This window comes from Pseudarthrobacter cremeus (assembly GCF_051857465.1).
Classification (GTDB): domain Bacteria; phylum Actinomycetota; class Actinomycetes; order Actinomycetales; family Micrococcaceae; genus Arthrobacter.
In genome coordinates, this window is the sequence record NZ_JBPZHC010000002.1 from 1 (window position 1) to 57,671 (window position 57,671).

At 66.0% G+C, this 57,671-nt stretch carries 43 protein-coding genes, 1 tRNA gene and 2 pseudogenes (1 of these 46 running past the window's edge); 26 read left to right on the forward strand and 20 right to left on the reverse strand.

Going from position 1 to position 57,671, the window contains the following annotated elements; genetic code table 11:
* Positions 1 to 120 precede the first annotated feature (120 nt).
* From ACS5PJ_RS03720 to ACS5PJ_RS03735, 4 genes and pseudogenes are all read left to right on the forward strand, one after another.
* A pseudogene (locus ACS5PJ_RS03720) lies at positions 121 to 318 on the forward strand (IS3 family transposase); the annotation flags it as partial.
* 230 nt (positions 319 to 548) lie between these two features.
* Positions 549 to 836, forward strand: coding sequence for an HU family DNA-binding protein (locus ACS5PJ_RS03725; RefSeq protein ID WP_056341443.1), 288 nt, complete (start codon positions 549 to 551; stop codon positions 834 to 836).
* A gap of 114 nt (positions 837 to 950) precedes the next feature.
* On the forward strand, positions 951 to 3,104 hold the full coding sequence (locus ACS5PJ_RS03730; protein ID WP_439433574.1) for a bifunctional copper resistance protein CopD/cytochrome c oxidase assembly protein: 2,154 nt from the start codon (positions 951 to 953) through the stop codon (positions 3,102 to 3,104).
* On the forward strand, positions 3,101 to 5,131 hold the full coding sequence (locus tag ACS5PJ_RS03735; RefSeq protein WP_439433575.1) for an NHL domain-containing thioredoxin family protein: 2,031 nt from the start codon (positions 3,101 to 3,103) through the stop codon (positions 5,129 to 5,131). The genes ACS5PJ_RS03730 and ACS5PJ_RS03735 overlap by 4 nt, the downstream gene beginning before the upstream one ends.
* A gap of 94 nt (positions 5,132 to 5,225) precedes the next feature.
* On the opposite strand, the gene ACS5PJ_RS03740 is transcribed toward ACS5PJ_RS03735, so the two are convergent.
* The 4 genes from ACS5PJ_RS03740 to ACS5PJ_RS03755 form a co-directional block, all read right to left on the reverse strand.
* The gene (locus ACS5PJ_RS03740) at positions 5,226 to 6,218 is read right to left on the reverse strand and encodes a hypothetical protein (RefSeq protein ID WP_439433576.1); all 993 of its coding nucleotides are present in this window, start codon (positions 6,216 to 6,218) and stop codon (positions 5,226 to 5,228) included.
* A gap of 143 nt (positions 6,219 to 6,361) precedes the next feature.
* The gene (locus ACS5PJ_RS03745; protein WP_439433577.1) at positions 6,362 to 8,080 is read right to left on the reverse strand and encodes a helicase HerA-like domain-containing protein; all 1,719 of its coding nucleotides are present in this window, start codon (positions 8,078 to 8,080) and stop codon (positions 6,362 to 6,364) included.
* Between the two features lie 4 nt (positions 8,081 to 8,084).
* The gene (locus ACS5PJ_RS03750; protein ID WP_439434103.1) at positions 8,085 to 8,555 is read right to left on the reverse strand and encodes a GNAT family N-acetyltransferase; all 471 of its coding nucleotides are present in this window, start codon (positions 8,553 to 8,555) and stop codon (positions 8,085 to 8,087) included.
* Positions 8,556 to 8,675: 120 nt separating this feature from the next.
* Positions 8,676 to 10,634, reverse strand: coding sequence for an FAD/NAD(P)-binding protein (locus tag ACS5PJ_RS03755; RefSeq protein WP_439433578.1), 1,959 nt, complete (start codon positions 10,632 to 10,634; stop codon positions 8,676 to 8,678).
* Positions 10,635 to 10,934: 300 nt separating this feature from the next.
* Between ACS5PJ_RS03755 and ACS5PJ_RS03760 the strand changes: the two genes are divergently transcribed.
* Genes ACS5PJ_RS03760 through ACS5PJ_RS03790 form a run of 7 tightly spaced genes read left to right on the forward strand, consistent with a single transcriptional unit; the run spans position 10,935 to position 17,423 of the window.
* Positions 10,935 to 12,026: an amino acid ABC transporter permease gene (locus tag ACS5PJ_RS03760; RefSeq protein WP_439433579.1), complete on the forward strand. Its 1,092-nt coding sequence runs from the start codon at positions 10,935 to 10,937 to the stop codon at positions 12,024 to 12,026.
* Positions 12,023 to 12,853: an amino acid ABC transporter ATP-binding protein gene (locus tag ACS5PJ_RS03765; protein WP_439433580.1), complete on the forward strand. Its 831-nt coding sequence runs from the start codon at positions 12,023 to 12,025 to the stop codon at positions 12,851 to 12,853. The genes ACS5PJ_RS03760 and ACS5PJ_RS03765 overlap by 4 nt, the downstream gene beginning before the upstream one ends.
* A gap of 11 nt (positions 12,854 to 12,864) precedes the next feature.
* A complete protein-coding gene (locus ACS5PJ_RS03770; RefSeq protein ID WP_439433581.1) occupies positions 12,865 to 13,908 on the forward strand; it encodes a transporter substrate-binding domain-containing protein in 1,044 nt (347 codons plus the stop codon).
* Complete coding sequence (locus ACS5PJ_RS03775) at positions 13,905 to 14,753, forward strand: DUF1684 domain-containing protein (protein ID WP_439433582.1); 849 nt, start codon at positions 13,905 to 13,907, stop codon at positions 14,751 to 14,753. Before ACS5PJ_RS03770 ends, ACS5PJ_RS03775 begins: the two co-directional genes overlap by 4 nt.
* Positions 14,750 to 15,892 (forward strand): LLM class flavin-dependent oxidoreductase, encoded by a 1,143-nt coding sequence (locus ACS5PJ_RS03780; protein ID WP_439433583.1) that lies wholly within the window; start codon positions 14,750 to 14,752, stop codon positions 15,890 to 15,892. The genes ACS5PJ_RS03775 and ACS5PJ_RS03780 overlap by 4 nt, the downstream gene beginning before the upstream one ends.
* On the forward strand, positions 15,889 to 17,265 hold the full coding sequence (locus tag ACS5PJ_RS03785; protein ID WP_439433584.1) for an NtaA/DmoA family FMN-dependent monooxygenase: 1,377 nt from the start codon (positions 15,889 to 15,891) through the stop codon (positions 17,263 to 17,265). Before ACS5PJ_RS03780 ends, ACS5PJ_RS03785 begins: the two co-directional genes overlap by 4 nt.
* On the forward strand, positions 17,262 to 17,423 hold the full coding sequence (locus tag ACS5PJ_RS03790) for a hypothetical protein (RefSeq protein WP_439433585.1): 162 nt from the start codon (positions 17,262 to 17,264) through the stop codon (positions 17,421 to 17,423). Before ACS5PJ_RS03785 ends, ACS5PJ_RS03790 begins: the two co-directional genes overlap by 4 nt.
* Here ACS5PJ_RS03790 and ACS5PJ_RS03795 read toward each other — a convergent pair.
* The 5 genes from ACS5PJ_RS03795 to ACS5PJ_RS03815 all read right to left on the reverse strand — a co-directional run bounded on the left by ACS5PJ_RS03795 (position 17,420) and on the right by ACS5PJ_RS03815 (position 24,104).
* Complete coding sequence (locus ACS5PJ_RS03795; RefSeq protein WP_439433586.1) at positions 17,420 to 19,021, reverse strand: APC family permease; 1,602 nt, start codon at positions 19,019 to 19,021, stop codon at positions 17,420 to 17,422. The two genes, ACS5PJ_RS03790 and ACS5PJ_RS03795, sit on opposite strands and share 4 nt — an antisense overlap.
* Positions 19,022 to 19,113: 92 nt before the next feature.
* Positions 19,114 to 20,757: a GMC family oxidoreductase gene (locus tag ACS5PJ_RS03800; protein ID WP_439433587.1), complete on the reverse strand. Its 1,644-nt coding sequence runs from the start codon at positions 20,755 to 20,757 to the stop codon at positions 19,114 to 19,116.
* Positions 20,758 to 22,275 carry an aldehyde dehydrogenase family protein gene (locus ACS5PJ_RS03805; RefSeq protein ID WP_439433588.1) on the reverse strand — a complete coding sequence of 506 codons (1,518 nt, stop codon included), beginning with the start codon at positions 22,273 to 22,275 and terminating at the stop codon, positions 20,758 to 20,760.
* A gap of 138 nt (positions 22,276 to 22,413) precedes the next feature.
* On the reverse strand, positions 22,414 to 23,019 hold the full coding sequence (locus ACS5PJ_RS03810) for a TetR/AcrR family transcriptional regulator (protein ID WP_439433589.1): 606 nt from the start codon (positions 23,017 to 23,019) through the stop codon (positions 22,414 to 22,416).
* Positions 23,020 to 23,120: 101 nt separating this feature from the next.
* Complete coding sequence (locus ACS5PJ_RS03815) at positions 23,121 to 24,104, reverse strand: ABC transporter substrate-binding protein (protein WP_439433590.1); 984 nt, start codon at positions 24,102 to 24,104, stop codon at positions 23,121 to 23,123.
* Positions 24,105 to 24,403: 299 nt separating this feature from the next.
* Between ACS5PJ_RS03815 and ACS5PJ_RS03820 the strand changes: the two genes are divergently transcribed.
* Positions 24,404 to 26,458 carry a PxKF domain-containing protein gene (locus tag ACS5PJ_RS03820; RefSeq protein WP_439433591.1) on the forward strand — a complete coding sequence of 685 codons (2,055 nt, stop codon included), beginning with the start codon at positions 24,404 to 24,406 and terminating at the stop codon, positions 26,456 to 26,458.
* 74 nt (positions 26,459 to 26,532) lie between these two features.
* Here ACS5PJ_RS03820 and ACS5PJ_RS03825 read toward each other — a convergent pair whose 3' ends face one another.
* Both ACS5PJ_RS03825 and ACS5PJ_RS03830 read right to left on the reverse strand, forming a co-directional pair.
* Positions 26,533 to 27,234, reverse strand: a complete 702-nt coding sequence (locus tag ACS5PJ_RS03825) for a type 1 glutamine amidotransferase domain-containing protein (RefSeq protein ID WP_439433592.1) — start codon at positions 27,232 to 27,234, stop codon at positions 26,533 to 26,535.
* A gap of 59 nt (positions 27,235 to 27,293) precedes the next feature.
* Complete coding sequence (locus tag ACS5PJ_RS03830) at positions 27,294 to 28,178, reverse strand: aldo/keto reductase (RefSeq protein WP_439433593.1); 885 nt, start codon at positions 28,176 to 28,178, stop codon at positions 27,294 to 27,296.
* A 154-nt stretch (positions 28,179 to 28,332) separates the two neighbouring features.
* Between ACS5PJ_RS03830 and ACS5PJ_RS03835 the strand changes: the two genes are divergently transcribed.
* The 9 genes from ACS5PJ_RS03835 to ACS5PJ_RS03875 all read left to right on the forward strand — a co-directional run bounded on the left by ACS5PJ_RS03835 (position 28,333) and on the right by ACS5PJ_RS03875 (position 41,601).
* Complete coding sequence (locus ACS5PJ_RS03835; RefSeq protein ID WP_439433594.1) at positions 28,333 to 29,322, forward strand: LLM class flavin-dependent oxidoreductase; 990 nt, start codon at positions 28,333 to 28,335, stop codon at positions 29,320 to 29,322.
* Between the two features lie 178 nt (positions 29,323 to 29,500).
* Positions 29,501 to 30,556: a LacI family DNA-binding transcriptional regulator gene (locus tag ACS5PJ_RS03840; protein ID WP_439433595.1), complete on the forward strand. Its 1,056-nt coding sequence runs from the start codon at positions 29,501 to 29,503 to the stop codon at positions 30,554 to 30,556.
* 145 nt (positions 30,557 to 30,701) lie between these two features.
* Positions 30,702 to 32,009 (forward strand): extracellular solute-binding protein, encoded by a 1,308-nt coding sequence (locus ACS5PJ_RS03845; RefSeq protein WP_439433596.1) that lies wholly within the window; start codon positions 30,702 to 30,704, stop codon positions 32,007 to 32,009.
* A gap of 11 nt (positions 32,010 to 32,020) precedes the next feature.
* Positions 32,021 to 32,986 carry a carbohydrate ABC transporter permease gene (locus ACS5PJ_RS03850; protein WP_439433597.1) on the forward strand — a complete coding sequence of 322 codons (966 nt, stop codon included), beginning with the start codon at positions 32,021 to 32,023 and terminating at the stop codon, positions 32,984 to 32,986.
* Positions 32,987 to 33,062: 76 nt separating this feature from the next.
* Complete coding sequence (locus tag ACS5PJ_RS03855) at positions 33,063 to 33,920, forward strand: carbohydrate ABC transporter permease (protein WP_439434104.1); 858 nt, start codon at positions 33,063 to 33,065, stop codon at positions 33,918 to 33,920.
* Between the two features lie 3 nt (positions 33,921 to 33,923).
* The gene (locus ACS5PJ_RS03860; RefSeq protein WP_439433598.1) at positions 33,924 to 35,009 is read left to right on the forward strand and encodes a glycoside hydrolase family 130 protein; all 1,086 of its coding nucleotides are present in this window, start codon (positions 33,924 to 33,926) and stop codon (positions 35,007 to 35,009) included.
* Positions 35,010 to 35,025: 16 nt separating this feature from the next.
* Positions 35,026 to 37,122, forward strand: coding sequence for a hypothetical protein (locus tag ACS5PJ_RS03865; RefSeq protein WP_439433599.1), 2,097 nt, complete (start codon positions 35,026 to 35,028; stop codon positions 37,120 to 37,122).
* A gap of 330 nt (positions 37,123 to 37,452) precedes the next feature.
* A complete protein-coding gene (locus tag ACS5PJ_RS03870; RefSeq protein ID WP_439433600.1) occupies positions 37,453 to 40,101 on the forward strand; it encodes a trehalase-like domain-containing protein in 2,649 nt (882 codons plus the stop codon).
* 33 nt (positions 40,102 to 40,134) lie between these two features.
* Positions 40,135 to 41,601, forward strand: coding sequence for an MFS transporter (locus ACS5PJ_RS03875; RefSeq protein WP_439433601.1), 1,467 nt, complete (start codon positions 40,135 to 40,137; stop codon positions 41,599 to 41,601).
* A 16-nt stretch (positions 41,602 to 41,617) separates the two neighbouring features.
* Here ACS5PJ_RS03875 and ACS5PJ_RS03880 read toward each other — a convergent pair.
* From ACS5PJ_RS03880 to ACS5PJ_RS03890, 3 genes and pseudogenes are all read right to left on the reverse strand, one after another.
* A pseudogene (locus ACS5PJ_RS03880) lies at positions 41,618 to 42,545 on the reverse strand (AEC family transporter).
* A 51-nt stretch (positions 42,546 to 42,596) separates the two neighbouring features.
* A complete protein-coding gene (gene panD / locus ACS5PJ_RS03885) occupies positions 42,597 to 43,022 on the reverse strand; it encodes an aspartate 1-decarboxylase (protein WP_439433602.1) in 426 nt (141 codons plus the stop codon).
* A gap of 52 nt (positions 43,023 to 43,074) precedes the next feature.
* Entirely contained in the window at positions 43,075 to 44,010 is a 936-nt protein-coding gene (locus tag ACS5PJ_RS03890) for a LysR substrate-binding domain-containing protein (protein ID WP_439433603.1), read from the reverse strand.
* A 154-nt stretch (positions 44,011 to 44,164) separates the two neighbouring features.
* On the opposite strand from ACS5PJ_RS03890, the gene ACS5PJ_RS03895 reads away from it, so the two are divergent.
* Both ACS5PJ_RS03895 and ACS5PJ_RS03900 read left to right on the forward strand, forming a co-directional pair.
* A complete protein-coding gene (locus ACS5PJ_RS03895) occupies positions 44,165 to 45,628 on the forward strand; it encodes an amino acid permease (RefSeq protein ID WP_439433604.1) in 1,464 nt (487 codons plus the stop codon).
* A 271-nt stretch (positions 45,629 to 45,899) separates the two neighbouring features.
* On the forward strand, positions 45,900 to 49,424 hold the full coding sequence (locus ACS5PJ_RS03900) for a bifunctional proline dehydrogenase/L-glutamate gamma-semialdehyde dehydrogenase (RefSeq protein WP_439433605.1): 3,525 nt from the start codon (positions 45,900 to 45,902) through the stop codon (positions 49,422 to 49,424).
* 595 nt (positions 49,425 to 50,019) lie between these two features.
* Here ACS5PJ_RS03900 and ACS5PJ_RS03905 read toward each other — a convergent pair.
* Positions 50,020 to 50,874 carry a LysR substrate-binding domain-containing protein gene (locus ACS5PJ_RS03905; protein ID WP_439433606.1) on the reverse strand — a complete coding sequence of 285 codons (855 nt, stop codon included), beginning with the start codon at positions 50,872 to 50,874 and terminating at the stop codon, positions 50,020 to 50,022.
* Positions 50,875 to 51,021: 147 nt separating this feature from the next.
* Here ACS5PJ_RS03905 and ACS5PJ_RS03910 point away from each other — a divergent pair, with 147 nt between their 5' ends.
* Positions 51,022 to 52,386, forward strand: coding sequence for an MFS transporter (locus ACS5PJ_RS03910; RefSeq protein WP_439433607.1), 1,365 nt, complete (start codon positions 51,022 to 51,024; stop codon positions 52,384 to 52,386).
* A gap of 27 nt (positions 52,387 to 52,413) precedes the next feature.
* Here ACS5PJ_RS03910 and ACS5PJ_RS03915 read toward each other — a convergent pair whose 3' ends face one another.
* From ACS5PJ_RS03915 to ACS5PJ_RS03925, 3 genes are all read right to left on the reverse strand, one after another.
* A complete protein-coding gene (locus tag ACS5PJ_RS03915; protein WP_439433608.1) occupies positions 52,414 to 53,310 on the reverse strand; it encodes an SDR family oxidoreductase in 897 nt (298 codons plus the stop codon).
* A 130-nt stretch (positions 53,311 to 53,440) separates the two neighbouring features.
* Complete coding sequence (locus tag ACS5PJ_RS03920) at positions 53,441 to 54,595, reverse strand: N(5)-(carboxyethyl)ornithine synthase (protein ID WP_439433609.1); 1,155 nt, start codon at positions 54,593 to 54,595, stop codon at positions 53,441 to 53,443.
* Entirely contained in the window at positions 54,592 to 54,732 is a 141-nt protein-coding gene (locus ACS5PJ_RS03925) for a hypothetical protein (protein ID WP_439433610.1), read from the reverse strand. Before ACS5PJ_RS03925 ends, ACS5PJ_RS03920 begins: the two co-directional genes overlap by 4 nt.
* Positions 54,733 to 54,879: 147 nt before the next feature.
* Between ACS5PJ_RS03925 and ACS5PJ_RS03930 the strand changes: the two genes are divergently transcribed.
* Positions 54,880 to 55,320: a hypothetical protein gene (locus ACS5PJ_RS03930; RefSeq protein WP_439433611.1), complete on the forward strand. Its 441-nt coding sequence runs from the start codon at positions 54,880 to 54,882 to the stop codon at positions 55,318 to 55,320.
* A 21-nt stretch (positions 55,321 to 55,341) separates the two neighbouring features.
* Here the strand turns inward: ACS5PJ_RS03930 and ACS5PJ_RS03935 are convergent.
* Positions 55,342 to 55,415: transfer RNA gene (locus tag ACS5PJ_RS03935), tRNA-Gly, on the reverse strand.
* Between the two features lie 245 nt (positions 55,416 to 55,660).
* On the opposite strand from ACS5PJ_RS03935, the gene ACS5PJ_RS03940 reads away from it, so the two are divergent.
* On the forward strand, positions 55,661 to 56,104 hold the full coding sequence (locus ACS5PJ_RS03940; RefSeq protein ID WP_439433612.1) for an SRPBCC family protein: 444 nt from the start codon (positions 55,661 to 55,663) through the stop codon (positions 56,102 to 56,104).
* Between the two features lie 21 nt (positions 56,105 to 56,125).
* On the opposite strand, the gene ACS5PJ_RS03945 is transcribed toward ACS5PJ_RS03940, so the two are convergent.
* Positions 56,126 to 57,671, reverse strand: partial view of a CAP domain-containing protein gene (locus ACS5PJ_RS03945; RefSeq protein WP_439433613.1) — the 3' portion only. 200 nt of this gene lie beyond the right edge of the window; only the last 1,546 of its 1,746 coding nucleotides appear in the window; its start codon lies off the right edge, out of view; it ends in the stop codon at positions 56,126 to 56,128.

A 57,671-nucleotide genomic window follows, 5' to 3' on the forward strand; every position in this document is an offset into this window, starting at 1 on the left:
ACTCGACACCCTCGCCACCAGCGTGAGGCGCCACGAAGAACAGCTCCGGAAACTGACCACCCGAAACAGCTAAATCCTTAACCGGCCAATCCCCGGCATCCCGGCATATTAGCCGGATAATGCTACGACAACGCCGTCATGGAGAACTTCTTTGGTCACCTCAAGGAAGAACTCTTCCACCACGTCCGCTTTCTCCACACCGACGCACTGGCAACGGCACTGAACGAGTACATCCATTGGTACAACAACGAAAGAATCTCCACAAAGCTCAAGGGCCTGAGTCCGGTGCAATACCGGGCCCAGACCCTCGCAGCCTAGAATCCCATTAGCCAGTCCAACTATCGGGGACCAGTTCAAAAGTGAGAGAGCGTCCGCTACGGGCGGAATTCGCCGGGGAATCCCCCAAAAACCGGTGATTTAAGTCAAAAAGTCGCGGAAACACGCGGAATTTGCGGACCTCGCGGGCCCAAGCTGGTAAGTTTTCGAACAGTGGCTTGCACGCATGCCGCGTTCAGGCTCCAGAATCGTGACCGTCCAGGAGGACATCAATGGCTAAGAACCGTAGTGAACTTGTTTCAGAGGTAGCAGGCAAGGCCGGCACCAGCCAGGCAGCCGTCAACTCCGTCCTCGATGCACTGTTCGAGGTTTTCGAGACTTCCGTCGCCGCCGGCGAGAAGATCACCATCCCGGGCTGGCTCGCAGTTGAGCGCACCGATCGTGCAGCTCGCACCGGCCGCAACCCGCAGACGGGCGAGACCATCCAGATCGCCGCCGGCCACAGCGTCAAGCTGACCGCAGGCTCCAAGCTGAAGGCTGCTGTCGCCAAGAAGAAGTAGTCTTCTTCAGCAACATGGGTGGAGCGGTGACCGTGCGCTCACCGCTCCACTGCTTTAACCAATTCGCCGTTCGGCCGATTCGCCGCGTGGGCGCCGGTAGCGGACAATGGATAGGTGCCTTCCGCAGCAAAGTCCCGTCCCGCAGCACCACAGCCCGCCCCTCAGAAGAGCGCCTCGGCCGCGGGTGCCGGAACCCTGGGGATTTCCCGGCCGTGGCAGCTCGCAGGACTCGCAGCACTCTTTGTCGGGCTGGCAGTCGCTCTTCTCTTCTCCGGTGCAGCAGCAGTGCGTGAAGTCTCGGATCCGGGAGCGCTGGTCCGCTGGGGGCTTCCGGTCAGCAAGGCCATCCACAACGTTTCCCTGGCCACAGTCATCGGTGGACTGATTTTCGCCGTCGGCATCCTGCCCAGGACCTCCGGCCCCCGTTCCCGGCATCATGATGGCGAGGCTCCGGAACACCCTGCATTCGCCCGGGCACTGGCCATTGCCGCCGCCGCCGGGGCCGTCTGGACGCTTTCCGCTATCGCCGTGCTGGTCCTCACGTATTCGGACGTGGCAGGGCAGGGGCTGTCCGGGGATGCCGAATTCACACGGGCCCTGGTGTACTTCATGACGGACATCGAGACCGGCCGGGCATGGCTCAGCGTCACCATCATCGCCGCCGTGGTGACGACGGCTCTGTTCGGCGTCAGGTCCCTGGGCGGCCTTGCCCTCACGCTGATCCTGACGCTGGCCGGACTGGTTCCGGCCGCTCTGATCGGCCATTCGTCGAGCTCTTCGGACCACGAGGGTGCCATCAACTCCCTGGGGCTGCACCTCGTGGGAGTCAGCACCTGGGTCGGCGGCATCATCCTGCTTGCCATGCTGTCCGGCATCCTCACGGGCCAGAAGGCGGGAACGGCCGCGGACATCACAGAACCCACGCTGCGGCGCTTCTCAGCCCTGGCTGGTTTCGCGTTCGCCCTGGTTTTCGCCTCCGGAGTGATCAACGCCAGCATCCGGGTCACGAACTGGAATGATCTGTTCGGTTCCCCTTATGGCCAGCTGATCCTGGTGAAGGCTGCGGCCACGCTGTTCCTTGGCGGCATCGGTTTTATGCACCGGCAGTGGGTCATTCCCCAGCTGGGCCGGAAAGGCTCGGCGTTTGCATCGCGAAGGGTCCTCTGGCAGCTGGTGGTTGTGGAACTCCTGGTGATGGGAGCAACCTCTGGCGTCGCCGTCGCACTGAGCCGTTCGGCACCACCCCAGCCCACCACCTTTGCTCCTGACGCCTCGCCGGCTTTTATCCTTACCGGATACGAGCTGCCCCCAGAGCTGACCCCCGGGCGCTGGCTTACGGAATGGCGCCTGGACTGGCTCTGGATCGCAGTGGTCCTGTTCGGTCTGGTGGCCTACATCCTCGGTGTTGCCAAGGTCCGCCGCCGCGGCGACAAATGGCAGTGGTTCCGCTCCGTGAACTGGGTGATCGGGCTGCTGGTGCTGACGTACATCACCTCCGGGCCGCCCGCTGTCTACGGCCGGATCCTCTTCTCGGCGCACATGGTGGACCACATGGCGCTGACCATGGTGGCCCCCATCTTCCTGGTCCTCGGCGCGCCGGTGACACTGGCGCTGCGCGCCCTGCCGGCCAGAAACGACGGTTCACGCGGCGTGCGCGAGTGGCTGCTGGTGTTCATTCACTCCAAGTTCTCACAGCTGGTGACCCACCCCATTTTCGCGGCCGCCAACTTTGCCGGCTCCATCGTGCTGTTCTACTACTCAGAGGCGTTCGGGTTTGCGATGCGCGAACACGTGGGCCACGAGCTGATGATCGTGCACTTCGCCCTGACGGGATACATCTTCATCCTGAGCATGATCGGGACCGATCCGCTGCCCCGCCGTGCGCCATACCCCATGAGGCTGCTTCTCCTGCTGGCCACCATGGGGTTCCACGCGTTCTTCGGTGTGGCCATCATGGGCGGAACAAACCTCCTCGCGGCGGACTACTTCGGCAACCTCGGCCGCGCCTGGGGACCCTCCGCGCTCCTGGACCAGCAAATGGGCGGCGCAGTGGCCTGGGGCATCGGTGAAGTACCCACACTCCTGGTGGCAATCGGCGTCGCCATCATGTGGTCCCGCTCCGATGCGCGCGAGACCAAGCGGGTGGACCGCGCGGCGGACAGGAATAACGACGCCGATCTGACTGCTTACAACGATATGTTTGCCAAATTGGCTGAACGCGATGCCAAGCTGGCTGAACGCAATTCAAAGCTGGAAGGACGCTCATGAGCGAAACCGTACGCACGCAACACCGGGTCCGCGCCTCCGAACTGGTGGGCCGCAACTGGCTCAATACCGGCGGCAAATCGCTGGACCTGGAGGCCTTGCGCGGCAAAATCGTTTTGCTCGACTTCTGGACCTTCTGCTGCATCAACTGCCTTCACGTCCTGGACGAACTGCGGCCCCTCGAGGAGAAGTTCTCCGACGTCCTGGTAACCGTCGGCGTCCACTCGCCCAAGTTCGAACACGAGGCCGATCCCGTGGCGCTGGCGGCGGCAGTGGAGCGCTACGAAATCCACCACCCCGTCCTGGACGATCCCGAGCTGGACACCTGGAAGGCCTACACGGCCCGCGCATGGCCCACCCTGGTGGTCATCGACCCCGAGGGCTACATCGTTGCCCACCTCTCCGGCGAAGGCCACGCTGACGGCCTGGCCGTGCTCATCCCCGAACTGATCGCCGAGCACGAGGCCAAGGGCACGCTGCACCGCGGCTCCGGCCCCTACGTCGCCCCGGAAGCAACCTCCGGCACGCTGCGGTTCCCCGGTAAGGCTTTGTTCCTGCCGGCCGGACGCGGCACCGGCGCCAACGGGGCTTCAGACGGCGGAACCCCCGACGGCGCCACTTCCGTTAACGCCGCCCCCCACGGCTCGTGGCTGGTCACCGACACCGGCCACCACCGCCTCGTGGAACTGGGCACCGACTTCCACACCGTGCTGGAGACGTTCGGCTCGGGCACCAAGGGCCATGCCGACGGCCCCGCCGCCACCGTAGACTCCCTCAAGCCCACCGCACAGTTCAACGAACCGCAGGGCCTGGTGCTGCTCCCGGAAGACGTGGCAGCAAAGACGGGGTACGACGTCGTCATCGCCGACTCGGTTAACCACCGCCTCCGCGGACTGTCCCTGTCGGACGGGACAGCCACCACCCTCGTGGGAAGCGGCGTGCAGCGCCTGCTCGAAACCGGGCCGGCGCGCGTGGACGAAGACGCGGCAGGGTTCACGGGGAAACTCACCGAGCACCCGCTGGAGGTTTCCCTCAGCTCGCCGTGGGACGTTGTCTGGTCCACCAGGCTCAACGCCGTCGTCATCGCCATGGCGGGCACCCACCAGATCTTCAGCTTCGACCCACTCACCGGTGCCGTGGCGATCGTGGCCGGCAACGGCCTGGAAGGCCTGCAGGACGGCCCCGCCCACGAGGCATGGTTCGCCCAGCCTTCCGGCCTCGCCGAGGACGCCGACGGCAACATCTGGGTGGCCGACTCGGAGACCTCTGCGCTCCGCAAGCTGGTCATCGACGACGCCGGGACCGTCACCGTGGAGTCCGCCGTGGGGAAGGGCCTGTTCGACTTCGGCTTCCGTGACGGCGCAGCCTCCGACGCCCGCCTGCAGCATCCGCTGGGCGTCACCGTGCTGCCCGACGGATCCGTCGCCATTGCCGACACCTACAACGGCGCCGTCCGCCGCTACGATCCGGCCACCAAGACTGTGTCCACGCTCGCGCGGGGACTGGCTGAGCCGTCGGACGTCATTGTGGACCACACCCAGGCGGCCGGCGCCGAGCCGCTGCTGATTGTGGTGGAGGCCAACAAGCACCAGCTCGTGTACGTGCCGATCCCCAAGGAAGCGCAGCAGGTGGACGAGGGCGCGGCCCAGACGCACCGGCCCAAGAGCCCGATTGCCCCCGGCCTGCTCGAACTGACGGTCCGCTTCACTGCACCTACGGGCCAGAAGCTGGACGACCGCTGGGGCGATCCCACCCAGCTGAAGATCTCCTCCACACCGCATGAGCTTCTCGTGGCCGGCGGAGGAACCTCCGTTGGGCTGCTCCGCACGCTGGAACTCGCATCGGACGTCCCGGAGGGCGTTCTGCACATCACCGCCCGGGCCGCCGCCTGCGACGGCCCGGAGACAGAGGACGGCGAGATCCCGGACCACGCCGCCTGCCACCTCTACCAGCAGGACTGGGGCATTCCCGTTCTCATGACCAACGACGGCGACACGGAGCTGGTGCTGGACCTGCGCGGAATGGACTGACCACCGGCGCCGTTCGTTGGGCTGAAAGGCTGTTTCCCGTGACCTCATTGTCACGGGAGGCAGCCTTTGCGCGCCGCGGCAGGCCGCTGAAGGCCTAGTAGGTCAGGAGCGGGGTGACCTTGATGGTGTCGCCGGCGACGTCCAGCCGGGTGGTGAAGCTGAAGTCCACCTCTTCGTCCAGCGGGAACCAGGCGCCGGTGAAGGAGCTCTGCTGGACCGCTTCCACGTGGGCCTTCCCGTCCAGCGGAGCCACCACCCAGCGCCCGTCGAACGGCTCGATGGAGATCTCCGGATACTTCGTAATACGCCACTTGATGGTGCCATCGTCCACATTGTTGGTGCTGGCGAAGTAGAAGGGGCAGTCCGGCTGCAGCTTTTGCTGTTTGACCGCCTCGGCGGCGCAGGCGTCCAGGAATTCGTTCACCTTCGCCCCGACGTCCTTCCGCAGTTCGTCCGTGGCCGCAGTCAGCAGGTTCAACGGAGCAGCCGGGACATCCCGGGAGGTAACCGTTGCCCGGGTGGCCGGCGCTGCGAAGTACTGACCGTTCAGTGATGCCTCGTATTCGCCAGGATAAAAGACCGCAAACGTATTCCGGCCGCCGGGCATATTCACCGGAACACCGTTGAGGGTGGCCTCGCTGGCGTTGACAACGGTGGCGTTGACCGTGGGCAGCTGCGACGGCACGAACGCCCAGGTGCTGAAAAACAGCCATTCGGTGCCGGTCTTCTCCAAGAGGAACTCGCTGCGGAGCCGGCTGCCGTCGATGGTGTACTGGACCGGCACCATCACCTGGTTCTCCGCCCGTTCCTCCGGGCTGCCGATGGTCACGTTCGCCAACCGGGAGGCGGCCGTCTGCAGGGCGGTTCCGTCCAGCATGGCTGCGTTACTGGGCGGCACGGTGGCCCGCAGGAGGCCCAGCGCCCTTCCGCCGTCACCGTCGTGCAGCGCGTCCAGATATTCCCGGACCGGCTGCTGCGGACTTGCCACAGTATTGTTCACCACGTTGATGCCAAGGATGGCGGCAGCCACAGCAAGCATGAGGCCAAGCAGCCACCCGGCCGCTATCCTCACCAACGCTTGACTCATCTGCATTTCCCTTACGTTACCTGCAAGCCCGCTGAACACCGGTGTGGCCGCCGTCCCGCTGGGCGGCGTGTGGCGGTCTTACCGGCGGCTTTCCTGACGGCCGACGGCGGGCGTCCAGGCCATGGGGCATCGTGCGGTTTTGCCTAGCGGCGGCGCCGGGACGAGGTGCCGAACACGCCGCGGAGCAGTTCCCGGCCAAGCTGGGTGCCCATGGACCGGACCATGCTTTTGAGGCCCCCGCCCAAGGCCCCGCCCAGGGCTCCGGCAAGATCGCCCATCATTCCGCCACCTGCCGGGGCTGCCGGTTCGGGCGCGCGCCGTCGGGGTGCACGTTCCGAAGCCGCATCCGGGCCGGCGCCGCGGTCCGGTGCGGAGGCAGGGCGGCTGCTGGGACGGCCCAGGATCTCCTCTTCGATCCGGCGGGCCTCGGCATCGACGTCGGCCTGCCCGCCGCCAGCGCTGCCCGGGACCGGGGGCCCACCGGGAGCGGCATCGCCGGTGGGCGCTGCGCCCTTGCCGGTGAGCTTCTCGTAGGCAGAGACGTTGTCCACCGCCGTCCCGTACTTGGCCAGCAGCGCCGATCCTGCCACCGTGCTTTTGACCAGATCGTCGGTGCTGGGGCCCATGACGGACTCCGGGGCGCGCAGCCGGGTGAGCGCCACCGGCGTGGGCGCGCCCTTCTCGTTCATGACGGTGATGACTGCCTCGCCGATCCCGGCGGAGGTCAGGGTTTCTTCAAGGTCGTAGTCACTGACCGGGAACGTGGACACGGTGGCCTTCAGGGCCTTGGCGTCCTCCGGGGTGAAGGCGCGCAGGGCGTGCTGGATGCGGTTGGCCAGCTGGCCCAGGACGTCCGCGGGAACATCCTTGGGGGTCTGCGTCACGAAGAAGATCCCCACGCCCTTGGAGCGGATCAGCCGGACTGTGGTGGTGATGGCGTCCAGGAAGGCCTTGGAGGCGCCGTTGAACAGCAGGTGCGCCTCGTCCAGGAAGAACACGAGCTTGGGCTTGTCCAGGTCACCGGCCTCGGGCAGGTCCTCGAAGAGGTCCGCCAGCAGCCACATGAGGAAGGTGGAGAACAGCATCGGTTTGGTCTGCAGTGTGGGAAGTTCCAGGCACGTGACCACGCCGCGTCCGTCCGGAGCGGTACGCAGCAGTTCGGCGGTATCGAACTCAGGCTCGCCAAAGAACTTCTCCAGGCCCTGCGCCTCGAGGTTCACCAGTTCGCGCAGGATGACGCCGGCGGTTGCCTTGGAGAGGCCGCCCAGTTCCTCAAGCTCGTCCTTGCCTTCGTCCGAGGTGAGGAACTGGATAACGGCGCGGAGGTCCTTGAGGTCAACGAGTTCGAGGTTCTGTTTGTCTGCGAAGTGGAAGATCAGCTGGAGGCTGGATTCCTGGGTGTCGTTGAGCTCCATGACGCGCGAGAGCAGGATGGGGCCGAAGGAGGTGATGGTGGCCCGGACCGGGATGCCGTTGCCGTCGCCGCCGAGGGCAAGGAATTCCACCGGGAACGTCTTGCCGGCCCATGCCTGGCCGATGCTGTCAGTACGTGCGGTGAGTTTCTCGCTGCCCGTGGCCGCCGTGGCCAGGCCGGAGAGGTCGCCCTTGATGTCCGCCAGGAAGACCGGAACGCCGGCTGTGGACAGCTGCTCCGCCATCATGTGCAGCGTGACGGTCTTGCCGGTTCCTGTGGCGCCGGCTACGAGGCCGTGCCGGTTCATCATGGCAAGCGGCAGCCGGACCTGGGCTTCCTTGTGGAGTTCGCCGTCCACAATGGCGGCACCCAGCTCGATGGTGGCACCTTCCAGGGTGTACCCCTTCTGGATGGTGGCGAGTTTCTCTGCAGTGGATTTGTTGGCCATGCGGCTAGCTTAGCCGGGGTGCCGGGAGATCCTTGGTGAAGGCGAGCGACTTGACGGCTTCCGGATCCTCGTTGAGGTCGAACTGCGGCTCGTAAGCGGATGTGAGGTACAGGTGCTTCGCTTCGGGCTGCCGGGGGCCGGTGGTCAGATAGACGCGGGTGTACCCGCGCCTCGCCGCCAGGGCTTCGAGTTCGGCCAGCACCAGCCGGGCCAGCCCCCGACGGCGGTGCGCGGAGTGCGTCCAGATCCGCTTGAATTCCGCCGTCCCCGGGCCGTGGAACCGGAATGCGCCGCCGGCGACGGAGGCCCCGTTCTCCTGGACCACCAGCAGCGCTCCGCCGGGTCCCTCGAATTCCGACGCCGGGTACCGGTTCAGCTCGTCCGCGGCGGCGCCGCGGCCAAAAAGGTCTCCGTAGCGGGAGTCGTATTCCACGGCGAGCCCGTCCAGGAGCGGGCGCACACGCGGATCGTGCATGGGCAGGTTCAGCACCGTGAGCGCCGCAGGATCGAGGGCCGCCGGCTGGCGCGGTGCAGCCCCGGGAGCCGCCACTGGGCTGCCCTGCGCCGGGGGAGTGCTGGTCTTTACGTTCATGCTTCAGGTCCTTCCGGCGGCGACTGGTTCGGCGGGCGCGTCCTGCCCGGCAGATGGTGCCGACGCCAGGCCCGCGGCGACAGCCAGTACCGTTCTGGCCAGGGCGTCGTTTTCGCGGAACGGGGCGGCATTGGTGCCTGGCCGGGCAAAGGCGCCCGCTCCCCAGCCTGACGTTCCCGGACCAACACCGAAAAGCCGGCCGGCGGTCCGTCCCTGCTGGTCCCGGAGCTCGTGCCGGTCCGAGACCAGCAGCTTTCCGGTGGAGTGGATGCCGTCGGCGGTGAGGAGCTGCTGCTCGCTGGCCATCCCGGAGTGGTGCAGGGATGCCAGCAGCGGGTTCAGCGAGCGGGCCACCGACGTGGCCGGCAGGCGCGCCTCGATGAACGCCGTCGCCCTGATGCTGAAGCCAGCCTGCGGTGAGCCTGCCACAAACTCACCGGTGGACTCATCCGCAGTAACGGCAAGGCCCGGCCCCAGGAAGCTCAGCAGCCCGGCCCGTTGCAGGGCCAGCACTTCCCGCAGCCTGCGGGGCGGCGGCCCGGAGTCCACGAAACTGAAGAAGCCGTGCCACCAGCCATGCACGGCCTGCTGGGAACGGGCATTAAGGCGGTCGGCCGGGATCATCCGGCCCAGCTCCATGTAGACCTTCAGCAGGGCCAGGAACAGCGCCATGGTTTCGGGGTGGTCCGGACCGTCGCGAAGCGCGAGATCGTGCTCGATGTAGCCCGCAACCGCTGCCTGGACCTCGGCGGCGCCGGCGAACTGCCGCCCGGCGAACGGGCGGTCCAGCCGCTCCAAATCAAGGTGCAGGGCGTGATCGGGCACGGTCTCCGCCACCAGTTCCTTCCTGGCGCTGCTGTACCAGTCGAGCTCCTCGAAGCGGGCGGCAAACTCCAACCAGCCCGCATTCACCCGCTCCGGGCTGCCGGTAAACAGTTCGCGGTAGTAGCCGTAGCCGGCTTCCTTGGCGATGAGCGGCCAGAGATGGTCGTGGAAATCCAGCTCAGGATGGCGTTCCAGCAGCGGGTCCAGGGCACCGGCAGTGAAGAACCGCAGTGCGCCGGGCGCCTCACCGCGAAGGGTCGCGGAGATCTTGGCGTGGTAGGGCACCCCGCGCCGCGAACCGGCCCAAAGCCGGGGCTCGCGTCCGGACGCACGGTACCGCAGGCCGCCGTCGGGCATTTCCTCGAACCGGCCGCCGCGCCCCTCCATCAGCAGCACCAGCAGGTCCACAAACGCGAGGCCCATCCCGGCGACGATCACGTCCTGGCCCGGGGCAATGGCTGAATAGTCGACGTCGGTGGTGTAGCTGGGCGGCGCGTGGAAACCGCCGTGCCGGGCAGCGAAATCGGCCCACGTCGCCGACACGGCATCCGGCCGGGAGTCGGTGTGGCCGAGCGCGGTGACCACGACGTCGGCGCGCAGGGTCCCGCCGTTGGCCAGACGCACGAGGTGGGGGCCGACGTCGGACGCAGTGTTGGAAGGCTCAAGTGCGACAGCAGTGGTGCGGTGCACCGTCACATTTCCCCCGAGGGCAGCAGCCGTGCGGCGGAAGAACCACTCCAGGTACTGGCTGTTCAGCTGGCGGGTGGGGAACGTTTCCCCGGTGAGGGACTGCAGTTGGCGGCGGAGGGACAGCGGAAAGTCAGGAACGTCAGTGATGGAGCCGTCCAGGACCCCGGCAGCCCACTCGGCGAGGCCGGGACCGTTCACGGCCGGGCCTTCGCATTCCACGGAGGAATCGGTGAACATGGTGACGTCCGCGGCCGCTGAGTTGAGCATCAGCCCGGGGTGCTGGTCGTAGCGCCAGATCCGCCCGGAGCCCGGTTCGTACGGTTCCACCACGTGGATGTCCAGCGGACCCGCGAACAGCCCGGGGCGGCTGGCGGCCATCCGCTCGAGTACTCCGGCGGTGCGCGGTCCGCCGCCGACAAAGACGACCGATGGTGCGCTCGCTGGCATGGGTACTCCTGATCGGGACGGTGTGCTGGCCTTGGGTTGAGTGCCCATGCTAGGCAGCCTGTCCGACGGCGGTCGAGGGGCCGGTAATGCCCCTTAACTCCGCGTCGCCGGGCGTTACAGGACGTCAAAAACCGACTCATGACCCCGTGCGAAGCCCGGTGAAGTAATGCAACTCGCCGCCTTGCTGCCCCTTTCCGCGCAGCCCTAGATTTGCAGCCAACACCCGGACCAACAGGCTCCGGCGACCAGGGCGCGGATACATGCCGCGACGCACAAGCCAGTGAAGAAGCGAGGTGGCGCATGAGTTCAGCAGTAACCAAAGTGGCCCGGCCGGCAGAGTCGGCAACAGCAGGGCCGGCCACCGGACCTGAGTCAGCCGACCCGGCAGCCCGTGTGGAGGGGAATGCCCGGGCGGGGACGGCCGGGGCAGGAACGTCCGGCCCGTCCGGACCTGGACCCCGGCAGCCGGCCACCGACTACTCCGGCTTCCCGCTGGTGGGCGCCAAGCACCCGTGGCGCTGGGTGGGAACGGCACTGGTGGCCCTGGGAGTATTCGGCATCGCCTGGTCGCTCGCCACCAACCCGAGATGGGAGTGGGGCGTGGTGGCCCAGTGGTTCACCGCGCAGTCCGTGGTCAACGGGCTCCTGGAAACGCTGAAACTGACCGCCATTTCCGGGCTGCTCGGGTTTGTCCTGGGCTTCATCCTGGCGCTGATGCGGTTGTCCGCCTCGCCGCTGCTGGTCTCGGTGTCATGGACCTTCTCGTGGATCTTCCGCTCCACCCCGCTGCTGGTCCAGATGCTTCTTTGGTACAACCTGGGCTACCTCTACGAGAAGATCAGCCTGGGCATTCCCTTCACGGACGTCCGATTCTTCGAAGTCCAGACCACCACACTGATCAGCCAGTTTGCGGCAGCAGTGCTCGGCCTGACACTGAACCAGGCGGCCTACTCGGCCGAGATCATCCGCGGCGGCATCCTCTCCGTGGACCAGGGGCAGCTTGAGGCGGCCGCCGCGCTGGGCATCCCGGCTTGGCGGCGGTCCACCCGGATTGTCCTCCCGCAGGCCATGCGCGCCATCCTGCCCACGGCCTTCAACGAGATCATCGGCCTGGTCAAGGGCACCTCGATTGTGTACGTCCTGGCCTATTCGGAGCTGTTCTACACCGTCCAGGTCATCTACAACCGCACCCAGCAGGTACTCCCGCTGCTCCTGGTGGCCACGCTCTGGTACGTGGTGATCACCTCGGTGCTGAGCGTCTTCCAGTACTACATCGAACGGCACTACTCCAAGGGCGCTGTGCGCAGCCTCCCGCTGACACCGCTGCAGAAGGCCCGGAAATTCTTCGCCACGCACGCCGTGGCACCCAACCGTGCAAGGAGCCCGCGATGAGCACCGCCACCCACAGCCTCCCGGAAACTGCCCCTGCCCCGGAAACCACCCGTGGCCTGGTGGAAATCACGAAGGTCCGCAAATCGTTCGGCACCACCGAAGTCCTCAAAGGCATCACGCTGACCGTCGAGCCCGGGGGAGTGGCCGTCATCGTGGGTCCCTCCGGCTCGGGAAAATCCACCCTGCTGCGCACCATCAACCACCTGGAAAAGGTCGACGGCGGCCATATCGCCATCGACGGGACGCTGGTGGGCTACGAAGTCCGGGGCCGGCGCCTGCACGAGCTGCGCGAGAAGGACATCCTGAAGCAGCGCACCGAAATCGGCATGGTCTTCCAGAACTTCAACCTGTTTCCGCACCTGACCGCGCTGGAGAACGTCACCGAGGCGCCCGTCGTCGCGCAGGGGCGTTCCAAGGAGGAAGCCCGCCGCCGCGGGCTCGAACTTCTGGACCGGGTGGGGCTGAAGGACCGTGCCGGTGCCTACCCCCGCCAGCTCTCCGGCGGCCAGCAGCAGCGTGTGGCGATTGCCCGTGCGCTGGCCCTGGACCCGAAGATCCTGCTGTTCGACGAGCCCACGTCGGCCCTGGACCCGGAGCTGGTGAACGAAGTGCTGGACGTCATCCGCGAACTCGCGAAATCCGGCACCACCCTGATCATCGTCACGCACGAGATGGGGTTCGCCCGCGACGTGGCGGACACCGTGGTGTTCGTGGACGAGGGCCAGATCGTGGAACAGGGCAGTCCCCAGGAAATCTTCACCAACCCCCAGGAACCACGCACCCGGAGCTTCTTCTCCAAAGTGCTCGAACCTGCCTTCAACATCTAAAGGAACTCCCCATGGCATCTTTCGCAAGCTTCCACTTCAGCGCAGGCCGCGTGCGCTCCCTGGCCGCGCTGCCCGCCGTCGTACTTCTTGGAACGGCAGCACTGTCCGCGTGCGCGGACCCGGGAGCTTCAGCGGCCGGCAGTGCAGTCACGACGGCGGCACGCAATGGCGTGGTGTACAACACCGCCCCGGACCAGCAGCGCATCCGGGCCGGGAAAGACGCGGCGCTGGCCGCCAAGGTTCCGGAGCTGATCGGCAAGGACGGCAAGCTGACCGTGGCCACCACGGCAGGGTCCATTCCGCTGTCCTTCCACGCCACCGACGATAAGACGCCGATCGGTGTGGAGCTGGACCTCGCCCAGCTCGTGGCGGACAAACTGGGGCTGGAACTGGACATCCAGATCACCTCCTGGGAGAACTGGCCGCTGAAGACCCAGTCCGGCGATTTCGAAGCGGTGTTCTCCAACGTGGGCGTCAACAAGGACCGCGTGAAGCTGTTCGACTTCGCCACGTACCGGGCGGCCTACATGGGCTTCGAGGCCAGGAAATCCGCCACCTACGACATCAAGGGCGCGGACGACATCTCCGGCCTGAAGGTGTCCGTGGGCTCCGGCACCAACCAGGAGAAGATCCTGCTCGCCTGGAACAAGGAACTCGAAGGAAAGGGCAAGGCTCCGGCCGTCCTGCAGTACTACTCCACCGACGCCGACACCATCCTGGCACTCTCCTCCGGCCGGACCGACCTCAACATCGCCCCCTACCCGTCCACCGTGTACCGCGAAAACACCCGCGATGACCTGAAAGTGGTGGGCAAGGTGAACGCGGGCTGGCCTTCGGAGACACTCGTGGCGGCCACAACCCTCCGGGGCAACGGGCTGGCTCCGGTGCTCACTGAGGCGCTGAATTCTGCCATCAAGGACGGTTCCTACGCGGAAGTCCTGGAGCGCTGGGGACTTTCGGAGGAGGCGCTGCCCGAATCCAAGACCGTCACCGAGGAATCGTTCGCGGCGGCCCAGGCCGCGGCCACCCCGGCTCCATCAGGGAAGGCATCATGAACGCCCTACGTACTGAGACAACATTCGAAATTTTAGACCCCTTCACCGCAGCCTGGCAGGAGTGGCACGCAGCCCACGAACGCCACCGGGCCGATCCGCACGGCTTCCTCGCCGTCACCCACCTGCACTGGCTGGGCGCCGGCCCCACCCGGCTGGAAGGTGCCCCGGGCACCTGGAGTGTGGAGAACGACGTCGTCCGTTTGGTTCTGGAGCCAGGCGAGACCCTGGAACGGGACGGCGAGGAGCTAAACGGCGCGGCAGGCGCGTCGCTCACCTTTGGTCCCATTGCCGAACGCGGCGCCATCAACCTGCGCTCCGGCCAGACGGTCATCGAGCTGGCCAGGCGCGGAGGCGAATACATCGTGCGGCCGCGGCACCCGGAGAATGCCCTGCTGACCGAATATCCGGGGACGCCGGCGTACGAACCGGACGCAGGCTATGCCGTGACCGGTACGTTCGTGCCGTTCGACAAGCCGCGCCGCACCACGGTGGGAGCTGCTGTCGAAGGCATCCAGCACGTCTACGAGGCGCCGGGAGAGATCCGGTTCAGCCTTGGCGGCGAGGACCTCACCCTCACCGCGTTCAACGGCCACGCCCCGGGCACCCTGTCCGTCCTGTTCACCGACGCCACGTCCGGCAAGACCACCTATGCCGCGAACCGGTCCCTGACAGTCGAAGCGCCGGCCCCGGACGGGTCAGTCGCGCTGGACTTCAACCGTGCGGTGAACCTGCCCTGCGCCTACACCGACCTGGCCACGTGCCCGCTGCCGCCCGCCGAAAACCGGCTCACGGTGGCCATCGAAGCCGGGGAAAAGATTCCCTACGAACGTCAGGACCAGCAGTGAGCACAACAGAAGTGAATGCCAACCAAGCGGCGCGTGCCGGATTCCTGGCGATCGAACTCGATGGCGCAGGGTGGGACGGCGGGGAGTTTGCGAGCCTTGGAGAAGCCGTCCTTGCTGCTGAGAGCGCGGGATTCCATGTGGCCACGTTCACGGATGGGCCCGTTCCGGGCCGGGTCAACGCGCTGCAGCGCGCCGCCTACGCCGGACCGGTCACCCGCACCATCGCACTGGTCCCCGAAGTGGACACCGTCTACACCGAGCCGTTCCACGTCTCCACCCAGCTGGCGAGCCTGGACTATGTCTCCGGTGGCCGCGCCGGGTGGATCGCCACTGCCGCGGAATCGCCCGAGGCCGCTGCCGCCGTCGGGCGTGATGATGTCAGCGGCGCCGCCCGGGGACAGGAAGCGGCCGCCTCCATCGAGGTGTCCCGCCGGCTGTGGGACTCCTGGGAGGACGACGCCGTGATCCGCGACGTTCCCACCGGCCGGTACATCGACGTGGACAAGCTGCACTATGCGGACTTCGATACCCCGGCGGGCTTTGCCGGGCCGGCGTATTCCGTGAAGGGCCCCTCCATCATTCCCAGGCCACTGCAGGGGCAGCTGCCCGTCCTGGCGGCCGCGTCCCTGGTGGGCAGTGGACAGGTTCGGGCGGATGCCGTGGACGCCGTCCTCGTCTCCGCGCCGACGCCTGAGCTTCTCGCCGCCGAAATGCGCGATGTCCGGGAACGGCTGGGCGGCGCCGTGGCGGTCATCGCCGAGCTCGACGTCGTCCTGGACTCCCGCGGCCTGCCCGCGGCTGAGCGGGCCGGGGGCTTGGCAGGCGGCGCCGACGGCGCCGACGGCGGCCGCGCGCGGTACGCCGGCACGGCAGCCGGCCTCGCGGACCTCCTCGCGGAGCTGCTGAGCGAGGCCGACGGCGTCCGTCTCCACCCGGCGTCGCTCTTCGTTGACCTGGAGGAGCTGAGCAGCCTCGTGCTGCCGGAGCTTCGTCGCCGGGGAGTCTTGCGGGCGCCGGTGCAGGACGGCACCTTCCGCGACCTGCTGGGCCTGGCGCGCCCGGCCAGCCGCTACGCAGACGCAGGCTCAGCGCAGACTCAGACGCGGCCAGTGCGGCCGGAAACCAAGGGGAGACCATGACACAGCACAGCCGTGCTAAATCCGATTCTTTTGTACCGTCGGGCAAGATCCAGTTCGGCGTCTTTTTCCAGGGCGTCAACTCCGGCACCATCTGGAAGGCGGCCGAATCCGGCTCCCAGACCGACTTCGAGTCGTTCCGCCGGATCGCCCAGACCGCAGAGCGCGGCCTGTTCGCGGCGTTTTTCCTGGGTGAGGGACTCCGCCTGCGTGAACACCTGGCCCGCCCGCACGCCCTGGACGTGGTGGGCCGGCCGGACGCCCAGACCATGCTCGCCGCCCTGGCGTCGGTGACCAAAAACATCGGCCTGGTGGCCACCCAGAACACCACGTACAACGATCCTGCTGACCTGGCGCACCGGCTCGCCTCACTGGACCTGATTTCGGGCGGCCGCGCAGCGTGGAACATCGTGACTACGGACAACGCCTGGACCGGGGCAAACTTCCGACGCGGGGGATACCTGGACCACGCAGACCGCTACAAGCACGCCGAAGCGTTCGTTGAAACTGCCAAGCGGATCTGGGATTCGTGGGAAACCCCTGAGGGGCCGGCGCGCCGCGTGCTCCATGAAGGGCAGCACTACACCGTGGACGTGACGCCGCGGCTGCCGCGCAGTGCCCAGTACCGCCCCGTGCTCTTCCAGGCCGGCGACTCACCCGAGGGCCGGAACTTCGCTGCCCGCCAGGCGGACGTCATCTTCTCCGCACATCCCAAGTTCGATGACGCCCTGGAGTTCCGCAAGGACCTGGTGGCGCGATCGCTCGCTGCAGGCCGTGGCGCAAACGCCCTGCAGATCATGCCGGCCAGCGAGTTCATCCTGGCGCCCACCGCCGGGGAAGCGGCCCAGAAGAAGGAATGGGTGCGCAGCCTGCAGATCGGCCCGCAACAGGCTGTGGCGTACCTGGAGCAGTTCTGGGGCCGGGAGCTGTCCGCATACGATCCCGACGGCCCCCTGCCGGACATCGACCCCGTGGTGGAGGAAACCTCCGAGACCCGCGGCAGCGGTTTCCATGGTGCGAAGGCCCGCCAGTTGGCGGACCAGTGGCGGGCGGAGGCCAAGGACAAGGGCCTGTCCATCCGCCAGTTCGTCACCTCGAAGACCGCGCGCATCGACGCGACCTTCACCGGTTCGTACACGGCCGTGGCGGACCAGCTGGCAGAGTACGCCCGGGTGGGCGCCGTGGACGGTTTCAACATCTCACCGTGGCTGGTCCCCACCGGCCTGGACGACATCGTGAACCACCTGGTGCCCGAACTGCAGGAACGCGGCGTCTACCCCACGGAGTATGCGGGCGGCACGCTGCGGGAAAACCTCGGGCTGGAGACGCCGGCGCGTACTGCCGACGAGACCGCCGAGGCGGTCCACGCCTCATGAGCGCGGACCGCCTCGGCGGGTGGCTGCGGTGCCGGTTCAGGACCGTGCGCCGCAGCTTTGCCGGGGTGCTCGACGGCGGCACTTCGGACAGTGCCGCCGTCGAACCTTCCGTGGGGAGCATCATGCTCAGCCTGACGGTGTGGGAACAGCGGCTCTAGGAAACTGTGGCGTCCACGGTGTGGGCACCAGCCGGCGTTTCGGCGTGCGCCAAGCCTGACGACGGATGCGCAGAGACGGCCGCCGCGTGCTCGGCCAGCACGCCCGTCTGATGGCGGATCTTCAGCCGGTACAGGAGAGCCCCGCCGCCGGTCACCGCCGCCACGAAGATCACCCCGCCCCACTGCAGGTACCACTCGAACGGCGGCACCGAGTTGTAGATCTCCGCCCGCGGCCAGACCAGGTTCAGCGTCATGGCGCCGCCCCAGAGGACCGCGAGGATGTTCACGGGAAGTCCCCACTTGCCCATGCAAAAGCCGGGCTCGGAGCCGTCTGCCGCGAGGGGCCACTTCTTCAGGAGCCGGTTGCGCAGCAGGGGAACCGTGACCAGGAGGTAGGACAGGTAAATCAGCACGATGCTGATGCTGGACATGATCGTGAAAATCGCCGGCTGCATGACGTTGACCAGCAGCGGGATGACGGCCAGCACGCCGATCACGATGGCCGCAACGGCGGGGGTCCGGCGGACCGGGTCCACTTTGCTGAGCTGCCGGCTGAACGGGAGGTTGTTGTCCCGGGCCATGGCGAACATCATGCGGATGGCGGCGGCGTGGACGGCGAGGGTGCAGACCACCACGGCCACCACGATGCACGCAAGGAAGGCCTTGCCGAAAGGGCCGCCCAGGACGGAGAGCACAATGTACTGCAGGCCGCCGTCGGCTTCTCCCACCTTCGGGTCGCTGAGGTCCGGTGCGGCCAGGATGCCAAAGAGCAGGATCAGGCCGCCCAGCACGAACGAGGCCGTGATGGCGCGCAGGATGGCCTTGGGTGCCGTCCGTTTGGGGTCCTTGGTTTCCTCGCCGAGGGAGCTGGCGGTGTCAAAGCCGTACATCACATAACCGGACGCCATGGCACCGATCAGGAAGACACCGAAGAAGCCGAGATCGTGGCTTTCCCCGAAACCGGCGGTGTCAAAGAAGACCTCAGGCCCCCGCACAGCATGCCAGCCCAGTGCCAGGATCAGCAGCACGGCCGCGGTCAGCTCCACAAAAACGCCGATGCTGTTGATCCTGGTCATCAGCTTCACACCGAACGCGTTGATCAGGGTGGAGATGGTGATCATAATGGTGGCCAGCACCACGCCGTTCATGGCGAAGTCGTAGGGGCCGGTGCCGTCACCGACAAACTGGAAACCGGACCACAGCTGCGGAAGGGTGAGCTGCAGGGCCAATGCCACCGACCCGAGCGCCACGATGGAGGACAGCATCAGCAGCCAGCCGGCAAGCCAGGAGGAGGTCCCGGACGAGAGCCGCTTGGCCCAGTTGTACACCGAGCCGGCCACGGGGTACCGGCCCGCCAGTTCGGCAAAGCACAGCGCCACCATCAGCTGGCCTGCGAAGACGAGGGGCCAGGACCATGCGTAGGCAGGGCCGGCCATGGAAAAACCGAAGTAGAACAGTTGAAAAACACCGGTGAGGATGGAGATATAGCTGACGCCCGCCGCGAAGCTGGCAAATTTGCCGATGCTCCGGTCCAGGGTCTGCGTGTAACCAAACTCGTCCATACCGCTTGAATCAATACTCTTGCTGGGTTCCGCCATGTGGACTCCTAATTCAGAAAAGCACGATAGTGATGACCGGCCGGCCGTGGTGCATGGAACGTTGATGCCCTGCCGCCGGGGGACCTTGCCGTTCAGGCGAGGGACGCAGTGAGCTCCATTTCTTCCGTGGCCATGGTTTCGCTGGACCGGTCGGCACGGATAAGGTCCGCGCAGCGCTCGCCGATCATCATGACGGTGATGTTGGGGTTGACGGTGATGTGTTCGGGCATGACTGAGGCGTCGGCGACGCGCAGTCCGGTGACGCCCTTGACCCGCAAGCCGGCATCCAAAGGCGACATCCCGTCGCCGGCCGGGCCCATCCGGACCGTGCCCACGGGGTGGTACACGGTGTTGTGCGTCTTGCGGATGTAGTCCCGCAGTTCCTCATCCGTCTGCGCCTCGATGCCCGGCGATAGTTCACGTCCGGCCCACTCAGCCATGGCCGGCTGGGCTGCGATTTCGCGGGCCTTGCGGATGCCGGCCACCATTACCCGCATGTCGTGGCCCTCAGGATCGGTGAAGTAGCGCGGATCCACCATGGGCTTGTCGCGGAAGTCGCGGCTGCGCAGCCGGACGGTGCCGCGGGAGCGGGCGTGCGTGACGTTCGGGGTGAGGCTGAAGCCGTTTTCCGTGGTGGGGTAGCCGTGGCGCAGGGTGTTCATGTCGAACGGGACGGAGCCGTAGTGCATCATCAGGTCCGGACGGTCCAGGCCGTCCTCGGTGGGGGTGAAGATGCCGATCTCCCACCACTGGGTGGACGTCTGCACCATGGGCTGCCTGGCCTCGAACTGGACCACGCCTTCGGGGTGGTCCTGCAGGTTTTCGCCCACGCCGGGGGAATCCACCAGGACCTCAATCCCATGCTGCTTAAGGTGCGCTGCCGGGCCGATGCCGGAAAGCATCAGCAGTTTGGGCGAGTCGATGGCACCCGTGGAGAGGATGACTTCATGGTGCGCGGAGAGCCGGTGGGTCCGGCCGAAGGCCGAGTCCACCACGTCGACGCCGGTGCACCGCTTGCCGGCGTCGAACACCAGCTGGCGGGCGCGGAGGCCGGTCAGCAGGGTGAAGTTTTGGCGCTCGATGATGGGGTGGATGTAGGAAACGGAGCTGGAGGACCGGGTGCCGTCCGAGCGGCGGTTGATCTGGAAGAAGTTGGCGCCGTTGATCACGGTTTTTCCGGTGTTGAACTTTGCGCGCGGAATACCTGCCTGCTCGCAGGCGTCCAAAAGTGCGACGCCGGCAGGATCCACCGGGGGCACGTTCATCAGGTGCACGGGGCCGGAATCGCCGTGGTGCGGCGCGTCCGGGCCGGCGTCCTCGTTGGTCTCGAGCCGTTTGTAGAGCGGCCAGGCGGCGTCGGCGTTCCAGCCGGTGGCGCCGTACTTGGATTCCCACTCGTCCAGGTCTTCGCGCGGAGCCCAGAACGCGATGCAGGAGTTGTGGCTGGAGCAGCCGCCCATGACTTTGGCGCGGGCATGGCGCATGAAGGAGTTGCCGTTCTCCTGCGGTTCCACCGGGTAGTCCCAGTCGTAGCCGGATTCCAGCAGCTCCATCCAGCGGTCAAGCTGCAGGATCTCGGGGATGTTGCGGTCATCCGGGCCGGCTTCCACCAGGGCCACGGTCACGTCCGGGTCCTCGCTCAGCCGCGCGGCCACTGCCGCCCCGGCGGATCCGCCGCCGATGACGATGTAGTCGAACGCGCGCTCGCCGAGGTCCTCGATGTTATCGAAGTGCATCTAGTTCTCCTTGCTGTGGTCAGCGAACCAGCCGGTCACCTGAGGACTGGTGTTCTGGTAGATGTGCTTGGCTTCCTGGTATTCGGCCAAACCGGTGGGGCCAAGTTCGCGGCCGACGCCGGACTGGCCGAAGCCGCCCCACTCGGCCTGGGGCAGGTAGGGGTGGTAGTCGTTGATCCAGACGGTGCCGTGCCGCAGCCGGGATGCCACGCGCTGCGCCTTGCCGGCGTCCTGGGTCCAGACCGCGCCGGCCAGCCCGTAGATGGTGTCATTGGCAGTGGCTACGGCCTCGTCCTCGGTGCGGAAGGTTTCCACGGTGACCACGGGGCCGAACGCCTCGTCGGTGACCACGGACATTCCCCTCTCGACGCGGTCCAGGACGGTCGGCTGGTAGTAGAAGCCGCCGTCGTACTTTTCACCAACAGGCACCGCACCGCCGCACCGCAGCCGCGCACCCTCGTCGATGCCGCGCTCGACGTAGGCGTGGACTTTGTCCCGGTGGGCCGCCGAGATGAGCGGCCCTGTTTCTGCGGCATCGTCGAACGGGCCGCCCAGCCGGATTTCCTGTGCGCGGCGGACCAGCTCGTCCACGAAGCGTTCGGCGATCGATTCCTCCACCACCAGCCGCGCCCCGGCGGAGCAGACCTGCCCTGAGTGGACGAAGGCACCGTTGAGGGCATTGTCCACGGCAGCGCCGAAGTCTGCGTCGGCGAACACCACGTTGGGGTTCTTGCCGCCAAGTTCCAGCGCCACCTTCTTCACCGTTCCGGCTGCGGCCGCGGCGATGCGCTTGCCGGTTTCCAGGCCGCCGGTGAAGGAGACGAGGTCGACGGCGGGATGTTCCGAGAGCGGTGCGCCCGCCTCCGCGCCGGGTCCGGTGACGAGGTTGGCGACTCCGTCCGGCAGTCCGAGGTCCTGTAGCAGCTGCATGGCCAGGATGGCGGTGGACGGGGTCAGTTCAGAGGGCTTGAGGACAAAGGTGCAGCCGGCGGCCAGGGCGGGTGCGATCTTCCATGCCGCTTGGAGCAGGGGGTAGTTCCACGGGGTGATCAGGCCGCAGACGCCCACGGGTTCGTAGACTATTTTGCTGACGACGGCGGGGTTCCCGGCGTCGACGATGCGGCCCGCCTGCTGCCCGGCGATCCTGCCGAAGTACTCGAAACAGGCGGCAATGTCGTCCATGTCGATGCGGCTTTCGGCAATCCGCTTTCCGGTGTCGAGTGATTCGGCGCGGGCGAACTTTTCCCGGCGCTCGCGCAGTTCGGCGGCGACCCTGAGCAGGAAGGCGCCGCGCTCGGGTGCCGGGACGTTCGACCAGATACCGGAGTCGAAAGCTGCGCGGGCTGCGGCGATGGCGCGTTCGGCATCCTCCCGGCCGGCTTCGGACACGGTGGCGGCCAGTTCGCCGTCGGCCGGGTTGTGGATGTGGCGCACCGCGCCTGACGCTGCCGGCTCCCATGAGCCGTTGATGAACAGGGTGGATGCTGTCACGTGCTGGGATGGTGTGGCGTAAGTCATACCGAGGACAGTAATGGACTTTGAACGAGTGTTCAATAGTAGATTGAACACTCGTTCAATATTACTGTCGGTGCTTGCGCCGGTGGACGGCGTGACGCTTTAGCGCTCCTGGACTGCGCGCTCTACGTTGCCGTTGGCTTAGTCCTTTGCTTCGTCCCCTGGCGGGGCGAAGGCGATTCTTTCGGTGCGGGCGATGCTTCGCTCGATGGACTCCTTGTCCACACCCAGCAGCGAGGTCAGCCACATGCCGTTCTGTATCACCACGATGTCCGAGGCCCGTGCCCGGCATTCCTCCCATGCCATCGCGGGCTGGGCATCGGAGACCAGCGTCGCAAGCCCGTCGATGTAGCGGTCAAAGGCGGCAGCGTTGATCTGCGCGTAGTCCTCGTCGGCCTGGGCGAGCGCCCACAGGTGCAGGCGCAGGGACAGATACCTCGTGGTGAGCAGTTCAGCGCCCGCAACGCGCCGGAGGGCTTTGCGAAGCTGTTCGTCCGGGGCCGAGGCGGGGTCCTGTGCCACGAGCAGGAGGTCGTGTTCGTCCACGCTGCGCAGGGCCGCGCGGATCAGGCTTGTCTTGTCGTCGTAGTAGTAGTTCACCAGGCCCAGCGCGACGCCGGCCTCCCGGGCCACGGCCCGCATGCTCACCCCTGAAATACCGTGGCGGGACAGCAAATCGAGTGCGGCTTCAAGAATGCGCGACTGCCTGTCGACCTGTTCGCCCTTGTTCACGGTTTTTGTCCCCATCTGGCCAGACTATTGCCAAACCCGGGGGCAGCGCACTTTCCACAGAGGAATCCCCCGCCGGGCTGATGCCCGGCGGGGGACCCATTCGTCGGAAGGCTTCCCTACTTCTTGGGGAGGCCTGCCGGGTTCAGTTCGGACTTCGGGATGGCTTCTGAAGAAAGCCCCCAGCGGTCCAGGATCCTGGCGTAGCTGCCGTCCTGGATGAGGTGGTTCAGGGCAGCCTGCGCGGCCACAGCCAGGCCGTTTCCCTTCTTGGTGGTGAACGCGATTTCGGCCTTCAGCGGCCAGCCGCCGTTAAGCGTGCCCACCTCCTTGGTCTTGCCATCCTTGGCAGCCTTGTAAGCGGCGCCTGCGTTGGGCCCGAAGGTCAGGTCGGCACGGCCCGACTGGAGGGCGAGCTGGGAGGCTGAGTCGTCGTCGTAATACTGGAACTCCACCGGGGCCAGGCCCTTGGCCTTGTTCTCCTCGTCCCACCTCACCAGGATCGCTTCCTGGTTGGTTCCCGATCCCACGATGACGCGTTTGCCGGCGACGTCCTTGGCCTCCTTGATCTCGCCGATGGTGGAGTCGGTTTTGGCGTAGAAGCCCAGCAGGTCGTTGCGGTAGGTGGCGAAGTCGAACTTTTCCTTGCGGGCTTCCGTGACGGTGACATTGGACAGGACGGCCTCGTACTTGGCGGATTCAATGCCCAGCGGCCAGTCGGCCCACGCCACCGGAAGCACTTCAACCGCCAGCCCCAGTGACTCGCCTACGGCATAGGCGATGTCCACCTCGCTCCCGATGAGGGTCTTGTTGTCCGTGGCGAACAGGCTCAGCGGAGGAGTGCCGCCGGTGGAGACCACGGTCAGTTTGCCGTCCGCTTTGATGGCATCCGGGACCAGTGCCGCGGCCGCGGCGTCCACAGTCACCTTGACGCGGTCCTGCTCGGGACTCAGGTTGAAGCCTGTGGCGGCCGAGCTGGCGGAAGCGCCCGACGACGGTGCTGACGCCGCCGTCGCGCCCGGGTCCGAGCAGGCGGCAAGGGCCAGCAATGAGGTCACCGCCAGTGCTGCCCCGAGTGCCGGTTTGGTCTTGAATGCGGCCATGGTTTCCCCTTGAAAGTTCGTCAGTGATACACCGGATTTGTGCTTGTGGCAGCAACTATCCGGGAGTGCCGGCACGGGATCAAAGGCCGCCGAAACGGTGCGATACAGGGAGTAACGGCCGTTAACCGGGAGTCAGGGGCGGTCACAAACCAAGTAGTGCTCCGCAGGGTGTCGTCGAATGTGAGTACTCACGCGGAAAAGACAGGTGCCCATTACGCGTGTGCCCCTTGGCGGCGGCAATTACGGTGAAACTACGTTGCGTCCAGGCCGGCCGCAGTGCCATGAGGGAGGGCATTTCTATGAGATTTTCAGCGGTAAGTGTGGGCGCAGGACCGGGCAGGCAGCCCCGGCGCGCAGGGTTGAGGGCGGCGGCTGCGGTAGCGGCCGGAAGCCTGCTGTTGGCGAGTGCGGGGGTGGCCTACGCGGACACCATTTATAACAACCTTGATGCGGTCATTGACTCAGTTGCGGAGGTGATGCCCCTGAACGCCGGAGGGGCCGTCGGAACAACAACGCTCGCACTGAGGGCGGACAACGGTGACGGGAAGCCAGGCTGCAACCTTACCGGACAGACGACCTTGACGTTGAACCTCGCTTCAAGCAATCCGGCGGTCGCAACCGTTTCGCCCGCCACAACAACGTTCGTCAGCTGCGAGTTTTCGCAGACTCTGACCATCACCCCCCTGAGCTCCGGCTCGGCCAGCGTCACTGCGAGCATTGTCAGCAATAACACCAATGGGTTGTTTGATGTCGCTCCCGCGGCGTTCAGGGTGGACGTTTCAGCCCCGGCGCCGTCCAACACGGCGCCCGTCCTGACCATTTCCGGGACCGAAACCGGCGGGTCCTATGCCAAGGGTGCTGTTCCATCAACAATCTGCAAGGTTGTGGATGCTGAGGACGGGACGAGCTCATTCGCCGCCACCCTAGGTGACATTATCGGTACCGATGCCGCAACAGGAATCGGTTCCCAGACAGCCAGCTGTAGCTACGAGGACAAAGGTGGCCTCAAGGCGTCGGGTTCCGTGACCTACAACATCACCGATGCGACGGCGCCCGAGATCAACTACACCCTTAGCCCCATTGCACCTGATGGCGACAACGGGTGGTACCAGAGCGCTGTAGCCCTGGCCTGGACGGTGACTGACGGCGACTCCCCGAGCACCATCCACCTCGATGGATGCGTCGACCAGCTGATCACCGCGGACCAGACGTCAACGGATTACACGTGCTCCGCTACAAGCAGCGGGGGAAGTGCCGGTCCCGTGAAGGTTTCGATCAAGAAGGACGGCACCGCACCAACGGTCAGCAACGCCGCCGGCGCAACCGGCACGTTGGGCAAGAACGGCTGGTTCACCTCGAACGTGACAGCTTTCTTCACGGCCACCGACGCTACCTCCGGACTGACTACGAACGCGAAGTCGGCGACCTCCGAAGGCCAAGGAGCCGGCGTATCTGTTGCGAGCCCCATTTTTTCGGACGTCGCCGGGAATTCCTCCGCGGCCGGTGCTGCCAGCCAGTCTTTCGATATCGATTGGACGGCTCCCAACGTCACATACGTCAGTGTTAGCCCAACAACTCCCAATGCCAACGGTTGGTACAAGGAGGATGTTGTAGCCACGTTCGCCGGCAGCGACCTGATATCGGGACTGGCATCACCGGCAACGCTGACGGCCACTTCGACGGGCGAAGGCTCGGCGGTAGTGGTTGAAAGTCCCGTCTTCGAAGATATGGCTGGCAACACCAGCGCTGTGGGGGCAGCAAAATCGGGCGAACTCAAGATCGACAAGACTGCCCCGACAGCCACCTTTGATTCAACCACCGCCGATGTCTACTACGGCTCCACCCCGGTCTTCCCGACCTGCACGGCTTCGGACTCATTGTCCGGTCCGGCAAGCTGTGTTGTCACCGGAGGGGGAACGGCGGTCGGCACCCACACGCTGACAGCCACCGCGACTGACATGGCCGGCAATACGGCGGAGGCAACGCAGACGTACAAAGTAAATCCCTGGACCATCAAGGGCTTCTACCAGCCGATCGACATGGGAAATGTGCTGAACACCGTCAAAAACGGCAGCACCGTTCCGGCGAAGTTCGAAGTGTTTGCGGGCGACAAGGAGATCACGGACCCGAGCCTGATGAAGTTTTCGATGGCGCCGATAACCTGCTCGCTGGGCTATCTCACGGATGACGTCGAAACGACCTCAACCGGCAGCACCGTGCTCCGCTACGACGCCACGGCCGGGCAGTTCATCTACAACTGGAAGACGCCCTCTGTGGCGGGCAGTTGTTACCGGCTCACCATGTGGGCCGGAGACGGCTACTCCTCCATCAGCGCCAGCTTCAAGCTGAAGTAGGAACGAATACCACCAGACAGGAGAGGCCCGGCCATGCGGCCGGGCCTCTCCTGTCTGCGTTGGGTACCGACTTATTAGCCAGCCAGGGCCTTCACTACTTCCTTCGCCACGTCCTCGCTCGACTGCGGGTTCTGGCCCGTGATCAGGTTGCGGTCGCGGACCACGTTCGAACTCCAGGCCGCTGCGTTTTCAATGACCGCGCCCTTCTCCTTCAGCGCGTCCTCAACCAGCCACGGGGTGTTCTCACCGGTGCCGCCGTTCAGCTCCTCCTCGTTGGTGAAGACAGTGAGGCGGCGCCCCGCGAAGGCGAACGAGCCGTCGTCGAGCGTTGCGCTGAGCAGCCCCGCGGGGCCGTGGCAGAACGGGGCGATGACCTTTCCGTCCCTGTCCGCAGCGACAAGCAGCCGGCCCAGATCCGCGTCCTTGAACAGATCGGTCATGGGGCCGTGCCCACCGGGCAGGACCACGGCGTCGTAGCCGGCGATATCGACGTCGGCCAGCACCAGTGGGGAGGCCAGCTCGGCGTCGATCGAGGCAAGATAGTCCCGGAAACTGTCGGCCCGTTCCTTGCCGCCCGCAGACTCCGGGGCCAGGCTGACCTGGTCCACCGTGGGCTTCTTGCCGGCCGGGGTGGCGAGGTGGACCGTATGGCCAGCCGCGCGGAGGGTCTGGTGGGAGACCACGAGTTCCTCGGCCCAGTAGCCTGTGGGGTGCTCGCTGCCGTCCTTCATGGTGAGCGAGTCGGCGGCCGATACGACCATCAGAATATTTGCCATGTTGTTTCTCCTGTCTGTGCCGGTTTCACCCGGCGTAAAGGGTGTGGGATCTGCAGTTCCTAGGCCTGGGCGAGGGAGCTGGAGGCCTCCTCCAGCTCAGCGTAGGTGGCGTCATCGAGGCTTATTCCGGCCGCGGCCATGTTTTCTTCGAGGTGCTTCTCGGATCCGGTGCCGGGGATCGGCATCATGGCGGGGGAGCGGCGCAGGAGCCAGGCCAACGCCACCTGTGAGGTGGTGGCGCCCAGCCGCTTTGCCGTTTCATCCAGCAGGCCGCCCGGCTGCGCAAGCTCGCCAGCTGAGATGGGTGCCCAGGGAATGAACCCGATGCCGTTGGCCTCAGCGTATTCCAGAACGTCCTCAGAGCTGCGGTCAGTCAGGTTGTAGCGGTTCTGGACCGTGGAGACGGTGAAGTGCTTTCCGGCGGCCTCCAGTTCGGCCACGCTGACCTGGGACAGGCCAAGCGCCCTTACCTTTCCTTCATCCTGCAGTTCACGGAGCACCCCGAACTGCTCTTCGGCGTCCACCTTCGGATCGATCCGGTGCAGCTGCAGCAGATCCAGCGTGTCCACCTTCAGCTTGCGCAGGCTCAATTCGGTCTGCTGGCGCAGGTACTCGGGCCGGCCAACGGCGATCCACTTGTGCGGGCCGGTCCGGGTGAAGCCCACCTTCGTGCCGATCTTCAGCCCGCGCTTATAGGGGTGGAGGGCTTCGGCGAGGATCTCCTCGCTGACGTTTGGCCCGTACGAGTCGGCCGTGTCGATGAAGTCCACACCGAGTTCGACGGCGCGGCGCACCACTGCGACGGCGGCCTGCCGGTCTGCCGGTTCGCCCCACACGCCGTCGCCCACGATGCGCATGGCACCGAAGCCGAGGCGGTGCACGGTTCCCAGGTCCTTCAGGTCGATAGTTGCGGACAGTTCCGTATGGTTCGTGTCATGGCTCATGGGGGCGGCAACACCATCAGCATGCTGAGTATTCCGCACCCGGTAGAAATACACCCGGTGAAATAACACGGGCGCCGCCGTCGTTGTCCACAGTGCCCCCGCCGGAACCCGGCCGGGGCACCACTACGCAACGCATTGAAAGGCCGGCACCGACGTGACGCTTCCCCTCTCCATCCTTGACCTGGCAACCATCGGTAAAGGCCAGACGGCGGCGGAGAGTTTCGCGGGCAGCGTGGCCATGGCGCAGCGGGCCGAGGAACTGGGCTACCGGCGGATCTGGTACGCGGAGCACCACAACATGTCCGCCATCGCCTCGTCGGCCACCAGCGTGCTTATTGCCCACGTGGCGGCCCACACCAGGACCATCAGGCTGGGCGCCGGCGGGATCATGCTCCCCAACCACTCGCCGCTGACCATCGCCGAGCAGTTCGGCACCCTCGAAACCCTGCACCCGGGCCGGATCGACCTCGGCCTGGGACGGGCGCCAGGCAGCGACCAGAACACCCTGCGCGCCCTCCGCCGCGATCCGATGTCCGCCGACACCTTCCCGCAGGACGTCCTGGAACTGCAGGGCTACCTCACCGGACCAACCCGCATCCAGGGCGTCGAGGCAACACCGGGCAAGGGCACCAACGTCCCGCTGTACATCCTCGGTTCGTCCTTGTTCGGCGCCCGCCTGGCTGCCCAGTTGGGCCTCCCGTATGCATTCGCCTCGCATTTCGCCCCCAACGCGCTGCAGGATGCCGTGGCGCTGTACCGCCGCGAATTCAAGCCATCTGCCCAGCTGGACGCACCGCACGTGATTGCCGGCGTGAACGTGATCGCGGCAGACTCCGCTTCCGAGGCGCAGGAAACTTTCCAGGCCACCAAACGCGCCCGCGTGTCACTGTTCTTCGGCGGCGGCCGCGAGTTTACGGACGACGAAGCGGACATGATCCTGGACTCCCCGCAGGGCCAGCACGTCTCGCAGATGATGACCTATTCCGCCATCGGCACGCCGGACGCCGTCATCGAGTACCTGGACGGGTTCGCGAAGCACTCCGACGCCGACGAACTCATCGTCGCGCACCAGAGCACGGGGACCGAGGCCCGGATCCGCTCCGTGGAGCTGCTGGCACAGGCCGCGGGACTGGTCCGGGTCTGATCCTCTGGGCTGTCCGGCACGGTGTGACGCGCGGGGCCCGCGATAATCCACAAATCGGGGACAGGTCCGCCCGCCCAAAGCCGAATCCTTGACAATAATCAACTGAACCGGTTTAGTAGTGATCACTGAACCGGTTCAGTGATGCAAGTCACGGGACCCAGACTAAAGGGCTCATTCCATGGCAGTAACCATCAGCGACGTCGCCCAGGCGGCCGGCGTCAGCAAAGGTTCTGTGTCGTATGCCCTCAATGGCCAGCCCGGCGTCAGCGATGCCACCCGGGAGCGCATCCTCCAGGTTGCCAAGGAATTGGGGTGGAAGCCGAGCCTGCGCGCCAAGGGACTTTCATCAGCCAAGGCCTACGCGCTGGGCCTCGTCATGGCCAGGGACCCGCAGCTGCTGGGAACCGACCCGTTCTTTCCGGCATTTATCGCCGGGATTGAAACCACACTTGCTGAGCACGATTACACCCTCGTCCTCAGCGTGGCGACGGCTCCGGAGGCGGAGGAACGTGCCTATCGAAAGCTGGCTGACGGCGGCAGGGTGGACGGCGTGATTCTGGTCGACGTCCGGCACAATGACTCCCGGATCGGGCTCCTTCGGGAACTCAACCTGCCTGCCGTAACACTCAACCGGCCGGACGCGGATTCCCCCTTCCCGGCGGTCTCCATGGATGACACCGACGGCATTTCCGCCGCAGTGGAGCACCTGGTGGCACTCGGCCACGTCCGCATCGGCCATGTCGGAGGATCCCAGGAATACATCCACGGCCGCAGCCGGCGCCTGGCCTGGGAAGCGGCCATGGCAAAGGCAGGTCTTTCAGCTGATCTGTTCGCCGAAGCGGATTTCACCGCTCCCGGAGGAGTGGCTGCGACGGCGGAGCTGCTCCGCCGGCCGGACCGCCCCACTGCGATTGTCTATGCGAATGACCTGATGGCGACGTCCGGCCAGTTCTACGCCCAATCCCAAGGACTGAACGTGCCCGGCGACCTGTCAGTGACCGGCTATGACAACGCCGAGTTCACCCAATACCTGAATCCACCGCTCACCACGATTGCCACTGACCCCATGCTCTGGGGCCGGGCGGCTGCTCAGGCTCTCCTGAACCAGCTCAACGGCACCCACTCCGGCGAAGACACCCAGCTCCAAGCACCTGTGCTGCTGGTCCGTGCCTCCACCGGCCCTGCTCCGGCCCAGGCCGCCAGCAGATCCAGCCCGCCGCCCCCCGCGGGCTAAGCACCCTCATCCCCTACCGCCACCACACAAAACAATGCACCCGGAAGCGCGATCAGCCGCGCCCATTTTCAGTCACTGCATGCCTGTCCGTTCCACCGAACACCAAACCAAAGAATAAATCCCCACAAGGATCCAAGGAGTCGCAATGAAGCGCTTTACAAAAGCCACCCGCGTATTGTCAGTGGCCGCCCTTACCGTCATGGGCGCCGGGCTGGCAGCCTGCGGAGGAGGAGGTGGCGGCGGCGGGGGAAGCACCGACTCCGTGACCTCGGCCAAGGGACCCATCAAGATCTGGTACTCCAACAACGAGTTCGAGGTCAAGTGGGGCAAGGCGATGGTTGAGGCCTGGAACGCCGGCCACGCCGACCAAAAAATCGAGGCCCAGGAGATCCCGGCAGGCAAGAGCTCCGAGGAAGTGATCGGCGCCGCCATCACTGCAGGCAATGCGCCGTGCCTGGTCTTCAACACCGCGCCCGTGGCCGTTCCACAGTTCCAGAAGCAGGGCGGGCTGGTGGCCCTGGACAGCTTCCCGGACGGTCTCCAGTACATCAAGGACCGCACCGGGGACCTTGCGGACCAGTACAAGTCCTCCGACGGCAAGATGTACCAGCTGCCGTGGAAGTCCAACCCCGTGGTCCTCTTCTACAATAAGGACCTCTTCGCGAAGGCCGGGCTGGATCCGGCAAACCCCAAGCTCGGGACACAAGCAGAAGTGCTGGATGCGGCACGGACCATCGTGAAGACGGGAGCTGCGCCGAACGCGCTCTGGCCTTCTCCGGCCAGCGACTTCTTCCAGGCGTGGTTCGACTTCTACTCCTTCTACGCTGCCAACACTGACGGCACCCCGCTGGTGAAGGACGGCAAGGCCACCTTCGACAGCGAGAAGGGCAAGCAGGTAGCCACCATGTTCGAGACTCTCTATAAGGAGAACCTCGCCTCCAAGGAGGTCTATCAGGGTGATTCCTTCCTGGAGGGCAAAGCCGCCATGTCGCTGGCCGGTCCGTGGGCCATCGCCGCCTACAAGGGCAAGGTCAACTGGGGCGCAGTGCCGGTTCCGGCCGCGACGGCCAAGTCGGACACCTCAACGTTCTCCGACGCGAAGAACGTTGCCATGTATTCCGCGTGCGAGAACCAAGGCACAGCCTGGGAGGTCATGAAGTTCGCCACGAGCAAGGAACAGGACGGCAAGCTGCTCACAGAAAGCGGCCAGATGCCGATGCGCAAGGACCTCCCCACGGCCTACGCGGACTACTTCGCCAAGAACCCGGCCTACACGCAGTTCGCCAAGCAGGCCGCACGGACCGTCGAGGTCCCCAACGTGGCCAATTCCGTGGAAGTCTGGCAGACGTTCCGGACGGCCTGGGCCAAGTCTGTGATCTTCGGCAACGAAAGCATCGACACGGCGTTCAAGGGTGCTGCGGACAAGATCAACCAACTGGTAGCCCAGAAGTAGCGTGACCCCCCATGTCACTCCGCTCTTCTAGTGGGAACCCCGTCACGGGGAAACCGGCTGGTAGGACGGCGGACCGGCGGCCGGTGGCCAGGAAGCGCAAAAGCTTCCTCGGCCCCCAGCCGCTGGGCCTGCTGTTCAGTGCCCCCTACGTCATCTACATTTTTGCTGTCCTGGCCTACCCACTGGGTTACGCCGTCTACATCTCGCTCCACGATTACTTCTTCACGGCCCCCCGCGTCAAGGTGGAACGGCCGTTTGTGGGATTCGAAAACTACGTCACCATCCTGACCGACCCGGCAGTTCTGCGTTCGTTCGCCAACATCGGCGTTTTCCTGGTCATCAACGTCCCGCTGACGGTGGTCCTGTCGCTGGTCCTGGCCAACGCCCTGAACAGGGTGACGAAGCTGAAGACCTTCTTCCGGGTCAGCTACTACGTCCCCTACGTGACGGCGAGCGTCGCCGTCGTCGGGGTCTGGCTGTTCCTTTTCCAGCAGAACGGGCTGGTCAACGCCCTGCTGGGGCCGCTCGGCCCGGACCCGTCCTGGCTGGTCAACTCGTGGCTGGCCATGCCCACCGTGGCCTTGTATGTGACGTGGAAGCAGCTGGGGTTCTTTATCCTGCTCTACCTGGCGGCGTTGCAGAACATTCCCGATGAGCTGTACGAATCCGCGTCCGTGGACGGGGGGAACAAGTGGGTCCAATTCTGGAACATCACTGTCCCCGGCGTCAGGCCCGCCACGCTTCTGGTCACGCTGCTGGCCACCATCACCGGGGCGAACCTGTTTACTGAGCCGTACCTGCTGACGGGGGGCGGCGGGCCCGACGGCGCATCGACCTCGCCGGTGTTCCTGATGTACCAGAAGGGCATCCTTCAGGGGAACCCCGATGTGGCTGCCGCGCTGGGCGTGGTGCTGGTGCTCGGCGTGCTGGTGATTGCCCTGATACAAAGACGCCTTGTCGGCGGAGAGGAGGACTGACGTGTCTGTCACCAACGCGCAAAGCGCCAGGAACAACGACGACGCCAGCCGGCGTCCAGAGCAGGCCGAAGCTGCGATGCGGGCCGACTCCGGTGTGGAAAAACGGCGAAACCTCGGGGTGCGCAGTTTCATTCTGCTGGCCCTTGGCGCCTTCGTCTTCCTGTTCCCGTTCTATTACATGTTTATCGGCTCGTTGCAGGCCTCCCCGGACACGTCTGTGTCCGGCGCCTTCCCCAACCCGGGCAACATCACTGGTGAGAACTACGACAGCATCAACGGTTCCATCAACCTGTTCAGGGGCCTCGTCAACTCGGGCATTTTCACCGGCGGCGTGATTCTCTTTACCGTGATTTTCGGTCTCCTGGTGGGCTACGCGCTCGCCCGGATGCAGTTCCGGGGCCGCGGGGCGGTTTTCGGTCTGATGCTGCTTGTGCAGGTGATCCCGTTCCAGCTGCTTCAGATCCCGCTCTATGTCATGATCGTGCGCGATTACGGTTTGGCGGATACCTACATCGGGATGATCCTGCCCTTCGCCATCAACTCCACCGCGGTCTTCGTGTTCCGCCAGTACTTCCTGCAGCTGCCATCCACCCTGTTTGAGGCCGCGCGCATTGACGGCGCTTCGGAGCTGCGGATCCTGTGGCAGATAGCCATCCCGCTGGTCCGTCCAGCCATTGTCACGGCCATCCTGCTGACCTTCATCGGCCCATGGAACGAGTTCCTCTGGCCGTTCCTGGTGACCAAGGACCAGGCTCTCCAGCCGTTGGCTGTTTCCCTTGCCAACTACATCTCCAACGTGGCCGCCACGTCGGCCAACCCGTTCGGTGCCATCCTCGCCGGTGCCTGCGTTCTGGCGGCACCCGCCGTCGTGCTCTTCATTTTCTTCCAGCGCCAGTTCATTTCCACCAATATCGGTTCCAGCGTAAAGGGCTAATTCATGACTTCCCCCCAGACTTCCGCACTCCCCACTGTCCCGTTCACCCTCACCCGCGCAGGGGTCATTATGACCCCCGAGCCCGGCAACGACTTCGAAGCCGAAGGCGTCCTCAACCCCGCCAGCGGCCGCGGGCCGGACGGCGGGCTGTACTTGCTTCCGCGCCTCGTGGCCACCGGCAACGTGTCCCGCGTGGGACTCGCCAAAGTGATCATCAACGACGACGGCGTCCCCACCGGCGTCGAACGCGAAGGCGTTGTCCTGGCTCCGGACGAGGGCTGGGAACGCGGGCTGAACAACGCCGGCACCGAGGATCCGCGCACCACCTGGGTGCCGGCACTGGGCAAGCACCTGATGACCTACGTGGCCTACGGCCCGCTGGGCCCCCGCCTGGCTTTCGCCCACTCCGAGGACCTCCGGAACTGGGACCGCCTGGGCCCCTGCTTCTTCGAGTACCAGGCCGATCTCTCCATGGACCTGAACCTCTTCCCCAACAAGGACGCAGTGTTCTTCCCGGAACCCGTCAACGACCCCGACGGCGTGCCCTCCTTCGCGATGCTGCACCGCCCCATGTGGGACCTGGGCTGGATCCGTCCGGGCGAAGGCGAGCACCTCCCCGCCGGCGTCACGGACAACCGGCCCGGCATCTGGATCTCGTACGTGGCCGTTGCCGACGTCGAGCGGGACCTGCGCAACCTGGTCCACATGGGCAAGCACCGGCTGGTGGCCCTCAGCGAATTTCCGTTCGAGGAACTGAAGATCGGCGGCGGTCCGCCCCCGCTCCGGGTGGACGAAGGCTGGCTCCTGATCCATCACGGTGTGGCCGGAAAGATGGCCGCCTCCGCCTTCGAGCAACAGCAGAACGTCAACTACACAGCGGCCGCCATGATCCTGGACGCCAACGACCCGTCCAAGGTCATCGCCCGCAGCGACAAGCCGCTCCTGGCGCCCGAAACCGAGGACGAGATCTCGGGAATTGTCCCGAACGTGGTGTTCCCCACCGCGATTGAAAAGATCGGTGACCAACTGTTTGTCTTCTACGGCATGGCGGACTCGAAAATCGGCGTCGCCAAACTGGACAGGGTCTGACCCGGTGGGGTGTTCTTTGAAGGCAACCCGGCCGGTTGTCACTGCCGTGGCCCTATCGCTGCTTGCCGTTTCGCTGCCGGCCGGCGCCGCAACTGCGGGCCCCGCCGCGCCGCCGTCGTCCGTCAACGCGCACACCGCGCAGACGGCACCCGTCCTGGCGCCCCTTCTCGCCGAGGGCGAAAGCCTGACCAACCTGGACCACCTGGACTTCCTGCTGGACACCGTCCCGCTGGCCCCGGTGGCCGGGCACACCACCTACCAGCTCGAACAGAACCCCTCGGCGGAAGCGCCGTGGACCTACGCCGACAAGAAGGCCGACGGCAGCTACAACCGGGTGGGCGGCGGCACCCTTGACCCGGCCACCGGCCACTGGAGCCAGGGCGCTTTCAACGCGGATGACATTGCCCGCACCGCCGTGGTGTATCTGCGGCACTGGAAGCAGACAGGTGACCTGGCAAGCAAGGAGCACGCCTTCCAGAACCTGCGCGCACTGACCTATCTGCAAACGGTGGACGGCCCGAACGCCGGCAACGTGGTTCTCTGGCAGCAGGCCGACGGCAGCCTGAACCCCAGCGCCATCCCGGTGGAACTGCCGGATCCTTCCGACTCCGCGGAATCCTACTGGCTGGCCCGCACCGTGTGGGCGCTGGGGGAGGGATTTGCCGGATTTGCCGGCTCGGATCCTGAGTTCGCCGCCTTCCTGCAGGACCGGTTGCACCTCTCCCTGGGTGCGCTGAACCGGCAGTCCCTCGCCAAGTACGGAACGTTCGACACCGCTGACGGCGTACAGGTCCCGGCCTGGCTGATCGCCGGCGGTGCCGATGCCTCGGCCGAAGCAGTGCTGGGCCTGGCGGCGTATGCGGACGTTGTTCCGTCCGACGCCGTTGCCACCACGGCATTGACCCAGTTGAGCGAGGGCGTGGCCGCCATGTCCTCCGGGTCAGCCACCCAATGGCCGTTCGGCGCGATCATGCCGTGGAACAAGTCGCAGAGCCTCTGGCACGCGTGGGGCGGCATGGCTCCGGCCGCCGTTGCTACCGCGTCCACGGTCCTGGGCAGGCCTGACCTGTTGACCGCGGCGGTGAAGGACACCGCGCAGTTCACCCCGCAGCTTCTCGCAGCAGGCGGACCGGACAACGCCTGGAGCCCCACCCCCGGCGAGGCCCAGATCGCGTACGGCGTGGACTCCAGGGTCCAAAGCCTCGTGGCAACAGCGAAGGCAGCTGACGCTCCGGGACTTCTGGACGTCGCCGCCATCGCCGCAGGGTGGTTCTTCGGCGCCAACCCCAACGGTGCGCCCGCCTACAACCCTGCCACCGGCACCGCCATTGACGGGATCGAGACGGACGGCCGGATCAACCCCAACTCCGGTGCCGAATCCACCATCCACGCCCTTCTCACCATGCTCGCCCTCGACGCAGACCCCGGACTCCGGGCCAAAGCGCTGGGGATCAGCGTGACGGAGGGGACCAACGGGCTCAGCGTGGTGGAAGCTGAAACCGGCACCATCACAGGGAACGGCACCGTGGTCCGGCCGCCGTCGTCCTGGACCGGCGAAGCCAACATTTCCGGCGGTGCGTACGTGGACCTGGGCGCCGGCGGCACCCTTTCCATCCCGCTGCCGGCAGCGGACCAGCCCAGCAACATCTTCCCCATCGTGAACCAGTTGATCGCGCCCTCCGGCACCACCACCTGGACGTCGGCCAAGGGCCCGCTGGGCACCACAGCCAACGGCGGGGCAGGCGCGCAGGGGATTACTGACGCGCCCGGCATCCTCTTCCCGTTCACGCTGCGGCGGGCCTTGGCTGCAGGATTGACCTCGGTCACGGCCAGCACCGACGGAGCTGCGGCTTTGGATGCGCTCCTGGTCCAGCCGCTGATTTCCACTGTGCGGGTCTCAGGTTCGGGCGGCGACACCACGCTCTACGTCAGCGCGGCCAAGTCCACCACGGTTCAGGAGTTGGCGGTCCCGGCAGGGTTTGTCCTGGTCCAGCGCCAGTACGACTCCTCCGGACGCCCGCTCAACGGTTCCAAGGACGTCGCGGCCACGACTGCGGGCCGCGTCACCGTGGCCCCCGGCGGTTTCACGCTGGTGACGATGACCGCCGGCTGAAGTCCGCTGGACTGAACTGCGGGCATCACGCCCGGCACGTTTTTGGAAAAGCACGACGGCGGGTTCCCCGGAAACACGCGGGGAGCGCCGTCGTCGTGCGCCTACGGGCCGCACGGCGTGACAGCCGTGCGGCCCGTCGTTACCCACTTTTGGGACTTTTACACATACGTAATGAAAGAGACTTTCCCGGGAAACCGTCCGGGCGGAGAATGAACATGCCCCCTCGGGAATTCCGCCATGGAATTCCGGAGCGGGGCACCACCCGGATGTCCGTCAGGAAGACCCGACGGCCGCTGTTCCGGGCAGGAATCTGCTCGAAGGGTTATGCAAATGCCTACTCCGCTCAATCAGAGTGTCGCCGATTCCGCGCTGCTGACCAGGTCACTTCCGCTGAGCCTGCTCCGCGCATTTGTTCAATCCGATGCGGCTGACGAGGGCTTCACCCCGTCTCTGCTCGCAGAGCTCAAAGTCCTTGCCCGGGTCCCGGGACTGCTCGTGGCCTGCAACTACGGCGGAACGCTGTGCGACGCCGAGGGCATCTCCACCGAAACACTTCCGCTGGGCAGCGCCGCCATCGCGCTACGTGCCCTTGCCGCCCTGCCCAACACCCACGCCGCCGTCATTTCCGGGCGCTCGCTGCGTGACCTCGCGGCAGTTTCCCGGCTTCCCGCCGAAGTGCACCTGACCGGTTCCCACGGTGCGGAATCGGACATGGGGTACGCGCACGTCCAGTCCCTCGCCACCGAAGCCACCCTCCAGAAAGTCAGCACGGCACTGTCCGAGGCGGTGGGGTTCCACCCCGGCATCTGGATTGAACGCAAACCCGTGGCGGTCTCCGTGCACACCCGGCCGGCCACAGCCGAAGTGGTCAAGACCGTCACGAAAACGGCGCGCGACATCGCCAAGTCCCACGGCCTGTTCTTCATCGTGGACGGCTCGGTACTGGACCTCTCCGTCGTGGAGCCGTCCAAGGCGGAAGCCCTTGAAAACCTCAGATCCAGGCTGGGCGCCAGCGCTGCGCTGTACGCCGGGGATGCCTACAGTGACGAGCTGGCCATCGCCACGCTCCGCGGTCCGGACATGGGCCTGCGCGTGGGACCGGGGGATACCCGGGCCACCCACCGGCTGCGTGACCCGGAATCCTTCGCACGCGTTCTGGCCATGCTCTTCGAACTTCGCCGGGCCTGGCTGTTCGGCGAGGACGCGGTGGGCCTTGAGCGGCACTCGATGATCGGCAACGGATCCTCCACAGCTTTGGTCACCCCGGATGCCAAGATCTGCTGGATGAGCCATCCGCTGCCGGATTCGGGCTCTTTGTTTGCCCACATCCTGGGCGGGGACGCCGCCGGGCACTTCTCCGTCGAACCGGTCAAGCCCTCCCAGGTTCTCGGTCAGCGGTATGTGGACAGCACCATGATCGTGGAGACCCGCTGGGCGGATGTCACGGTCACCGATTATCTGGAGCCGGCGCCGGACGGCATCACCAGCCTGGTCCGCGTGCTGTCCGGGACAGGCGGCGCCAAGATCGTCTTCGCACCGCGTCCGGACTACGCCAATGCTCCATTCAGCATGGAGGCCCGCGGCGATGAGCTGCACGTGGTCGGCACGTCCGATCCCATCATCCTCTTTGCCCCCGGCGTCAGCTTCACCATTACATCGGACGGCAGGCATGCCACGGCCATGGCTTCGGTCAACCTGCAGGACGGCCCGGTGGTCCTGAACCTGCGCTGCGGAGACACCGAACCGCAGGCCGCGGATCCCGGCGGTGAGACCGACCGCCGGGCCGGCGTCGCCCAGCACTCCCGCCGCTGGGTTCAGGAACTGGAACTTCCCTCCGTCAAGCCATCGCTGGTCCGCCGCTCTGCACTGGTCCTCCGGGCCCTCGTGCACGAGCCCACCGGCGCCGTGCTGGCCGCTCCCACCACGTCGCTGCCGGAGGGAATCGGCGGAACGCGGAACTGGGATTACCGGTACTGCTGGCTGCGCGACGGGTCCATGACAGTGAACGCGCTGGCGGACCTCGGTTCCACCACGGAGGCGGCAGGATTCCTGGGCTGGCTGGGCCGCATCCTCGAACACGCGCCCGGGCCGGAGTGGCTCCACCCGCTGTACTCCGTCACGGGGGCGCCGCTGTCAACGGAAGCCGTCGTCGACAGCCTGCCCGGGTACGCAGGCTCCCGGCCCGTCCGGATCGGCAACGCCGCAGACCACCAGGTCCAGCTGGATGTCTTCGGCCCCATCGCGGAGCTGATCCACACGCTCAGCGAACGGCACGGGACCCTCGCGGATGACCACTGGGAGCTGATGGTGCAGATGGCGTCCGCGGTCCTGGCCCGCTGGCACGAGCCGGACCATGGCATCTGGGAAGCCCGCCGTCCGCCGCGGCACCACGTCTACACCAAGGTCATGTGCTGGGTGACGCTGGACCGGGCACTCCGCACCGCGGAACGGCACGGCAGGTCGCCGGAGCCATCCTGGGAGCCCACGGCCCGGACCATCAGGGAGGAAGTCCTCCGCGAAGGCTGGGACGAGTCCGCGTCCTCTTATACCGTCGCCTATGACAGCCCGGACCTGGATGCCGCTGTGCTGCACATCGGTTTGTCAGGCCTGCTGGATGTCACCGACCAGCGCTTCCTTGACACGGTCACTGCAGTGGAGCGGGAACTGCGGGTGGGACCCACCGTCTTCCGGTACAGGTACGACGACGGCCTGCCGGGTCTGGAGGGCGGCTTCCACATCTGCACCACCTGGCTGATTGAGGCGTACGTTGCGGTGGGCAGGATCGAGGAGGCCTGGGACCTGTTCGACCAGCTGGTTAACCTGTTCGGGCCCACGGGGCTTTTGCCCGAGGAATACGATCCCAGTACGGAGACCCACCTTGGAAACCATCCCCAGGCATACTCGCACCTGGGCTTCATCCGGTGCGCACGGCTTCTGGACGGTCACCAGAACAGGCAGGAACCGCGGCCGAAGAACTAGGCGGCGTCACCGTTCCCTACCTAGAGTGGAGCGATGACAACCCAGGCCAAATCAGTGGGATTCCGCTCCGAGCGGGGCCCGATTCTCATTGCACTGATGCTGGCCACCGGCCTGGTCGCCATTGACGCAACCATCGTGGCCACTGCCGTGCCTTCGATTGTTGCTGACCTCGGCGGGTTCTCGTCCTTTCCCTGGCTCTTCTCCGCCTATCTCCTGGCGCAGGCTGTCTCGGTGCCCATCTACGGGAAGCTGTCCGACATGGCCGGCCGCAAGCCGATCATCCTGGCCGGCATCGGACTCTTCCTGCTTGGCTCCATCCTCTGCGGCCTCGCGTGGAACATGCCGGCCCTGATTGCCTTCCGGGCGTTGCAGGGCCTGGGCGCCGGGGCCGTGCTGCCGGTGTCCATCACCATTGCCGGGGACATCTATTCGCTCGAGGAACGCGCCAAAGTCCAGGGGTACCTGGCCAGCGTATGGGCTGCGTCGTCGGTTGTGGGACCGAGCCTGGGCGGGATCTTCGCCTCCCTGGGGGCCTGGCGGGGGATCTTCCTGGTCAACGTCCCGCTGTGCCTGCTGGCGGGGTGGATGCTGGTGCGGACCCTGCATGAGAACATCGAGCCCGCCAGGCACAAAGTGGATTACCCCGGTGCGCTGCTGCTGGCCGCGTCGCTGACCCTGCTTATCCTTGGAGCGCTGCAGGGCGGCCACAGCTGGGCGTGGGACTCACCAGTCAGCATGGGCATCTTCGCCGCCGGGGCAGTCCTCCTGGTCCTGTTCGTCCTGGTTGAGCGGCGGGCGGCCGAACCTGTCTTTCCGCCGTTTGTTGTGTCACGGCGCCTGCTCGGCACCACCGCCATGGTCTCCTTCGGCGTGGGGACGGTCATGATCGGACTGACCTCCTACGTGCCAACCTTCCTGGACGGGGCGCTGGCGACCTCGCCGCTGGTTGCCGGCCTCGCCCTCGCAGCACTGACTGTCGGCTGGCCGATCAGTGCGTCGCAGGCCGGCCGTTTCTACCTCCGGATCGGCTTCAAGTCCACGGCACTGATCGGCATCAGCATCACCGTTCTCGGGGTAGCCATCCTCGCCCTCACCTCGGCCACTCCCAACGTTGCGCTGGTGGCGGGCAGCTGCTTCGTCGTCGGGCTCGGCCTGGGCCTGGTGGCCACTCCCACCCTGATCGCCGCGCAGTCCAGCGTTCCGTGGAACGAGCGCGGTGTGGTCACCAGCACCAACCTTTTCGCCCGCTCCATCGGCAGTGCCCTCGGCGTCGCCGCTTTCGGAGCCGTCGCCAATGCCGTTTACGCGGGTTCGGCCGGCGGCGCGGACGGCAGGTCCGGCGTGGTGGCAGCATCCGGGGCCGTTTTCCTGAGCGTGCTCGCCGGCGCCGTCCTCACGGTGGCCGCGGTGATGGCGATGCCCGCCACCCCCCAGACCAGCGGCCGTGCCAGGCAGGCATTCAAGCCCGGCCAGGCCTCGGACTCGCCCCCGGGGCCCTGACCGCAGCGGGGGCGGTTCAGTTCAGCAGGAGGGCCACGCCGATCATCGCCGGTACAGCAACCACGGTGGTGATCAGGACAGTGTCCTTGGCTACGGTAAGGCCGGTGTTGTAGCGGCTGGCTGCCACAAAAACGTTCTGGGCGGTAGGAAGCGACGAGATCACCACCACCGCAAACAGCGCGTGCCCCTCCATGCCCAGGACAAAGCGGGCAAACAGGTAGGCCATGCCGGGCTGGACCACAAGCTTGAAGGTGCTCGCCAGGATGGTATCGAAACGCCGGCCCGTGGCAGCCTGCAGCGGCCTGCCGCCGTTCAGGCTCATGCCGAAGGCGATCAGCATGGCCGGGATCGCCGCGCCGCCGATCAGGTGGATCGGCTCCAGGACCAGCGGAGGAATCTCCCAGCCGGTCCCTGCCACCAGCAGGCCCAGGCCGGCGCCGACAATCATGGGGTTCCGCAGGATCATCAGGATGAATCCCACCGGGGTGGTGCGGTGTGAGCTGGTGCTGGCGTCCAGGAGCATCAGGAACAGCGGTGAGAAGAAGGCAAGCTGAAAGATCAGCAGCGGCGCCACGTAGCTTGCATCGCCGAGGACATAGATGGCGATGGGGATGCCCCAGGTTGGCGGAGTTGACCAGGGAAGCGGCCATCGAGGACATCAGCGCTTCCGGCAACGCCCGTTTCAGCCAGAACCTGACGATCGCAAAGAACACCAGGGCGCTGGCGAAGGCAGCCACGGCCGTGACCAGCAATGGTTCAGCGAAGACTGCGTTCAGCTCTGCCTTGCTGAGGGTCTCGAACAGCAGGGCCGGGCTGGCCACGAAAAAGGTGAGTCCGCTCAGGACCTGGCGGCCGTTCTCTCCCAGAATCCGCTGCCGGCCCACAAACCAGCCCACCAGGATGATGAACCAGACAACAAAAAATCCCTGCAGCACGCCTACCAAGAAATGCCTCCGGGGGCACGGCGGCGGTGTTTGCCCGGACTCACGCTCCGGCTACAGTGCGGCGTTGTTCAGGGCGAACGGCGGGCGCATCAGACCCGGCGTGTGGCCCTCCGCAGGATCGTTGCCGATCTGGACAATCCTGTTCTCCCGGTCCACGTGGACAACCTTCGGGGAGCAGGCCTGGGCCTCTTCCGTGGTCATCTGGGCGTACGTAATCAGGATGACGATGTCGTTCTCGTGCATCAGGTGCGCGGCGGCACCGTTGATGCCGATGACACCCGAGCCGCGCTCGCCGGCGATGGTGTAGGTCTCCAGACGCGCACCGTTGGTCACGTCCACGATGGCCACCAACTCGCCGGGGAGAATATCGGCAGCATCAAGGAGGTCCAGGTCTACGGTGACCGACCCTACATAGTGGAGGTCGGCGTGCGTGACGGTGGCCCGGTGAATTTTGGACTTGAACATTGTGCGATTCATAACAGGCACAGTCTAGCGCCGGGTCCCGGATCGCGCAGTGACGCAGGGAACACTACGCCCCCTCGACGGCGGGCCCGCCGTCGTCGTTCTGCGTCACGGAAGCGGCCGTTGCCGCCAGCGTCTCCCGGGCGGCCAGGATCGCCGGGCGCTGGGCGCTGGAACGGCGCACCGAGGTAAAGACAGTGCGGTGTGGATTACCGGGCAGATCCAGCAGCTGGGCGGTGGTGCCGCGGCCGATCCAGACGAGGTCCGGCATCAGGGCCACGGCATTTCCCGATTCGATGAGCCGCATCTGTGCCTGGAGGTCGGCGGTCTCGAAGCGTACATCGGGCTCGAAGCCGGCACTCCGGCATGCCTGTTCCGCCCAGTGGCGGGAGGCTGCGCCGCGCGGTTCCATCACCCATGGCAGCCCCGCGGTGTCCTCCAGTGCGGTAATTGCCGCCCGGTTGGAGGACTTTGGTGGAACGGCCAGCCGGATGGCGTCGGTGGTCAGCTTGACGCGGTCCAGTTCGGGGTAGCGCGGGGCGGCGTGGCCCGGGTACTGCTCGGCGATTACCAGGTCGAAGTCCCGCGCCCACGTCTCATGCAGTGCCGTTTCCGGTTCGCGCTGGATCATTTCGATCCGGACCTCCGGGTAGGCCGCCGCCATCCGCGAGAGGGTGTCCGGCATCAGCGCCAGCGCCGCCGACTGGAACACCGCAATGCGGACAGTCCCTGTGACAGTGGTGAGGGAGGCGGCCAGGTCCGCTTCGGCCTGCTCCATGGTCTCAAGCAGCTGGGCGGTATGTGCCACGAGGACCTCCGCCTGGGGCGTCAGCTGCACGCGCCGTCCGGTCTTCCTGAGCAGCTCCACGCCCACTTCCTTCTCCAGCAGTGCCAGCTGCTGGGAGACCGACGACGGGCTGTACTGGAGTGCATCGGCCACCTCCGCAAGGGTGCCACGGATCTTCAATTCGCGGAGCAGCCTGAGGCGGCGCACATCAAGCATGAGGGATTCCTTACCGAACCTAATGAATATTGGTTAGAAGTAGTCACTTTATCTAATGCAACTGCGCTCGCATACTGTTGTGAACGAGTTGCCTCCGTCACAGGGCTGCCAGCGACCGCCGTGACGCGCCCACCACCCCAAGCAGGAGTTCCTGATGAGCACTAAAGACATGTCCCAGTCGATCATGCGGCGCAAGCCCATCGACGACATCGAAGACGAAAACAAACACAGCGGGCTGTTCAAATCCCTGGGGCTCTGGCAGCTCACGGCCATCGGCGTCGGCGGCATCATCGGCGTCGGCATCTTTTCGCTCGCCGGGCTGGTGGCCCATGGCAGCGCAAGTGAGCCCGGCGTCGGCCCCGCGGTGCTGTTCTCCTTCCTGATCGCAGGCCTGGCGTCCGCGGCTGCAGCACTGTCCTACGCCGAATTCGCCGGCATGATCCCCCGGGCAGGCTCGGCCTACACCTACGGGTACGTGGCGCTGGGCGAGGTGATCGGCTGGTTCATCGGCTGGGACCTGCTGCTCGAATACATTGCGATTGTGGCCGTGGTGGCCATCGGTATCTCCGGCTACTTCGATGCGTTCCTCTCGGGCATCGGGATCCACATGCCCGTCTGGATGACCTCGACGCCGGATGAGGGCAAGGGCGGCATCGTCAACATCCCGGCGATCGTGGTCTGCCTGATCGTGACCTGGATCCTGTCCCGCGGGACCAAGGCCTTTGGCCGGTTCGAACTGGTGGCCGTCGCCATCAAGGTCGTCCTGATCCTGTTCATCATCGGTCTGGGCATTTTCTACATCGACACCAACAACTACAACCCGTTCATGCCCAGCGGCTTCGGGCCCGTGCTGGCCGGGTCTGCCACCGTGTTCTTCGCGGTGTTCGGCTATGACGCCATGAGCACGGCAGCCGAAGAGGCGACGGACGGCAAGAAGCACATGCCCAAGGCCATCATCCTGTCCCTGATCATTGCGATGCTGCTCTACGTTGCCGCCACCCTGGTGCTGACCGGCATGCAGAACTACAAGGACATCGACCCCAAGGCGGGCTTCGCTTCCGCCTTCACCGGAGTCGGCCTGCCCATCATCGCCACCATCATTTCTGTTTTCGCGGTCCTGTCCATCCTGACCGTGATGCTGACGTTCCTCCTGGGCGTCACCCGCGTCTGGTTCTCCATGAGCCGCGACGGCCTGCTGCCCGGCTGGTTCTCCAAGACGGACCGGCACGGCACGCCGCAGCGCGTCACCTGGATTGCCGGCATCGCGTCCGCCCTGCTGGCCGGAGTGTTCCCCATCAAGGCAGTCGCGGACCTCACGAACATCGGCATCCTGGCCGCGTTCGTCGTCGTCTGCTTCTCAGTCATTGTGTTCCGCTACAAGAGGCCCGACGCCCCGCGCACTTTCCGCCTGCCGCTCATGCCGGTAATTCCCGCCTTCGGCGTCCTGGCCTCTGGCTTCCTGATGCTCCAGCTCCACTGGGAAACCTGGCTGCGCTTCGGTGTGTGGCTGGTCATCGGCCTGGCCATCTACTTCTTCTACGGCAAGAAGCACTCGCTGATGAACCCGGACAGCCCGCGCCACGAGGAACTTGTGGAGATGCACCGCCCCCTCGCCTGACCCTCCCCACACAGGACCCTCTGGCACTTCCTGTCGCTTCACCCCGGACGCTCTTTCACTTTCTTGAGGAAAGTGAGAGGGCGTTTCGGGTTTTCCAGCAGGTGGTGCCAGAGCGTGCGGTGAAAACGCGCAGGGGGTGCCGTAGCGTCGCAGGAAAGGTTGGGTTTTCTAACCTGTATTGCTCAGAAAACATCGCTTTATCTTATGTGACCGCAGGCTCATACTGATGGATAAGACCCCAACATTGCCGAAGAAAGAACGAGAACCAGCCATGACCAACACTGCAATCGAACCCGGTGTGAACGCCGGCACGGCGCCCCGCACTGCTGACGTTGACGTGCCCCAGGCACGTGCCCTGGCTGCGGAGACCATCGCGCTGGTCCGCCGCTGGCTCACCGAAGCTTCGAAGGTTCCGGTTGATGCCTCGGCCGAGCAGCTCGCGGGCGTCCTGAAGGACCCCAACGGCCTGGACTTCACGGTGGGGTTCGTCGACGGCGTGGTCCGTCCCGAGGACCTGCACGTCGCCGCCCGCAACCTCGCCGCCCTTGCGCCCAAGGTTCCGGCGTTCCTGCCCTGGTACATGCGCAGCGCGGTCCAGCTCGGCGGCACCATGGCCCCGGTCCTGCCCCGGGTGGTCATTCCCATCGCCCGCAGGGTCCTCCGCGAAATGGTGGGCCACCTGATCGTGGACGCCACCGACGCCAAGCTGGGCCCGGCCATCGCCAAGATCCGCAAGGACGGCATCAAGCTCAACGTCAACCTCCTCGGCGAAGCAGTCCTCGGCGAGCACGAGGCCTCCCGCCGGCTCGAAGGCACCCACACCCTCCTGGCCCGGCCGGACGTTGACTACGTCTCCATCAAGGTCTCCTCCACCGTGGCCCCGCACTCCGCCTGGGCGTTCGAGGAGGCCGTGGAGCACGTCGTCGAAAAGCTCACGCCGCTCTTCACCCGCGCAGCGTCCTTCGCCGGGACCGGCGAAGGGACCGGCGCCGCCCAGAAGGCCAAGTTCATCAACCTGGACATGGAGGAATACAAGGACCTGGACATGACCATTGCGGTCTTCACCCGGATCCTGGACAAGCCCGAGTTCAAGGACCTGGAAGCCGGCATCGTCCTCCAGGCCTACCTCCCGGACGCCCTTGCCGCCATGATCCGCCTCCAGGACTGGGCCGCGGAACGCCGCGCCAACGGCGGGGCTGCCATCAAGGTCCGCGTGGTCAAGGGCGCCAACCTGCCCATGGAACAGGTGGAGTCCTCGCTGCACGACTGGCCGCTGGCCACCTGGCACACCAAGCAGGACTCTGACACCAACTACAAGCGGGTCATCAACTACTCCCTGCACCCGGACCGGATCAAAAACATCCGCATCGGCGTGGCCGGCCACAACCTGTTCGACATCGCCTTTGCCTGGCTCCTGGCCAAGCAGCGCGGGGTGGAATCCGGCATCGAGTTCGAGATGCTGCTGGGCATGGCCCAGGGCCAGGCCGAAGCCGTGAAGAAGGACGTCGGCTCGCTCCTGCTCTACACCCCCGTGGTGCACCCGGCCGAGTTCGACGTCGCCATAGCGTACTTGATCCGCCGCCTCGAAGAGGGCGCCAGCCAGGACAACTTCATGTCCGCGGTGTTCGAACTGAGCGAGAACGAAGCCCTGTTCGAGCGGGAGAAGCAGCGCTTCCTCGCCTCCCTGGACAAGCTCGACGACGCCGTCCCCCCGGCCAACCGGCAGCAGAACCGCAACCTTCCGCCGCAGCCCCTGCCGCACGATTCGTTCAAGGACACCCCGGACACGGATCCGTCGCTGCCCGCCAACCGCGACTGGGGCCGGGCCATCCTGGGCCGCGTCCCGTCCTCCACCCTGGGCAACGCCGCCGTCGAAGCCGCCACCATCGCGGACGAGGCTACCCTCAACTCCGTGATCGAAACTGCCGTTGAAAAGGGCAAGGCCTGGGGTGCACTCTCAGGCGACGAGCGCGCTGAGATCCTGCACCGCGCCGGCGACGTCCTCGAGGCCCGCCGCGCCGATCTCCTCGAAGTCATGGCCAGCGAAACCGGCAAGACCATCGACCAGGGTGACCCGGAAGTCAGCGAAGCCGTGGACTTTGCCCACTACTACGCCGAATCGGCCCGCAAGCTGGAAAAGGTCGACGGCGCCACGTACGTTCCGGCCAAGCTCACCGTGGTGACGCCGCCGTGGAACTTCCCGGTCGCCATCCCGGCAGGGTCCACCCTCGCGGCCCTCGCCGCCGGCTCCGCCGTCGTGATCAAGCCTGCCAAACAGGCCCGCCGCAGCGGTGCGGTGATGATCGAAGCCCTGTGGGAAGCCGGCGTCCCGCGGGACGTATTGACCATGGTCCAGCTGGGCGAGCGTGAGCTGGGCAAGCACCTGATCTCGCACCCGTCCGTGGACCGCGTGATCCTCACCGGCGGCTACGAGACCGCCGAGCTGTTCCGTTCCTTCCGCAAGGACCTGCCGCTCCTGGCCGAGACCAGCGGCAAGAACGCCATCATCGTCACCCCCAGCGCCGACCTGGATCTGGCAGCCAAGGACGTGGCCTACTCCGCGTTCGGACACGCCGGCCAGAAGTGCTCCGCAGCCTCACTGGTGATTCTGGTGGGCTCGGTCGCCAAATCCAAGCGCTTCCACAACCAGCTGGTCGACGCCGTGACCTCGCTGAAGGTTGGCTACCCGGAGGACCCCACCAGCCAGATGGGTCCGATCATCGAGCCCGCCAACGGCAAGCTCCTTAACGCCCTCACCACGCTCGGCGAAGGCGAAAACTGGGCCGTTGAACCGAAGAAACTGGACGAAACCGGCCGGCTCTGGAGCCCGGGCGTGCGCCACGGCGTCCGCCGCGGATCCTACTTCCACCTCACTGAGTTCTTCGGGCCGGTGCTCGGCGTGATGACAGCTGACACACTGGAAGAGGCCATCGCCATCCAGAACCAGATCGACTACGGGCTCACCGCCGGCCTGCACTCCCTGAACCCGGACGAACTGGGCATCTGGCTCGACAGCATCCAGGCCGGAAACCTGTACGTGAACCGCGGCATCACCGGCGCCATCGTGCAGCGCCAGCCCTTCGGCGGCTGGAAGAAGTCCGCAGTTGGAGCCGGCACCAAGGCGGGCGGCCCCAACTACCTGGCCGGCCTCGGCCACTGGGTCAGCGGCGAGGCCACATCCTCAGCAACCGTGAGCAACCCGGGGGTTCGCCGGATCCTGGACGCAACCGCGGGAACACTGCAGCCAACCGAACTGGAGTCCCTGCAGCGCTCGCTGGCATCCGACGCACAGGCCTGGGCCGATGAGTTCGGCACCGCCAAGGACGTCTCCGGCCTGAGTGCCGAGCGGAACATCTTCCGCTACCGTCCGCTGCCGGTCACCGTCCGGCTCTCCGAGGGTGCCCCGCTGGCGCACCTTGCCCGGACTGTGGCTGCCGGCGTCCTGGCCGGGTCCGCGCTGACGGTGTCCACCGCCGTCGAACTTCCCGCCCAGCTGCGCGCCGTGCTTACCGGACTGGACATCACCGTTGCGGTGGAGTCCGACGCCGGGTGGCTGGCTACCGCTGCCCGCCTCGCCGCGGCGGGCAAGCTGTCCGGCGCCCGGATCCGGCTGATCGGCGGGGACGCGACCGCCCTGGCCGAGGCAACGGACGGCCGGCCTGACCTGGCCGTGTACTCCCACCCGGTCACGGAAGCCGGGCGCATTGAACTGCTGCCGTTCCTGCACGAGCAGGCCATCAGCATCACCGCCCACCGCTTCGGGACCCCGAACCACCTCTCGGACGCCCTGATCTAAGCCTGATGCGGGAACAGCGAAAGGCCCGGCCGCCTTGTCCAGGCGCCGGGCCTTTCGCTGTTGTGTGATGTGGCTGCGCTTGAGCTAACGGCTCCGGCGCGGCAGGAGACCTTCAGTAGTCACCCCAGGTACCAGCCCGGGGGAGCCCACGAGGCAGGAACGCTGTGGGCGGAAAATTCTTCGCAACGGGTGCAGGTGTAGGCGACTTCGCCCAGTGTCCTGACCGCCCCGTCACGCCGGTAAACCGGAGGAATGTAAGACTCCAGATAAATGAACTCGTCCGTGCCGCACTTGTCGCATGTCGGCTTGCTGACGAATTCCGGCTCCGCCCTGGAAGTGATGGAGCTGTGACCCGAGTGGTGGGTGACCAGAGGGCGCACCGGGTGGTGCGGGCGCGCTAATGCGGGGTAAAAATGGGTGTTCTCGGCTGTCGTCATTGGCTGCCTATCCCGAGCGCGGCCGGCCCATGGGTTGCAGGGCGCGCTCGTACGGTTTGAACCGGCCACTGCTTGACCCCATGGATAATCCAGCATAGGGGAGGCGGGCTTTTTCTACAATGGTTTGAGCAACCCCGGCCCGGGGGTTTCCGGCAGTGTCAGGCCGACTTCTTGAGGGTCCTGCCCACGATGGCCTGGGTCAGGGCATCGATCACTTCAGCGTTGGCCAGCGGATTGCGTATCAGGGTGAAGTCGACGTCGCCCACCGGTGGCAGGTCGAACCGGCGGGTGATGATTTTCAGGTCTTCCGGAACGAGCGACGTCGGCATGACGGCGATCCCGATCCCGGCCCTCAGCGCCGCCAGGACGCCACTGATCTGCCGGGTGGTGCAGGTGATCCGCCAGGTCCGGCCGTGTGATTCGAGGGCGTCGATGGCCAGTTTCCGGCTGAGGCTGGGGGAGGGGTAGGCGATCAGCGGCACATGGTCCCCTGGCTCGAGGACGGTCTGCTCCAGGCCCACCCAGGAGAAGGAATCGTGCTGGACCACCGTGCCGTCCTTGGCTCCGGCCACCCACTTCACAAACACGAGGTCCAGCTGGCCGGCGTTGAGCTTCCTGTACAGCTGGTCGCTCTGCCCCACAGTCAGCTCAAGGTTGATTTGAGGGTAGACCTGCCGGAATTCGCGCAGGATCCGGGGGAGTCCGGTAATGGCAAGGTCATCGGCCGTGCCGAAGCGCAGGCGGCCCCGCATGGCGGATCCGGAGAAGTAGCGGGCGGCGGCGTCGTGAGCCGACAGGATGGTCCGGGCAAAGCCGGCCATGGCGTCCCCGTTGTCGGTCAGGCGGACGTCACGGGTGTCCCTGGTGATGAGGATCCGCTTGGCGGCCTGCTCCAACTTGCGGACGTGCTGGCTGACGGTGGGCTGCGCGAGTCCCAACCGCTCGGCGGCCTTCGTGAAGCTCAGTGTCTCCGCCACGGCCAGGAAGGAGCGGAGCTGGGCTGGTTCGAACACTGGGTCTCCTTGGGCTGCAGCGGCCTGTATAGAGGCCTTATTACGTTTTGCAATGCTAGTTATAGAGTCGATACCTCTACATAATCACTCCTGATCAGCTTAGCGTTGGAGTCATCCCGGACCGCCCGCTTCCCTGAGGACATCCCTGTGGCACCCCCACCGCCTTCATCGGCAACCGTCAGCCAGCCCGTCATCAACTCCGCTTCGTCCCGAACCCAGCCCATCGCCGTCGTCAGTGAACACCTCCCCTGGCGGCACACCTTCATCTCCCTGAAGGTCCCCAACTTCCGCATATTCGCGATCGGCCACTTCGTTGCGGTGATCGCCCTCTGGATGCAACGGATTGCCCAGGACTGGCTGGTGCTGGAACTTTCCGGCTCCGTCACGGCCGTGGGCATCACGGTGGCACTTCAGTTCCTGCCGTCGCTGATCCTTGGCCCGTGGGGCGGAATGATGGCTGACAGGTTCGCCAAGCGGAAGATCCTTATCCTGTGCCAGTCCATGGCCGGCGTGCTGGCGGCTGCACTTGCCTTCCTTGCGCTCAGCGGCGCGGTGGAAGTCTGGCACGTGTATGTCATTGCGCTGGTGCTGGGCCTGGTCACGGTGCTGGACCAGCCCGCGCGGCAGGTGTTCGTGAACGAACTGGTGGGCCCGAAGTACCTGCGCAATGCGATCAGCGTCAATTCCACCACCTTCCAGCTGGGCGGCCTGATCGGTCCTGCACTGGCGGGACTGCTGCTCACCGCGGTCGGTGCAGGCTGGGCTTTCGCCGCGAATGCGCTGGCGTGCTGCTCCACGGTGACCATGCTGCTGCTCCTGCGGAAGGACCGGCTGTTCATCAGCACGCCCGCGCCCAAGAAGAAGGGCATGCTCCGCGAAGGGCTGCAGTACGCCCTCAGCAAGCCCACTATCTACTGGCCGTGGCTGATGGCCGGGTTCATCGCCGTGTTCGCCATGAGCCTGCCCGTGCTGCTGGCGGCCTTTGCGGACCGGGTGTTCGACGTCGGCGCCGGCGGCTACGGCCTGCTGAACGCCCTGGTAGCCCTGGGCGCGCTGGCCGGGGCCGTCGCCTCCACCCGGCGCCGGCAGCTGCGGCTCCGGTCCGTGGTGTTTTGCGCCGGAATGTATGGTGTGATGCTGTGCCTGGCCGCGTTCGCACCGTCCCTGGTCTGGTTCGGTGGGGTGATGGTCCTGTCCGGCTTCTGGTGCCTGATGTTCCTCACCGGCTCCAACCAGCTGGTCCAGATCAGCTCCAACATGGGCATCCGCGGCCGCGTCATGAGCCTGTACATCATGGTGCTGATCGGCGGCCAGGCCATCGGCGGACCCATGATCGGCTGGATCGCCGAACACGTGGATCCGCACGTTGCCCTCTTCGTGTCCGGCGGGGTGCCGGCACTCGCGGCCCTGACAGTCGGCGTCGTGCTCGCCCGAAAGGGTGCGCTGGGACTCCGGATGGACCTGAAGGACAGGCGCCACCCGGTGCGCATCGTGAGCCGGGGGGCAGCCTGAACTGCCCGGCAGCCCAACAAGACCCGCCTAAACGTCCTGCCCGGGCACTGCCGGTCCGGGCGCCGCCAAGGCCTGCCGGACCGGTGTGAACGGCACTCCCGGGAGCTTGGCACGTTCGGGCGCTGCGTCGTAGGACATGTCCGCGGCGCCCAGGTGGACCGCCCCGCCCAGCACGCGGCCCCACGGCGGTGCGACGAGCCTCGCGCCCGCCGCAGCGATGCGGAGCAGGGGCAGCGGAACGTGGACAGTCCGGCCGCCGCCGTTGTGCTCGACGAGGAGGGCTGCCAGCTCGTTCAGAGGCAGATTGTCCGGCCCGCCGATGTCCACGGCCTGGTCCTTCAGGCTGCCGCGCAGCGCAAGCACTACCGCGGCGGCCACATCGCGGGCGCTGACGAAGTTGACCGGGTTGTCCCCGCGTCCGAAGACTACGGCAACGCCGCTCTTACGCAGGGAGTCACCCATGAGCCCCGCGTAGGTTTCCAGGATGGTGGTGGGCCGGATAATGGTCCATTCAAGGCCGCTGGCAACCAGGTACTGCTCGGCGGCGTACTTCATCCGGGCCAGTTCCATGGGGTGTGAGGAAGACGCCCCGTGCATTGAGAAGTGCACAAACCGGGTGGCGCCGGCGGCCTTGGCGGCATCCATCAGGTTGATGTTCCCGTCCCGGTCCACGGCAGCGGGCGTGCTGCCCGATTGGGGGCCAAAGCCACTGATGGCAGAGACGACGGCGGTGCAGCCGCTCACAGCGCGGCCGGCATCCGCGCGGCTTTCCGCAGTACCGAGGACGGTCTGGACGCCGCTGCCCTGTAGGCCGGCTGCGCTTTGCGGAGACCGGGTCAACACGCGGAACGGCATCCCGGCGTCCTGCAATGCCCTGACAAGCGCCCTGCCCGCTGTTCCGGAGCCGCCAGCCAACAGAATCATGGCTGGCCGCCTCCGGAGTGGGGAGCGTGCGCCTGGCCGAGGTTCATGGCAGACCTCCCGGTTGGGGCTTTATTAGATGCAACAATACGCGGCCACCACCGCTGCCGGCTGCTTTGGAGGACCGGCTGCCCTAGAGGACCGGGTGCGGGTACTCCGCCCCGCGCTTCTGGAACTCCAGCACGTCCTTGTTCAGCACCACGCCGTCGCGGATTTCGATGGCGCGGGAGATCGTTTCGTTGCTGTCCCACGCCGCCTCTCCGCTGATGACCGTCTCAAGGAAGGGCAGCAGTGCCTGGCTGATCTCCCAGCTGGACGAGTTCCAGAGATAGGACGGGCTGTGGTCCACCGCGTAGTAGTTGATGTGGTCGCCGATGGTGAACATGGGTTCGGCGAACGTTGTGGAGCGTGCCCAGCTGAAGCCCATGCCCTCGTCGCAGGAAACGTCAACGATCAGGCTGCCTGGACTGAACGCTGCCAGGTCCTCGGTCCGCAGATAGGTCAGCGGATTGTTGGGGTCCTGGAGAGTGCAGTTGACCACGATGTCGCTCTCCGCCAGGAACGGCGCCAGCGGAACCCTGCCCCGCTCAGTGATGACCTGGCTGAGGAAGGGGGCCTCGGCGTCGTGATCAAACTGCACGATATTCACCGAATGGATCGGGGCGCCAACCGCAGCAACCCCGCGGTTGGTCAGCACCTGCACGTCATGGATGCCATGCGCGTTCAGCGCCGTCACGGCACCCCGGGCGGTTGCACCGAAACCAATCACCACGGCACTGAGCCGCCGCCCGTAGTCGCCTGTGGAGCCGGTCAGTGCGAGGGCATGCAGGACTGAGCAGTAACCGGCCAGCTCGTTGTTCTTGTGGAACACGTGCAGGCCGAAACCGCCGTCGCTGGCCCAGTGGTTCATGGCCTCAAACGCAATCAGCGTGAGCTTCTTGTCGATGGCCAGCTGGGTAATGGCACGGTCCTGCACGCAGTGCGGCCAGCCCCACAGGACCTGGCCATCACGCAGCTCGGCGAGGTCCTCCGGCTGCGGTTTCGGCAGGAGTACGACGTCGGCCTCCGCCAGGAGCGCTTCCTTGGTGGCCATTTTGCCCACGAGCGTGGAAAGGTGCCCGTCAGAAACGCCGAAGCGCTCACCGTAGCCCTCCTCCAGGATGATGCGCCGGCGCAGCTCGGGGTCAATGCGTTCGAAATGCAGGGGATGGATGGGCAGGCGGCGCTCGTCCGGTTTCCGCGTCGAGGCCAGGACGCCCAGGCTCAGCTGGGTCTGTTGGCGGTTCACTTCTTTTTGGCGGCCTTGCTGGACGTGGCGTCCAGGGAGCTGGCCGGCGCGGAAGCGGCCCTCTTGTCCGCGCGCTTTTCCTTGATGGACTTGCCGGATTTTGCGGATGCTGCTTGACGGGGGGACTTGTCAGCCATGATTGCTCCTGTAGCGGAACCGAAGAGTTCCTGACTTCCGACGATACACGCAGCCACCTAACGGGCCGCCGGATCACCGGCGTCCCGAATCGGGCACCCAGGGCCCTGGCGCGGCGGTCATTGTGCGTGCAGGTTTCCGGTGTGAAAATGACGCTCTGGGCACTGCGCCGGGCAGGCCTTGCGGACTCCGGGAACAGCACCATGGGAACCATCACGATTGAAAGCACCGTCCTCATCCCCTGCGGACGGCCGGAGGTTTATGCCTTCTGCGTGGATGCCCAAAGCCGGGCGTCAGTGCCCGGTCAGGAGGGACAGGTTCTCCAGTTCCAGGACCAGGTGCCGGAGCGGTCCTGGACGGAAACACACGAAGCCCGCGGCGAAACGGTGATCTGCTCCTACGTGCTGTATCCGGTGGCTGACAGCACCCGGATGACGGTGACTTCGCAGTACGTTGCCAAGGGGCTCGGGCGCATGTTTTCCGGGGCCAAGGAAGGCTCCTGCCGGAAGCTGGAGGCGGCACGCCTGGCGGCGCTGAAGAAGGCCGTGGAGCGTGGAGTGAGGAAGGCCAGGAACGGCCAGGGGCGTTAACCCGCGCGATTTCAATGACGTTGGAGCGGCTGACGGGAATCGGACCCGCGTATCAAGCTTGGGAAGCTAGCGCTCTACCATTGAGCTACAGCCGCGTCGCCCCATTTTCAGCGGGGCAGAACTTAGCTTAGCGCAGATGCGCGGCCTCCCGTGCAACCTGTGCCGCCCATGCGGGGCCGTGTCCAGGACACGGCAGCGTCATCCAGTAACTCTTCAATAACGTCGCCGACGGTGGCTAGGTCAGGGGCGGCAGGAGTGGCTACTCTGAACCCGTTAGCTGCAGTGTCATGGGGGTGGGGCGGGCTACCATCGCCGACCCTGACGCTGAACGAAGGACGCCATGGCATTTGCAGAGCACGAGGTGCTTATCCGCCGCGACGCCATGGCGGTCTACAACTTCCTGATCGACGGGATGAACCTCCCCCAGTGGCGCAGGGGTATCCGTGCCATCGATCTGGTCTCAGGGGCAGCGGGAACCAAGGGCGCGGTCTACCAGCAGACGATGACGGGCCGGGCCGGACGGCCTGTCCCTGCCGACTTTGAAATCACCCAGGCCAGGCCCGGCGCGGAGATCCAGTTCAAGGTGATTTCCGGCCCGGCGCAGCCCGCGGGCGGTTATTACCTCAGCACCGAACAGTCCGGAACGCGCGTCCGGTTCGCCCTCGAATACCAGCCAAAAGGCCTTCTCGGCCTGATGAACACCGGCATCCAGCGCACCATGAAGGCCGAAGTGACCCAGTTGGCGCGCCTCAAGGACGTGCTGGAGATGCGCAAGGCCGCTTAGCGTTCCCCCGATGGGCGGCTGTTACTGCGCGAGCCGCTGGCCGGTCCAGCTTCCTGAAATGTTCGACGGCGCCGCGAGGGTTCCGCCGCTCAGGTCCCAGTACTGAACTGCATCGTTGGCCCGGCGGAGTGCCACTCCGGTGGAGTTCAACGCGGTGACATCCCGCAGCGGCCTGATGCCGGTGACATCGCCCCAACCGGTCATGACGGTGGACCGGGCTTCGGCGCGGAGTGCTGTGGTGCCCCAGCCCCGATAGAGCTGGACGGTGCCGTCGGTTTTGATCCCGAGCAGGTCCTGGAACCCGTCCGCGTCATAATCCACCATCGAAATGCGGCTGGCGAAAACGTCCGTAGCCACCGTGGCGCGGGCGGAGAGATCCCCAAGGCCCCGGTTCGGGTAGAGGTACAGGTTTCCGTAGGTGTCCAGCGCGAGGAGTTGGGGGAGCCTGTTGTTGGCGCACCACCCGCCGACGGCCAGGCTCAGCGTGTCCCAGCCGCCGCTGCCCAAGGTGACCGGAGGATTGAATGCCCCCGCGGCGAGGCCTCTGTGCAGGGTCAGGTTGCCGTCGTTCCACTGGGTCAGGAGATCGTAGGTGCCATCGCGGTCCCAGTCGGTGGTGAATACCTGCTTGGCTGTGGCAAAGCCGGAGCCGATCACCTTGGCCGGGCCGTAGGTCCGGTTCCCGGTGGACGGGCGGTTGACGAGCTGGCCTGAGGCGTTGATGGTGACAAGGTCGGCGGCGCTGTTAATGGCGGCGCCGGCGAGGTTCTGGGTGGGCGGCATGTGCCTGACAGCCGGATCGCACAGAGTGGGTGAGGCGGCAGGGAAGGCATTTCCTCCCGTCAGGGTTCCACCGGGCGAGTTGATGGTGCCTGCCGGCAATGTCGTGTAGCCAAAGAAATTCACCACGCCCCAGATTTGGTACTGGCTGTTTGTGTAGGAGATCCCGGCGCCCATGACGTTGAAGCGGGGATCGAGCAGCATGGCGTTGTGCCCCGGGGAGCCCTTCCACCATTCCACCAATTGCGCCGCGTCACGGTCTGTCCGGATGGCGATGATTTCTCCTGCGCCGTTGTTCGGGTTCAGGGCGCGGGGGTCTGTCCAGAAGCTGGCCCGGTGCTCGATCACCTCACGGGTGGCAATGTTGTCTGACCACTCCTGTGCCAGGCTGGCAACCGTGGGGTGGTACTTCACTGCGGTCAGGCCATTGGCCACCCTGTATTCGTTGATCTTGTTGAATACCGTCAGGATGGCGGCCGAGTTGTTGTCCGGCACCAGGGCTTCAGTGCTGAGCGATCCCGTGGCAGGGGACTGCGTGGCGGCCCCCGATTCCGTTGCGGACTTCGTGGCCGGCTGGTTCAGTTCGGCGTCCGGGGCCCAGAGCGGAGGTATGGAGGGCGGTTCGGGCGCGACCGGTTCGCTGGCCGGCACGGCTTCCGCGGGTGCCGCCGCCGTGCTGCCAGCCGTGGGTGTCTCTGAAGTACTGGCGACGGCAGGCGACGCCGGCGTGATCAACGGTTCCACGGCCGGGGCGAGCGGCGATCCGGCGCCGGTGTCCGCGCCGGCA

What these genes read in the sequence shown, in the direction of transcription:
- ACS5PJ_RS03815 (WP_439433590.1), bottom strand. Translation starts at nt 24,104, where the DNA reads ATGGCCGCATTCAAGACCAAACCGGCACTCGGGGCAGCACTGGCGGTG.
- ACS5PJ_RS03790 (WP_439433585.1), top strand. Translation starts at nt 17,262, where the DNA reads ATGAGCGCGGACCGCCTCGGCGGGTGGCTGCGGTGCCGGTTCAGGACC.
- ACS5PJ_RS03770 (WP_439433581.1), top strand. Translation starts at nt 12,865, where the DNA reads ATGGCATCTTTCGCAAGCTTCCACTTCAGCGCAGGCCGCGTGCGCTCC.
- ACS5PJ_RS03740 (WP_439433576.1), bottom strand. Translation starts at nt 6,218, where the DNA reads ATGAGTCAAGCGTTGGTGAGGATAGCGGCCGGGTGGCTGCTTGGCCTC.
- ACS5PJ_RS03925 (WP_439433610.1), bottom strand. Translation starts at nt 54,732, where the DNA reads ATGGCTGACAAGTCCCCCCGTCAAGCAGCATCCGCAAAATCCGGCAAG.
- ACS5PJ_RS03785 (WP_439433584.1), top strand. Translation starts at nt 15,889, where the DNA reads ATGACACAGCACAGCCGTGCTAAATCCGATTCTTTTGTACCGTCGGGC.
- ACS5PJ_RS03745 (WP_439433577.1), bottom strand. Translation starts at nt 8,080, where the DNA reads ATGGCCAACAAATCCACTGCAGAGAAACTCGCCACCATCCAGAAGGGG.
- ACS5PJ_RS03735 (WP_439433575.1), top strand. Translation starts at nt 3,101, where the DNA reads ATGAGCGAAACCGTACGCACGCAACACCGGGTCCGCGCCTCCGAACTG.
- ACS5PJ_RS03800 (WP_439433587.1), bottom strand. Translation starts at nt 20,757, where the DNA reads ATGCACTTCGATAACATCGAGGACCTCGGCGAGCGCGCGTTCGACTAC.
- ACS5PJ_RS03775 (WP_439433582.1), top strand. Translation starts at nt 13,905, where the DNA reads ATGAACGCCCTACGTACTGAGACAACATTCGAAATTTTAGACCCCTTC.
- ACS5PJ_RS03870 (WP_439433600.1), top strand. Translation starts at nt 37,453, where the DNA reads ATGCCTACTCCGCTCAATCAGAGTGTCGCCGATTCCGCGCTGCTGACC.
- ACS5PJ_RS03755 (WP_439433578.1), bottom strand. Translation starts at nt 10,634, where the DNA reads ATGCCAGCGAGCGCACCATCGGTCGTCTTTGTCGGCGGCGGACCGCGC.
- ACS5PJ_RS03890 (WP_439433603.1), bottom strand. Translation starts at nt 44,010, where the DNA reads ATGCTTGATGTGCGCCGCCTCAGGCTGCTCCGCGAATTGAAGATCCGT.
- ACS5PJ_RS03855 (WP_439434104.1), top strand. Translation starts at nt 33,063, where the DNA reads ATGCGGGCCGACTCCGGTGTGGAAAAACGGCGAAACCTCGGGGTGCGC.
- ACS5PJ_RS03765 (WP_439433580.1), top strand. Translation starts at nt 12,023, where the DNA reads ATGAGCACCGCCACCCACAGCCTCCCGGAAACTGCCCCTGCCCCGGAA.
- ACS5PJ_RS03850 (WP_439433597.1), top strand. Translation starts at nt 32,021, where the DNA reads ATGTCACTCCGCTCTTCTAGTGGGAACCCCGTCACGGGGAAACCGGCT.
- ACS5PJ_RS03760 (WP_439433579.1), top strand. Translation starts at nt 10,935, where the DNA reads ATGAGTTCAGCAGTAACCAAAGTGGCCCGGCCGGCAGAGTCGGCAACA.
- ACS5PJ_RS03840 (WP_439433595.1), top strand. Translation starts at nt 29,501, where the DNA reads ATGGCAGTAACCATCAGCGACGTCGCCCAGGCGGCCGGCGTCAGCAAA.
- ACS5PJ_RS03795 (WP_439433586.1), bottom strand. Translation starts at nt 19,021, where the DNA reads ATGGCGGAACCCAGCAAGAGTATTGATTCAAGCGGTATGGACGAGTTT.
- ACS5PJ_RS03895 (WP_439433604.1), top strand. Translation starts at nt 44,165, where the DNA reads ATGAGCACTAAAGACATGTCCCAGTCGATCATGCGGCGCAAGCCCATC.
- ACS5PJ_RS03750 (WP_439434103.1), bottom strand. Translation starts at nt 8,555, where the DNA reads ATGCACGATCCGCGTGTGCGCCCGCTCCTGGACGGGCTCGCCGTGGAA.
- ACS5PJ_RS03830 (WP_439433593.1), bottom strand. Translation starts at nt 28,178, where the DNA reads ATGAGCCATGACACGAACCATACGGAACTGTCCGCAACTATCGACCTG.
- ACS5PJ_RS03845 (WP_439433596.1), top strand. Translation starts at nt 30,702, where the DNA reads ATGAAGCGCTTTACAAAAGCCACCCGCGTATTGTCAGTGGCCGCCCTT.
- ACS5PJ_RS03825 (WP_439433592.1), bottom strand. Translation starts at nt 27,234, where the DNA reads ATGGCAAATATTCTGATGGTCGTATCGGCCGCCGACTCGCTCACCATG.
- ACS5PJ_RS03860 (WP_439433598.1), top strand. Translation starts at nt 33,924, where the DNA reads ATGACTTCCCCCCAGACTTCCGCACTCCCCACTGTCCCGTTCACCCTC.
- ACS5PJ_RS03805 (WP_439433588.1), bottom strand. Translation starts at nt 22,275, where the DNA reads ATGACTTACGCCACACCATCCCAGCACGTGACAGCATCCACCCTGTTC.
- ACS5PJ_RS03930 (WP_439433611.1), top strand. Translation starts at nt 54,880, where the DNA reads ATGACGCTCTGGGCACTGCGCCGGGCAGGCCTTGCGGACTCCGGGAAC.
- ACS5PJ_RS03725 (WP_056341443.1), top strand. Translation starts at nt 549, where the DNA reads ATGGCTAAGAACCGTAGTGAACTTGTTTCAGAGGTAGCAGGCAAGGCC.
- panD (WP_439433602.1), bottom strand. Translation starts at nt 43,022, where the DNA reads ATGAATCGCACAATGTTCAAGTCCAAAATTCACCGGGCCACCGTCACG.
- ACS5PJ_RS03820 (WP_439433591.1), top strand. Translation starts at nt 24,404, where the DNA reads ATGAGATTTTCAGCGGTAAGTGTGGGCGCAGGACCGGGCAGGCAGCCC.
- ACS5PJ_RS03915 (WP_439433608.1), bottom strand. Translation starts at nt 53,310, where the DNA reads ATGATTCTGTTGGCTGGCGGCTCCGGAACAGCGGGCAGGGCGCTTGTC.
- ACS5PJ_RS03900 (WP_439433605.1), top strand. Translation starts at nt 45,900, where the DNA reads ATGACCAACACTGCAATCGAACCCGGTGTGAACGCCGGCACGGCGCCC.
- ACS5PJ_RS03810 (WP_439433589.1), bottom strand. Translation starts at nt 23,019, where the DNA reads ATGGGGACAAAAACCGTGAACAAGGGCGAACAGGTCGACAGGCAGTCG.
- ACS5PJ_RS03940 (WP_439433612.1), top strand. Translation starts at nt 55,661, where the DNA reads ATGGCATTTGCAGAGCACGAGGTGCTTATCCGCCGCGACGCCATGGCG.
- ACS5PJ_RS03875 (WP_439433601.1), top strand. Translation starts at nt 40,135, where the DNA reads ATGACAACCCAGGCCAAATCAGTGGGATTCCGCTCCGAGCGGGGCCCG.